This window comes from Butyrivibrio sp. (genome assembly GCF_017433805.1).
In the GTDB taxonomy this organism is placed as follows: domain Bacteria; phylum Bacillota; class Clostridia; order Lachnospirales; family Lachnospiraceae; genus Butyrivibrio.
This window is the reverse complement of the sequence record NZ_JAFRGN010000015.1, coordinates 1-57671: the sequence shown is the minus strand read 5'-3', so window position 1 is coordinate 57671 and position 57671 is coordinate 1. Positions and strand designations below refer to the sequence as shown.

At 42.6% G+C, this 57671-nt stretch carries 44 protein-coding genes and 1 pseudogene (1 of these 45 running past the window's edge); 4 read left to right on the top strand and 41 right to left on the bottom strand.

Annotation, left to right across the window (positions count from 1 at the left end):
* The 17 genes from IJI01_RS05770 to IJI01_RS05690 all read right to left on the bottom strand — a co-directional run.
* Positions 1-1412 carry the 5' portion of a DUF2264 domain-containing protein gene (locus IJI01_RS05770; protein ID WP_292187191.1) on the bottom strand. It extends 637 nt beyond the left edge of the window, so only the first 1412 of its 2049 coding nucleotides appear in the window; the start codon lies at positions 1410-1412; its stop codon lies beyond the left edge, outside the window.
* A gap of 18 nt (positions 1413-1430) precedes the next feature.
* Entirely contained in the window at positions 1431-2594 is a 1164-nt protein-coding gene (locus IJI01_RS05765; RefSeq protein WP_292187189.1) for a glycoside hydrolase family 88 protein, read from the bottom strand.
* A gap of 37 nt (positions 2595-2631) precedes the next feature.
* Entirely contained in the window at positions 2632-4524 is a 1893-nt protein-coding gene (locus tag IJI01_RS05760) for a heparinase II/III domain-containing protein (protein WP_292187186.1), read from the bottom strand.
* Between the two features lies 1 nt (position 4525).
* Complete coding sequence (locus tag IJI01_RS05755) at positions 4526-5320, bottom strand: carbohydrate-binding protein (protein ID WP_292187183.1); 795 nt, start codon at positions 5318-5320, stop codon at positions 4526-4528.
* 5 nt (positions 5321-5325) lie between these two features.
* Positions 5326-6375: a tetratricopeptide repeat protein gene (locus tag IJI01_RS05750; RefSeq protein WP_292187181.1), complete on the bottom strand. Its 1050-nt coding sequence runs from the start codon at positions 6373-6375 to the stop codon at positions 5326-5328.
* Between the two features lie 45 nt (positions 6376-6420).
* Positions 6421-6798, bottom strand: a complete 378-nt coding sequence (locus IJI01_RS05745; RefSeq protein ID WP_292187178.1) for a RidA family protein — start codon at positions 6796-6798, stop codon at positions 6421-6423.
* A gap of 70 nt (positions 6799-6868) precedes the next feature.
* Positions 6869-7108: a hypothetical protein gene (locus tag IJI01_RS05740; protein WP_292187176.1), complete on the bottom strand. Its 240-nt coding sequence runs from the start codon at positions 7106-7108 to the stop codon at positions 6869-6871.
* 61 nt (positions 7109-7169) lie between these two features.
* Positions 7170-8192, bottom strand: a complete 1023-nt coding sequence (locus IJI01_RS05735; RefSeq protein WP_292187174.1) for a GDSL-type esterase/lipase family protein — start codon at positions 8190-8192, stop codon at positions 7170-7172.
* A gap of 26 nt (positions 8193-8218) precedes the next feature.
* A complete protein-coding gene (locus IJI01_RS05730) occupies positions 8219-9691 on the bottom strand; it encodes an MBOAT family O-acyltransferase (protein WP_292187172.1) in 1473 nt (490 codons plus the stop codon).
* A 49-nt stretch (positions 9692-9740) separates the two neighbouring features.
* On the bottom strand, positions 9741-11159 hold the full coding sequence (locus IJI01_RS05725; RefSeq protein ID WP_292187169.1) for a tetratricopeptide repeat protein: 1419 nt from the start codon (positions 11157-11159) through the stop codon (positions 9741-9743).
* Between the two features lie 2 nt (positions 11160-11161).
* Complete coding sequence (locus IJI01_RS05720) at positions 11162-11326, bottom strand: hypothetical protein (protein WP_013281541.1); 165 nt, start codon at positions 11324-11326, stop codon at positions 11162-11164.
* A 59-nt stretch (positions 11327-11385) separates the two neighbouring features.
* Entirely contained in the window at positions 11386-12783 is a 1398-nt protein-coding gene (locus tag IJI01_RS05715) for a bifunctional folylpolyglutamate synthase/dihydrofolate synthase (protein ID WP_292187166.1), read from the bottom strand.
* A gap of 576 nt (positions 12784-13359) precedes the next feature.
* Positions 13360-16032, bottom strand: coding sequence for a valine--tRNA ligase (locus IJI01_RS05710; protein ID WP_292187163.1), 2673 nt, complete (start codon positions 16030-16032; stop codon positions 13360-13362).
* Positions 16033-16229: 197 nt separating this feature from the next.
* Positions 16230-16367, bottom strand: a complete 138-nt coding sequence (locus tag IJI01_RS05705; RefSeq protein WP_292187161.1) for a hypothetical protein — start codon at positions 16365-16367, stop codon at positions 16230-16232.
* A 188-nt stretch (positions 16368-16555) separates the two neighbouring features.
* Positions 16556-18190 carry a tetratricopeptide repeat-containing diguanylate cyclase gene (locus IJI01_RS05700; protein WP_292187158.1) on the bottom strand — a complete coding sequence of 545 codons (1635 nt, stop codon included), beginning with the start codon at positions 18188-18190 and terminating at the stop codon, positions 16556-16558.
* Between the two features lie 533 nt (positions 18191-18723).
* Positions 18724-21186: an ATP-dependent DNA helicase gene (locus IJI01_RS05695; RefSeq protein WP_292187149.1), complete on the bottom strand. Its 2463-nt coding sequence runs from the start codon at positions 21184-21186 to the stop codon at positions 18724-18726.
* A gap of 111 nt (positions 21187-21297) precedes the next feature.
* Complete coding sequence (locus IJI01_RS05690) at positions 21298-21534, bottom strand: HPr family phosphocarrier protein (protein WP_292187145.1); 237 nt, start codon at positions 21532-21534, stop codon at positions 21298-21300.
* A gap of 299 nt (positions 21535-21833) precedes the next feature.
* On the opposite strand from IJI01_RS05690, the gene asnA reads away from it, so the two are divergent.
* Positions 21834-22844 (top strand): aspartate--ammonia ligase, encoded by a 1011-nt coding sequence (gene asnA, locus IJI01_RS05685; protein WP_292187143.1) that lies wholly within the window; start codon positions 21834-21836, stop codon positions 22842-22844.
* Between the two features lie 2 nt (positions 22845-22846).
* A complete protein-coding gene (gene hflX, locus IJI01_RS05680) occupies positions 22847-24181 on the top strand; it encodes a GTPase HflX (protein WP_292187141.1) in 1335 nt (444 codons plus the stop codon).
* Positions 24182-24238: 57 nt separating this feature from the next.
* Here the strand turns inward: hflX and IJI01_RS05675 are convergent, their stop codons facing one another.
* From IJI01_RS05675 to IJI01_RS05635, 9 genes are all read right to left on the bottom strand, one after another.
* The gene (locus tag IJI01_RS05675) at positions 24239-26335 is read right to left on the bottom strand and encodes a PTS sugar transporter subunit IIC/EAL domain-containing protein (protein WP_292187138.1); all 2097 of its coding nucleotides are present in this window, start codon (positions 26333-26335) and stop codon (positions 24239-24241) included.
* 161 nt (positions 26336-26496) lie between these two features.
* A complete protein-coding gene (locus IJI01_RS05670; RefSeq protein WP_292187135.1) occupies positions 26497-28941 on the bottom strand; it encodes a methyl-accepting chemotaxis protein in 2445 nt (814 codons plus the stop codon).
* 170 nt (positions 28942-29111) lie between these two features.
* The gene (gene carB / locus IJI01_RS05665) at positions 29112-32378 is read right to left on the bottom strand and encodes a carbamoyl-phosphate synthase large subunit (protein ID WP_292187130.1); all 3267 of its coding nucleotides are present in this window, start codon (positions 32376-32378) and stop codon (positions 29112-29114) included.
* A gap of 1 nt (position 32379) precedes the next feature.
* On the bottom strand, positions 32380-33585 hold the full coding sequence (locus tag IJI01_RS05660) for a carbamoyl phosphate synthase small subunit (RefSeq protein WP_292187127.1): 1206 nt from the start codon (positions 33583-33585) through the stop codon (positions 32380-32382).
* A 281-nt stretch (positions 33586-33866) separates the two neighbouring features.
* On the bottom strand, positions 33867-37673 hold the full coding sequence (locus tag IJI01_RS05655) for a phosphoribosylformylglycinamidine synthase (RefSeq protein ID WP_292187124.1): 3807 nt from the start codon (positions 37671-37673) through the stop codon (positions 33867-33869).
* A gap of 65 nt (positions 37674-37738) precedes the next feature.
* Positions 37739-38326, bottom strand: coding sequence for a TetR/AcrR family transcriptional regulator (locus IJI01_RS05650; protein WP_292187121.1), 588 nt, complete (start codon positions 38324-38326; stop codon positions 37739-37741).
* 40 nt (positions 38327-38366) lie between these two features.
* Positions 38367-38852 (bottom strand): hypothetical protein, encoded by a 486-nt coding sequence (locus IJI01_RS05645; protein WP_292187118.1) that lies wholly within the window; start codon positions 38850-38852, stop codon positions 38367-38369.
* A gap of 291 nt (positions 38853-39143) precedes the next feature.
* A complete protein-coding gene (locus IJI01_RS05640; protein WP_292187115.1) occupies positions 39144-40028 on the bottom strand; it encodes a LysR family transcriptional regulator in 885 nt (294 codons plus the stop codon).
* A 33-nt stretch (positions 40029-40061) separates the two neighbouring features.
* Complete coding sequence (locus IJI01_RS05635; RefSeq protein ID WP_292187112.1) at positions 40062-41597, bottom strand: hypothetical protein; 1536 nt, start codon at positions 41595-41597, stop codon at positions 40062-40064.
* Between the two features lie 116 nt (positions 41598-41713).
* On the opposite strand from IJI01_RS05635, the gene IJI01_RS05630 reads away from it, so the two are divergent.
* Together IJI01_RS05630 and IJI01_RS05625 are read left to right on the top strand one after the other, a co-directional pair.
* Complete coding sequence (locus IJI01_RS05630) at positions 41714-42202, top strand: RNA polymerase sigma factor (protein WP_292187110.1); 489 nt, start codon at positions 41714-41716, stop codon at positions 42200-42202.
* Positions 42203-42306: 104 nt separating this feature from the next.
* A complete protein-coding gene (locus IJI01_RS05625; protein ID WP_292187107.1) occupies positions 42307-43200 on the top strand; it encodes an HAD family hydrolase in 894 nt (297 codons plus the stop codon).
* 69 nt (positions 43201-43269) lie between these two features.
* On the opposite strand, the gene IJI01_RS05620 is transcribed toward IJI01_RS05625, so the two are convergent.
* From IJI01_RS05620 to IJI01_RS05550, 15 genes and pseudogenes are all read right to left on the bottom strand, one after another.
* Positions 43270-44502 (bottom strand): nucleotide sugar dehydrogenase, encoded by a 1233-nt coding sequence (locus IJI01_RS05620; RefSeq protein ID WP_292187103.1) that lies wholly within the window; start codon positions 44500-44502, stop codon positions 43270-43272.
* Positions 44503-44592: 90 nt separating this feature from the next.
* Entirely contained in the window at positions 44593-45372 is a 780-nt protein-coding gene (locus IJI01_RS05615) for a tetratricopeptide repeat protein (protein WP_292187100.1), read from the bottom strand.
* Between the two features lie 28 nt (positions 45373-45400).
* Complete coding sequence (locus IJI01_RS05610) at positions 45401-46360, bottom strand: vWA domain-containing protein (RefSeq protein WP_292187099.1); 960 nt, start codon at positions 46358-46360, stop codon at positions 45401-45403.
* Positions 46357-47469 carry a hypothetical protein gene (locus IJI01_RS05605; protein ID WP_292187096.1) on the bottom strand — a complete coding sequence of 371 codons (1113 nt, stop codon included), beginning with the start codon at positions 47467-47469 and terminating at the stop codon, positions 46357-46359. Before IJI01_RS05605 ends, IJI01_RS05610 begins: the two co-directional genes overlap by 4 nt.
* Positions 47460-47951: a hypothetical protein gene (locus IJI01_RS05600; protein WP_292187093.1), complete on the bottom strand. Its 492-nt coding sequence runs from the start codon at positions 47949-47951 to the stop codon at positions 47460-47462. Before IJI01_RS05600 ends, IJI01_RS05605 begins: the two co-directional genes overlap by 10 nt.
* Positions 47917-48816, bottom strand: a complete 900-nt coding sequence (locus tag IJI01_RS05595) for a DUF58 domain-containing protein (protein ID WP_292187090.1) — start codon at positions 48814-48816, stop codon at positions 47917-47919. Before IJI01_RS05595 ends, IJI01_RS05600 begins: the two co-directional genes overlap by 35 nt.
* Positions 48817-48827: 11 nt before the next feature.
* Positions 48828-49847 (bottom strand): AAA family ATPase, encoded by a 1020-nt coding sequence (locus tag IJI01_RS05590; RefSeq protein WP_292187087.1) that lies wholly within the window; start codon positions 49845-49847, stop codon positions 48828-48830.
* A gap of 50 nt (positions 49848-49897) precedes the next feature.
* A complete protein-coding gene (gene metF, locus IJI01_RS05585; protein WP_292187084.1) occupies positions 49898-50761 on the bottom strand; it encodes a methylenetetrahydrofolate reductase [NAD(P)H] in 864 nt (287 codons plus the stop codon).
* A gap of 185 nt (positions 50762-50946) precedes the next feature.
* Complete coding sequence (gene purB, locus IJI01_RS05580; protein WP_292187081.1) at positions 50947-52380, bottom strand: adenylosuccinate lyase; 1434 nt, start codon at positions 52378-52380, stop codon at positions 50947-50949.
* Positions 52381-52415: 35 nt separating this feature from the next.
* Positions 52416-53492: an AAA family ATPase gene (locus tag IJI01_RS05575; RefSeq protein WP_292187078.1), complete on the bottom strand. Its 1077-nt coding sequence runs from the start codon at positions 53490-53492 to the stop codon at positions 52416-52418.
* Positions 53489-55114 (bottom strand): vWA domain-containing protein, encoded by a 1626-nt coding sequence (locus IJI01_RS05570; RefSeq protein WP_292187074.1) that lies wholly within the window; start codon positions 55112-55114, stop codon positions 53489-53491. The genes IJI01_RS05575 and IJI01_RS05570 overlap by 4 nt, the downstream gene beginning before the upstream one ends.
* Before the next feature lie 18 nt (positions 55115-55132).
* A complete protein-coding gene (locus IJI01_RS05565; protein WP_292187071.1) occupies positions 55133-56110 on the bottom strand; it encodes a leucine-rich repeat protein in 978 nt (325 codons plus the stop codon).
* 1 nt (position 56111) lies between these two features.
* Positions 56112-56402, bottom strand: a complete 291-nt coding sequence (locus tag IJI01_RS05560; protein WP_292187068.1) for a hypothetical protein — start codon at positions 56400-56402, stop codon at positions 56112-56114.
* Positions 56403-56465: 63 nt separating this feature from the next.
* Entirely contained in the window at positions 56466-57419 is a 954-nt protein-coding gene (locus IJI01_RS05555) for a radical SAM protein (protein ID WP_292187065.1), read from the bottom strand.
* A pseudogene (locus IJI01_RS05550) lies at positions 57400-57671 on the bottom strand (amidophosphoribosyltransferase); the annotation flags it as partial. The pseudogene IJI01_RS05550 and the gene IJI01_RS05555, both read right to left, overlap by 20 nt.

The window sequence follows — 57671 nt, the reverse complement described above, 5'->3', positions numbered from 1 at the left end:
CCCTCGCTATCCATATACTGTAGAACGTACTGCTGAGATTCTACGCCCTCGGCAGGTGTTGATTCCCATGGGAACTTGGTGTTGAATACGAGCTTACCGTAGTTCCAGATTCCATGGCTGTCCGATTTATCTTTTACCATCTTGCCTGTTCGAAGCTCAGTTATGCCGTTTGCCTGGTGATTAGCCATGCAAAGAGCAGGGCCATCAAGGGTTGTTACCTTAGTTTCTTTTGGTCTAAGCTCTTCCCATGTACCGTTGTTCTCTTTAGCTGTCCAGAATGGATGATCCTCTGGAAGATGAAGGCACAAAAGAGCCTTGGCAAGCCACATTGGAGACTCGGCACAGGAATACCCCTGAACCAGCGGAATAAATGGGCCGTAGAAGCCGAGGGTTGGAACGCCGTTCCAGAGGAAATCGTCTCTTTGAAGGAACTGCATGAGCGATCCTGAGCAGATGCGCCTTGCAAGTCCCGGATCCATAGTTGACTTCCTCATCATAAAGTTAGCGTCAAATGGGCTTGTGGAAGCGTTTCTGTAGATACCACTTCTGCCCCACATATTAGTAAAGCCATCTCTGTCAAAGAACAGAGAATAGGTCTTCATGAGTTCGTTAGAGTTTTCCTCGAATTTCTGGGCAATATATGGCTCTTTTTCATAGCCATACCAATTGTTCCAGATGGCAGTATACATGTTAAATGCCCAGCAGGAGTAGTAGTCAAAGGATTGACCATCCCTGTACCAGCCATCTCCAACATAGTAATGAAGGATGTTCTGGGCGTGATCGCGCATGATATCTTCATCAATTGGATAGCCGTTCATGTGTAAAAATGCCATATCCAACATGTTAAAGAGACGCCAGTTCTGAGGAACGGTATTAGAATGAGCAAAGTCAGTCAAAAAAGCTGCAATGCGGTCTTTTTCCTCTTTGGTATAGGTATCCCATATCTCTTCATGGCAGAGCCACAGACAGATAACGAGTGCTGCTGTCTCAACAGTCTGCTGATATACAGCAGTTGTATTACCACTCTTATCAAGGGCTCGCATATCTGAATAGTTCAGTACATAGTTGGCTTCCCCTGGAGTTACAGCATAGAGAACCTGCTTTTTGTAGTATTCTCTTATGTTAATGCCATTAAGCTCAAGGTCTGGCTCGATGTGAATAAGGGGCGCAGAAATAAAGAATGATCTGCAAAGTCCCTCGAAAATCTCCGCCTTAATGCGCCACTGCGGAGCATCCTTGGATGGGTAGGTCACCTCTGTCTCATACCTTGGCATGACAACCGGGTCTTCTATATTCTGGATATTGTTAAAAACTCCGCCCAGCAGGTACTCTGCTGCCTCGATCCAGCTCTGTCTGGTAAGGCCTGTGTAGGGGCTAAGCTTATAGTCTGTGGTTTTGGGTTCAAAGGTCATGATCTGTCATTCACTTTCTTAAAAAATAGTCAGTGCGCTACCATCCAGCTTCATAAGTGCCTCGAGATAATAGTAGTCTCCGTAGATGATCGCGAACTCGTGTCTGGAATCAAAGTAGGCAGCTGTACACTTTTCAAGGATGTTATCTTTGTCTAATGTATAGTCACATCTCTTTTCATGGAGAGCCTTAAGGAGCTTAAGGGATGCTGTAAGGTATTTGTCAGATGCGCTCTGGTCACCAGTTTCTTCCATGCACTTTGCAAGTTCAATAAGTCCGCCTGCTGTTATAGCTGCTGCCGTTGAATCCTCATAAGCTGGCTCTGCAGGCTGTCTGTAGTCAACTGGTACAAGGTATTCCGGGAACTTATTATCAAGCTCAGAAATTACGTAATCAGCGACTTTTCTTGCTGTTTCAAGATATTTCATATCCTTAGTATAAATATAGCTAAGAGTAAATCCATAGAGAGCCCAGCTCTGACCTCTTGTCCAGGAGGAAGCTTCATCGTAGCCCTGTCCGCCATAGTTGCCAAGGTACTCTCCTGTCGCAGGATCAAAGCCAACAATGTGCTTAACAGAGCCATCTTCTCTTATAAAGCTCTTCATTGCAGTATCTGCATGAGCCACGGCAATTGCCTTGAATCTTGGATCTCCAAGCTCCTCTGATGCCCAATACAGAAGTGGCAGAGTCATCATACAGTCGATGATTGCCCAGCCTGTGGTATCTCTGTCATCACCCCAGTCATTCCACGCTCTGATGAAATTGCCATTTAAGTTAAAGCGTCCAGAAAGGCTTGCTGCAGCGAGAAGTCCTCTGTTTCTTGACTCAGCATTATTCTCCTGCTTATATCTGATAACAGCTGTTGGAAGCCACCTAAATCCCGCATCGTGGTCCATTCCGTTATAGTCCATAAATGCAGCATCCATTTTATCTTCTGTTCCAATGGCTTCCTGCATGAATATCTCTTTTCCTGTAAGCTTGTAAAGCTGCCAGAGCTCGCCGCCCCAGAAACCATTTGTCCACCAGCAGATATCTTTTTTGCCAGAGCGGTCATCAAATCTGCCGTTCTCATCAGTAGTATATGGAATCTTCCCCTGATTGCGTTCTACTACTGTCTCCATCTTGCCTGCAAACTGCGCTAGCGCCTCTTTTATCCACTGCTTATCTGTTTCCTTAATGTTCATACTCTTTCCCCTTATATCCTTCCTTAATGCCTATTGTTTACTGAAATCTGAACTGAAATTCTCCAGCTTTCTCATCAAGTTCAAAAAGAATCCTGTAAACACTGTGTTTCCAGGCGATGCCTAGTCTTTCGTCAGTGATAGGATATTCCTTGATATGTGTCTTTTTTACCCCTGAAGCCGTGATGGTTCCAACATCTCCAACGCTAATTGATACGTTAAAAGAATCATCGTCAGCATCTGTGATGACCGGCTCCTCGTAGGTCATAATGCTCATAAGCGCTGGAATATCACTATCATAGTGGTCTCTAACAATCACACCCTGACCAAGTTCAACCACCCTTGTATAGCTCCTGATTCTCTTATCACCATAGGCCCCGGCAATATTCATTATTAATGTGGGATTGCCACTCAATCTGCACACCACATCTCTGGCTCCATATTCCTTGCCATCGCGCTGCATAACTACATGAGTGTTGCGCAAGTCTCTTGCAGAATCATCCCCAAGACAGGAAGCAGAACTAGCATCATCGATAAATGTTGGAAGATTGTGGAACTGTGACTGCATGGTCCACAGCTCATAGCGCCTGTCAGAAAAGGTCTTCTGGGTATAAGTTCCAACACCCAGATCGATCACAAAGGGCTTTCCATCCTTGTATATGGTAAAAGAACCAACGTCGTTATGGTTATGACTGTCACCATTATCTCCAGCTTTGGCCGCCAAAGTGTAAGTCTTATCCCTTGCAACCATAAGCCCCATACTCTCAAACCATGAGTTTTCTGGAAGCTTACTGCTCACTGGGTAATCCATCATCTCATCATAGGCAAAGGCCTGCATAACATGATAAAAGAGATTTATCTCCTCACTTATCAGCTGCTCAGCATCGCTTTCGTCCCTAAAGTCTGCTGCTGCAAAGCTGGCAAGTACTTCATCACCTATAGCCTTACCAAATAAGAACTCTCTTGCAGTACGTCTACCAGGAAGAGCGCTACAATCAGCAAAGTTAACATAGTAGCCACCACCTACATACATCTTAACAATGAAGGTAGCGATATTACGAATGAGTGTTTCGCTATACACACCATTTGTCGCCCCATCCATGAGTTCAAGACATCCAAAGAGGCACAGCCCAGCATGAGAATAATACTGAGCGCCTTCGTTGCAGCCTCCATCCTCGCCATACTCATCAAGGAAATAATCACAGGAAACTGCTGCCTTTTCGAGAAACGTCCTTATCTCCTCCTGAGAAAAATATCCCTCTGGCCTCGTCAATGCGCAGATCAGCACATTCTGAACTATCCATGGAGTCCAATTGCACATTGTCTGCTCGCCATCACCCATCCACCAGAAAAACTGGTTAAGATATGGTTCAAAGATACGCTCTTTTAACCTCTCATTTACATAGATACTGATATGTGGACTAAGCTTATCCAAAACAGGTCGCAGCAAATATTCCACATACGCTACTTCCGCTCCGCTCTCTGCCTGAAAAAGATCGATGATCTGCCTAGTAACATCGGGAAGCGTTTCCTGTTGTCCATCTCTCTCATAGCTCGTATGCGGCGGAAGACACCATGTGGTCTCATCTAGTATCAGATAGAGTCCATCAAGAATATCATCTATAAATCTTCCCTTATTCTCGGCACACTCTGCCATTACAAGGTTATTGAGTTTTCTTCGTCTTGGAAAATATTTGTCCTCGAAACGGACTCTGTTTCCTGATTTTTTGAACTCCGTAAAATCAGAAATAAGAAGCTGCGTCCAAGGCTCACTTAATGCCTCTTCCCCAGCTCTGATAAGTTTAGCTTTCAATTCTGCAGACAGACTATCCCAGGCATCTCTATCAGAGATATCAGGATACCTCTTGTAAGGACCTGCCTCGGTAGTTTTCCTGAGATGATCATGGATTATAGTTCGGTGGAATTTACTCATATCAGCCCTCTTTAGGTGTTCCATAAACCTCTATTTGCGTAAGTGCTGGGAATGGGCTCGGATCATCAGCCTTGATGAGTTTACCGAGCTTGATCCATCTGATTCCTGATCTCTTAATTTCAAATACGTGCGGCTCAGCCACTTTCTTATCCATATGTACTACTTCACTGGTACCATCAGAAAAAGAAAATGTAGCTTCCACCCACCAGTTATCATGAGGAAAATCAGCTCTTGTATAAAGAACTATCTTGTCAAAATCTATCTCTGTGCCAAAATCCAGAGTAAACTCGGCATCATCCTGTCTGTTTATGCCCCATGACTCATAAGGCCACTCGCCATGTGACAAGGTGGCTATGCATCCATCTATTGCATTTCTCGCTGCAAAAACAGCCTCACCTCTTGTCTCAACATTGGCGCTGGCGTGTGGATACACTCCGGACACCTCATGCTGATCAAAAGGATTAAGAGCAAGATTTCTATAAGCTTTTACCTCATAATCAGCAGCTTTCCTGATGCTCACATAATGTCTGTTTCCCCAGAATGCAAGCGGATTATAGCTTGTCTTTTTCTCATAAAAAGGAACAGGAAACAATACTGATTCCTGTTCTATAAGCACAAGGGCAGGGTCAATGGCAGCATCTACCTTGACCACATAGTAGCTTCCAGGTGTAAGACCTGAAAACTCAATGATATCGCCCTTCCTATATTCACCATCCCAGGCAAGAACAACATTGTCCTGACCCTCACTGACAGCTTTATCTACATGATCCCAATCATTATATACACTAATCTTCATACCTTTTATCTCGTTGAAAGAAAAATATTCTCTCTGATTGCAGCTGGATCGTCAGGGTATTCCTGAAGATAAGTTGCCATCAGAGACTGTGCCATATTGAACTCTCCCATATGTTCATAGGCAGTTATCTCATTAAGACGAAGTGCCTGATTAACCCCTTTGTCATCAACTGTAAGCCCTGCTTCAAAAGATGAAACTGCTCCGTTGTAGTCTCCCTGCTTGATCTGGCACATGCCAAGCTGATTGTACACAACAGCGCTGGCTGGATTCTCACTAAGATATGTCTTATAAACACTTATAGCGTAGTTATAGTCGCCCTGTTTCTCACCAGTCTGTCCAAGCATCAGAACAACTGGCTCTTTTTCCTGATCTCGTTCGCTTCTGGCTGCTTCCAAAAAGCTCTGAGCATCAGCATTGTTGCCAAGATAGTAGGAAATCTGGCCTTTCTCGTAGTTGGTCATAAAGGCACTTCCATTATCCATGGCTGTCTGAAGGATATTCCTTGCTTCATCCTCATATCCATACTCCGCAAGAGACTTGTAGATCAGGATGATCATGGAATAATCCCTGGAGTTAAGAGTAATAGCCTTGGTAAAATCTGAATATGCACTGTCGTGGCTTCCTGATGCAAGCTCGCAGACACCACGCAGATAATAAGCATTACTATCTTTACTGCGAAGAGCCAAAATAGCATCATATACCTCTTTTGCCTTAGTATAATCACCTAAGCGATAATACCCTTCTGCCAGGTAATAGTTGGTGTCAAAATCCATGTCATCAACAATACCCTCATCCGCAGCAAGCGAAGCAAGGAGCTCGTCAACAGCGCTCTGATAGTCACCAGTCTGAAGGTTAACAATACCTATCCCTCTATGGATCAGGCATTCATCCTCACCATTCTCTCTGGCAGCCTCAAAGCTGGATAGAGCACTTACATAATCACGGCTCTCTATATATGCAAATCCAGAATCGATATTATGTCTGCCAGCCAGGCTCCCGCAGCCTGTCATAACAAAAGCGGCACACATAATAGCGGCAACAACCCTTTTCTTCATCCCCACTCCGCAACTAAATATCTAAATGATCTATTTATCGCTCAATCACTCGCCAAGATATGCGATTACTTCTACTTCGCACAGAACATCTCTTGGAAGCTGCTTAACAGCAACGCAGCTTCTAGCTGGCTTGCCAACGAAGTACTTCTCATAAACTGCATTGAATGCACCAAAGTCTGCCATCTCAGCAAGGAAGCATGTTGTCTTAACAACGTGCTCATAGTCTGTTCCTGCAGCACTTAAGATTTCTCCAATGTTTCTGCAAACTCTGTCTGCCTGATCCGCAATTGTTGTATCCTCTATCTCACCGCTCTCAGGATTGATCGGAATCTGTCCTGAAGCATAAAGAAAATCTCCTGCCTTGATAGCCTGTGAATAAGGTCCGATTGCTGCTGGTGCCTTCTTGGTTGATACATACTCCATAATGTAGTCCTCCTGATGATGAATAAATATTATTTACTGCTCTGGGATTCTCACTAGCCTCGAATTAAGATCATTCGTCTTCACCGAATCTAGCAGTAACGTAGAATCCTCTTGCATTCTCTTCAACCTTGGTCACGACACCTTCCCTTTCAAGCATCCTGTCTCTAAATGGGAAGTTTCCTGACATCGCAAGGGATGGATCAATGGTGTAATAATAGTTACTGGGAAGAACACCCTCAGTAACTGTAACCTTATCTCCTTCGTGAAGAAGACCAGGTCTCTCCATTTTAAAAGTCATCTCTCTTGCCAACTAAATCACCTTCATTCTATCATACATAGCCCATGTTTACTCAACAAAATAGCTATGAATATTAGTCTTTTACAATACCATGCTCAAGCAGGAACTGATACCATCTCTCATAAGAAGAAGCCTTGAGATGCACATCATCAAAAGACAGGTCTTTTATCAGATTGCCATTCTCATCATCTACAGCTTCATTCATATCCATGTAAAAGATTGTCTTGTTGTCTGCAAGCTTGGCAAGTTCCTCGTTACGCCTGTTGATATTGTCGTTGTTAAAGTATTTATCTTTTGAACTCTTATGCTCAGTAACATGCATGATTCCCTGAATATAGATGATCGCATCAGGCTGAAGCTCTCTGATCCTGTTCACCACATTTGCATATTCCTCAGCAAAAGACTCAGGTGTTCCAGTTCCAATCTCGTTAAGACCTAACATGATATAGATCTTGCCAAACTGGTTCTCTGTAAGCCCCTGTTCTATAGTGTACTTGCCTGCAGGTCCTTCTAAAAATGGCTTCTCAAGCACCTTATAAATAGTAAGAGAAACCTTGGCGTAGAAGGTAGCCCTTGAATCAAGTGGCTCACAGTACTCGGAAAGGCCAACAGTTCTGGAATCTCCTATGAAAAGAGCATCTGTAAAATAATCCTCATCTACATGTTGGAATTCGTAGGTTCTATCAGCGTCATTTTCAGAAATAGTCTCTAAATCCTCATAAGCATCATTATCTGACACGCTTACGTTCTGTGCTATATCTGCATTAGGAGAAGGTACATTCTGGGAACCTTCATAATTACCATTAAGATCGCCGATAGTAGAATTCGCATTATTACCACCAGTGATCTCATCAACTGATGCCTCTGCAAAACTATCATCGGAAACTAAATCTTCAGACCCTAAAGTACTTCCCCACGGATATACACCATCTGTCAGTCCCTTAAATACCAGAACGAAATGAGGAAGTTTATCTACCTCGTATCCTTCTGCATACTCAGAATAGACACTATCCTCATAGACGTAGGAAACAACCGATAATGCTATTGTAATTGCCACGATGCCGATCAAAATCGGACATGTTTTCAGCAGTTTCATTAAATCTCTCTTTCAATAACTATAAATCAGAACTTAAAATACAAAAACGGATTGCCTGCTGCATTGGACAAGCTATAAATACATGCCCAGAATAAAGCCAGCAGTCCAATTGTAAACACTGGATTTTTCCTGTGTTTTTCAAAAAATCTGTATACAACTGGAAGCATCACGACAAGACCTGTGCCAAGCACGATGCCATATATTCCAATATTCTTGATGAAGTCGCCCTCGTTGATAGAGATTCCAACACCAAAGAATGGGAATAATCTCATAAAGTAAGTGGCAAGCATATTGCTATCAGGAAGCGCAAACACTACCCAAGTAAGCGGAATCAGAATAAGTACATTTATTCTGCCAAAAAGGTCTCCAATAAACTTAGGAAGCCCCGCCAGAACAAAACGCTCACATAAAATTATAACGAAAATAATCAATCCCCACAAAATAAAATTAAGGGTTACACCATGCCAAAAACCTGTGATAAGCCACACAGTAAGAAGATTTAAGATAGTCCTAAAGCTTCCTTTTCTGCTGCCGCCCATTGGAAAATAGATGTAATCTCTAAACCATGAACCAAGTGTAGCATGCCATCTTCTGTAGAATTCTGACACGTTCCTTGAACCATAAGGCTGATCAAAGTTAACGATAAATGGAAAGCCCAGCATCACACCAACACCGGCTGCCATAAGGGAATATCCCCAGAAGTCAAAATACAGCTCCATGGAATATGTGTAGGCTCCAAGCCATGCAAGAGCTGTAGAAATACTCTCATAGCCGATAGTTCCTATATCTTTCCACAGCATAGCGAGGTGATCAGCAAGTAAAACCTTGAAGGCAAGTCCCAGTGTAAAGAATCGAAGGCCATCTTCTATTGCAGCAAGCTTACTTGGCTTCTCAATTGCTACTTTTTCTTCTGTTTCTTCTTTATCGAGATCGATTATGTCCTTTGCTTCTTCTGATTCTTGTGTCTCATTTTCCAGTTTTGCAGCCTCTGCCTGCTCATCCTCTTTTGCCCAGAGCTTCATGAATGGATTCTTGGCATAATCCTCGAATCTCATGATAGGTCCGGATACAATCTGTGGGAACATAACGAAATAAGCGGCAATATCCATAAATCCCGCTTTTTCATCCACCTTGCCTCTGTAATTATCTACCTGGAAAGATATCATCTTGAAGGTAAAGAAGCTCACACCGATAGGCATGAATGCACTGTCCACGAACTGACCAAGAAGCTTAAACTCGATCAGCATAAGGGCATCAAGAACAATAGCAAAGCCTAAAAGGACCTTGCTTCCGCCACCCTTTAAAGCTCTGCTAAATAAGAAGTTTATTATTACAGCCCCCAGAAGAACTGGGAACATCTTAAGATCACCAACTCCGTAGAACAACAAACTTCCAATCAGAAGTGTAAGTGTCCTGAATTCATAAGGAGTCAGGTAAAATGCCACTATAAAGACAGGTAAAAACCTGAATATAAAAGTCAAATCTGAAAAATTAATCATTATAAACTTTCTGTCCTATATATCTAAAAGCCAGAAGGAAAAAGAAATATCAATTTCCTGAATTATTGATTTCTGCCAGCTTGGTTGTAGCTGCTGCTGCACTCTGTGTATCAGGGAAGTTATTGATAACAGCATCATATGTGGTCTTGGCATTCTCAAGATCACCGCTCTCATAATACGAGTTACCCAGATAATAGAGTGTATTTACGTTAGTATTATCATACTGATAAGCCTTGGAATAATTAGCTATAGCTGTCTCATAATCCTCAGCCTTGTATGCATCATTAGCTGCGTTGTAATAAGATGTCGCAAGCTCAGTTCCAACAAGTGACATAAGTGTGTCATATAAATTAGTAAACTCAGGTGAAACATCGTCACTTATAGCATTAAGATCAAGATTAGCAAGTGCCTGTGCCATAGCATCTATGTCAGATGAATCTGTCATGTAGATATTGGTAGCACTCATAAGGCTGTTCATAGCAGCTGATGTGCTGTCAACACCCTCGTAATCAGTTACCTTGGACTGAAGATCACCGATCTGATTCTCAAGATTCTTAACCTGCTGCTCATACTCGTTGATCTTGGCTGACTTGGCATCAGATTCCTCACTGATCTGAGCAATCTTACTCTGGTTACTACTATTAATACTCTGAATACGCTGTGGCAAAATAAGGAAACAAGCTGCAGCAAGTCCCAAAACTGCACCAAGAACGATTCCCCAGATAGAACCTGTCCTTGTGATAGCAGATTTTTTAACTGGCTGAATGATCATCTCATTGCCACTGTTATACCTGATAACATCATCACTGTCAGAAGAAGCAATGTCTGATACAAGCTTGCCACTCTCACCTGGAAGGAGCATGCTATCTGCTTCCTTGAGATAACGCTTAGCCATAACATTACCAGTATCAAGCTTTAATACCTTCTGACACTCAATCTTGGCTCTGTCATAATTGCCACCCTTAAGATATAAAAGAGCAAGCAAAAGATGCGCTTTAATAAATCCCGGATTTAAAGAAAGCACCTTCTTGAGCTGAATAACTGCCAGATCAAGTCCATCCTGATGACAGTAATTAAGCGCTATATTAAATTTCTTGATAGTCTGATTGATGGTATCAAGCTGAGATGGGCTATTTCTCACATAGTCCATATATTTATCTGCAAGATTCTCATCTGCCTTGAGGTTCTTGCTGATAACCCATTCAGAAAGAGCCGCAACAACCTCACCTGTCTCGTAATAAACAAGACCGAGAAGATTTCTTGCATCAATATTGTTCTTATCAAGTTTAAGAGACTGTCTGAGAGCATTCACAGCTCCTGTCAGATCTCTTACAGTTGCCTTCTCCAATCCCTCGTTATAAAACTTGTTGGAAAGGCTGACTATTCTCTTATATGTTCTGACGTTTGTCCCACATCCTGGGCAAACATCGCTCTTATCAAGTTCCGCCCCACAACGATTGCACTTCATTGTTATTTAGTCCTCTTCTGATTATCGAAATCTCCCTTAGCTTCTTTTAAAAGCTTAACCAAAACATCTGACATATCGTCGAGATCCTGGTTATATATGATGTCTTCCGCATCCTCGATTTCAAGACTTGGTCTGAACTTCTTTAATTCTTCTTCAAAGTTGATCATATATATTCATCCCCTCAGATGTAATATTCTAAATAATTATAACTGTTTTTGGTATATTTTTATAGCATTCCCTTGATCTGACCTGCCAGATAAAGAGAACCTGCTGCAAATACCATATCTCCAGACTTCCTGTTGGTAATGATGTCTGTTATGGCATCTCTTACATTGCTGTAATACTTGACTGGAACGCCGAAGATTCCAAGCTCGTCCTTGGCATCCTCAAATGCTCCCTTAAGATCTGATACGGATAAAGACCTGCTGGTCTCAAGTACAGCAACATAAATCTGCTCAAACTGATTAGTCTTAAGAATCTCCTGCACTATCTCTTTGTACTGCTTGTCACTTACTATTCCAAAGAGCATCAGCTTCCTGCCTGAGCACTCGATATCACGTATGCTCTCAAGAAAAGCTGTAATGCCGTCAATGTTGTGAGCTCCATCCATATAAATACCTGGACGAATCTCTTCCATTCTACCTTCCCACTTAGCTGCCAGAAGGCCTTCTCTTATATCAAGTTCAGAAATCTCAGCGCCCAAACCTCGCAGTATTTCTACTGTTTCAACAGCCACAGCTGCATTTTCCGCCTGATAAAGAGCTTCTGTTGAAAGCTTTAAATCAACATATTTATCATATAAGCTATTAAGCGAAAAAGCAACGTATTTGTTCCCTGCTTCATCCCTTTCACGCCTTGTATCCTGTATATTTCTACTCTCTACTACAACCGCTCTGGTATCTAGTTCAAGAGCTTTTTTCTTAATAACATCTGTGGCTTCACTTCTCTTGTCAAAAAAGACCACTGGAACGCCACTTTTGATTATTCCCGCCTTCTCACCTGCGATCTCTTCGATAGTCTCTCCAAGATACTGCATGTGGTCATAGCCAATCTCTGTAATAACTGAAACTAATGGCCTCGCTACTGAATTGGTCGCATCAAGTCTTCCACCAAGTCCCGTCTCCAGCACCAGATAGTCCACCGGATAAACGTCATATAACAGCATCGCCATGAAAAAGAGATACTCAAAATAGGTTGGGAAATACTTGCCACTATCATCCGCAGTACTATCATTGTACTCGTCTATTCTCCTAAGCATCTCCACGAATATCTCAACAAATAATCCATCCGCAATGGTTTTACCATCCACCTGAAATCTTTCTGTAATCTTCACAAGATGAGGTGATGTGAACATTCCCACTGTATAGCCTGCCTTCATCAGTATTGATGACACATAACTGCACACTGAACCCTTACCGTTTGTTCCAGCCACATGAATTATCTGCATGTTCTCATCAGGATTTCCCAGAAAATCCAGAAAAGCTCTAGTATCTTCAATTGTATGCTTATCAGTAAAACTCGGAATCTTATTGAGGAAATCCTCACATTCAAAAAGCTGAATCTCTTTTCCATTATCAGCTTTATTGATAAATTCCACCACTCTCTCAAATAACTCTGTCATCATACCTTATCTATATAAACGCCTTTCAGCAGATATCTCCAATCACATATTCTCGAATAATTAGAGTTTATATCTCAAACTGCATTTTTCTTGGCAAAGCATCAATTTTATCCGTTCTATTCTTTATCGATGCTCATATCAATAACTTCTATATTTCTTTTTCATCAAAAAAAAGATTTCTTGTCACTTTAGATGCACTTTCAATATCTTAACACTCTCAGTTTGCATCTATTTCAATAGAAATACTTATTATCGATGTACTTATCATTTATATCAGTAAAATACATGCATCTATCATGGGCATATCATTGAAAACCGATGCAAAATAGGCTGTCACGCCCTAGCCAACACAAAAATTTCCTTGCACTGACGCGCAGCCATAACCTACGCGCATGCCAGCAAACAAGCCTCGGCGAAGTGATTGTGCAGATAAACCGATTTGATGTGTCTGTTCATAACGCAAGTATATGCGCGTACAAACCGATTTGATGCTTAGCATCATCGGAGGTTTGGACACGCATATACGAGCATTAGAACAGAACATCATCAGAGGTTTATCTGTGCATCACGAGCCGTTCCTTACTTCTGGAGCTGTGCAAGTCTCTCTGTGATCTGGTCGTAGGTCTGCTGATACTTCTGCTGCTTCTCTTTCTCCTCAGCAATCTTCTCAGCTGGAGCCTTTGAAAGGAACTTCTCATTGCTCAGCATATTCTGAGATCTCTTAAGCTCGCCCTCGAGCTTCTTCTGCTCCTTGGTGAGACGCTCGATCTCAGCTGACAGATCAACGAGATCTGAGAAAGGAATATAAACTGTTGTATCTGCAAGAACTACTGATACTGCATCATCAGCGATTCCCTCCTTATCCTTCTGGCAAACTGACTCAGAAGCATATGCAAGAGACTCGAAGAAAAGCTTACCTGTTCTGAAGATATCAAGAACCTCGTCCTTGTCACTTACTACGAATACCTTAGCTTTTCTAGATGGAGCAACGTTCATCTGTGTACGAACGTTACGGATTCCGCGAACTGCCTCTTTGATAGTCTCGATAGACTTCTCATCTGCAGCGAAGTTCCACTCATCCTTGTAAACTGGCCACTCAGAGATCATGATTGACTCTTCCTCATCCTGCATTGTGCAGAAGATCTCTTCTGTGATGAATGGCATGTATGGGTGAAGGAGCTTGAGTGCATTGAGGAGTACTGTCTGGAGTGTCCAAAGAGCTGCCTCATGGCTTGCTGCGTCGTCTGAATTGTAAAGACGAGGCTTAACCATCTCAATGTACCAGTCACAGAACTCATCCCAGATGAAGTCATAAACCTTCTGAACTGCGATTCCCAGCTCATAGTGCTCCATGTTATCTGTAACTTCTTTTACAGTATTATTAAGCTTGCTAAGGATCCACTTATCAACTGGCTCAAGGCCTGCTGGCATTGGCTGGTGAATAGCTGACTTAGCATCCTCAGCCATGTTCATCATAATGAATCTTGAAGCATTCCAAACCTTGTTAGCAAAGTTACGGCTGTTCTCAACTCTTTCATTATAGAAACGCATATCGTTACCAGGAGCGTTTCCTGTGATAAGTGTAAGTCTGAGAGCATCTGCACCGTAGTTCTCGATGATATCAAGAGGATCGATACCATTTCCAAGAGACTTACTCATCTTACGTCCCTGAGAATCTCTTACAAGACCATGGAAAAGAACTGTGTGGAATGGATATGTTCCCATGTTCTCATAGCTTGAGAAGATCATTCTGATTACCCAGAAGAAGATGATGTCATAGCCAGTTACAAGTACGTCTGTAGGGAAGAAGTACTTAAGTTCCTTGGTGTCATGTGGCCATCCAAGTGTCTCGAAAGGCCAGAGTGCTGATGAGAACCATGTATCAAGTGTATCAGGGTCCTGTGTAAAGTGTGTCTCGCCGCACTTAGGGCAAACTGTAGGAGCAGTCTTGGATACAACTACTTCTCCACACTTGTCGCAGTAGTATGCAGGGATTCTGTGTCCCCACCAGAGCTGTCTGGAAATACACCAGTCACGGATGTTATCTGTCCAGTTGAAGTATGTCTTCTCCATACGAGGTGGGATCAGCTTGATCTCGCCTTCCTTAACAGCCTTAACTGCTGGCTTAATGAGCTCATCCATCTTAACAAACCACTGAGCCTTGATCATTGGCTCAACTGTTGTGTGGCAACGGTCATGTGTACCAACATTGTGAGAATAGTCCTCAATCTCAACGAGAAGTCCCATCTCATCAAGCTCTTTAACGATGGCTTCTCTTGCAGCATAGCGATCCATGCCCTCGAACTTGCCGCCGTTAGCGTTGATAGTAGCATCATCATTGAGGATGTTGATCTCCTCGAGGTTATGACGCTTACCAACCTCAAAGTCGTTAGGGTCGTGGCCAGGAGTGATCTTAACTACACCTGTACCAAATTCCATATCTACATAAGAATCTTCTACGATAGGAAGCTCTCTGTTAACAATAGGTAAAAGAACTTTCTTACCCTTGAAGCTCTTGTATCTGTCATCATCAGGGTTAACAGCAACAGCTGTATCACCAAGCATAGTCTCTGGACGAGTTGTAGCAAACTCGATGAAATCAGTATCAGAAACTGTTCCATCCTCGTTAATTACAGGATACTTAATGTGCCATAAGTGACCAGCCTGCTCCTCGTACTCAACCTCAGCATCAGAGATAGATGTCTTACAGATTGGGCACCAGTTTACGATACGGCTTCCCTTATAGATATATCCTTTTTCATGCATCTTGCAGAAGACCTCTGTAACAGCCTCGTTACAGCCATCATCCATTGTGAAACGCTCTCTATCCCAGTCACAGGAAGATCCCATCTTCTTGAGCTGCTGGATGATAGTTCCGCCGTACTCTTTCTTCCACTCCCATGCTCTCTCAAGGAATTTCTCACGTCCAAGGTCTCTCTTATCGATTCCCTCAGCCTTGAGTGCATCGATGATCTTAACCTCAGTAGCGATTGAAGCATGGTCTGTTCCAGGCTGCCAAAGTGCATTGTAGCCCTGCATTCTCTTGAAACGAATGAGGATATCCTGCATTGTGTTATCAAGAGCATGTCCCATGTGAAGCTTACCAGTAATGTTTGGCGGTGGGATAACAATAGTAAATGGTTTCTTGGTCTCGTCTACTTCAGCATGGAAGTATTTCTTTTCTTCCCAATTAGAGTAGAGACGACTCTCGATACTCTTGGGATCGTAGGTCTTAGCAAGTTCTTTCTTCATGTTCTTCTCCTTTTCTGAATCTGTGCCAGGAAACAAGGATACTTCCGCTTCACTAAATTCGGCTTGCGCCTCATTAAGTGTCCGGAAGTGGTTCACACTAGCTTCGAAAACACCTCAGCAAGTGTTCTACACAAGAAAAGCCCCTGGCAGCCATTAAGCTACCAAGGGCGTAATATACGCGGTACCACCTTGATTTATCACTCAGCAAGCACTATTCCATATAAATGGATTATGCTCTCATCCTCTAACGCAGATGACGCGGGGACACTTATGGGAACCACTAAATCAGTCCCGTTCTGGGTGTCCGGTTCAAAAGCTACCTTCCACATCTCCATCGCCGATACCTCTCAGCATGCATCGCAACGCCCTGATAACCACAAGCTACAATGCAGGTATCTTCTCTTTAGACTCTGAAAAGATATGTACTCCTCTTTCTCACAACCTTTAATGTTTTAATTACAAATTACTATATTAGTTATAAAAAATTATGTCAAGATATAAACAGAATACTCCGTTCTTTTTCTCAGCCATGCTTAACTTCATCAAGCGACTTCTGGGAAATCACAGCATTATGGATAAGGGCCACCTCTCCTTTGCAATGCTCCTTGACCTGATAAAGAGCATTATCCGCAGCATACATGTAATCCCAGAGCTTGGTAGTCTCCTGCGGAACAGAGTTCCTGATACCCTGTGAAATACTGATAGTTACTCCCTTTTTGGCATCTCCGAAATCCAGTGGCATCTCTTTTACCTTATCTCGAAGCCTGGTGGCATGATCAAGAACCTTATCGTCATTCATATTTTCATATATAATAATGAATTCGTCGCCGCCATACCTGAAGGCATGAATTTCCTTATTATGCTCGCACATGTCTGTAATAGCCTTTGAAATATGTTTAAGGCACTGATCTCCCATCTGATGGCCATATTTGTCATTGAAGTGTTTAAAGTTATCAACATCAAGAAGCTCAACTGCCAGATAGTGACCTCTTTTAAAGGCTTTCTCAAAGGCAGTCTCAGCATATCTGTTCAGACCATATCTGTTGCCAAGGCCAGTAAGCTGATCCGTCTCAGCCTGTCTCATGAGCTTATCATTTTCTTTTTCCACTGTAGAGAGCTTGGTCCTCATTGCAGCAAAAAACTTGTAGTTGACCATTTTCTCTTTTTCAAATTCAAGAGTATATCTGTAGAAATCCTCAAGTGCTTTGAGCTTAGCGCCCGGATCCTCTACTCTCTCATAAATCTCACAGCGAAGCTTAGCATGATTAAGCCTTAAATTGGCTATGTTCAGATCCTCAAGAACATCCTCTGTGATATGCGCTACATTGATAGCATCTTTTTCTTTTCCTATATGGAGATAGAATCTGGCAGTGTTATACACATCCTCCATATCATCAAGTGAAAACTTCTTGTCGCAGATAAGATCATTTAGCATTTTGAAATAGTACTCGAATCGCTTCTTATCCCCAAGGTAATAATAAGCGCGCATCTTAGTGTCGAGAATCGGAAGGCCAAGCAGATATTCCTCATTGAATTCCTGATAATTAGCAAGCTTATCCATGGATTCCAGACATTTGCGAACAGAATCCGGCTTACCAAGATTTATGTAGCAATCAGCCTCAAAACAGTAGCAATAAAGAATGTTTCTGTAATACAGACTCTCTTTACGGTTGCGTCTGATATGCTTGTAAGCAGATCTAATATAAGAAAGAGCTGTCTTAACATCCCCGAATCTGTAGTAGACATGTCCAATATTAAAGAGCATAAATCCTGGAACACCACTTTCTGGCAGATTCTCACAATAACTGATTCCATTTAAAAAGAAATCAATTGCAAGCTCATAGTTACCATGATTCAGAGAGTCTATTCCAAGAAGGTTATAGCACCTTGCAAGATGCTCAACATCGCCCTCCAGCTGTAAATATTCAATTGCCTTAAGGAGATTAGTGCTGAATTTGCGATAATCTGTACTCAGAAGATAATACGCATCAGCCAGATAATAATAGGCATAGCCAACAAGATTGTTGTCATCAAGACGCTTGGCAGCACGAACAAGTCGATTACATATTCCTATATAGCTGCTGGACATAGAAGATCTAGCAAGCATCATCTCACTATTAAGAGTCTGTATCTCTCTATCGTAATCATTAATGTTCATATAGTGCCCCCAATTACTCCACCCTGCAAAAGTTATCCACAAAGTATTTTCATATAAACGTAAATTTTTGAAGGTAAATACAATTGTACATCAATAAACTAATCTATTTCAAGAAAAATAATATATTGATGAATAGGCTATTCCTATGTGAAACATGCATGAATGCTGCGTTTCAAGGATTTTTATGACGCATATGTCACGTTTTATTGTGGTTTACATATATACATTGACCTAATTGGTCATGTGATTATTTTTGCTCGTTTATTAGTTCATTTTACCACTACTTGCAAAGCCGCTATTTTACTGGGGTTTGCTTTCACATTTTTTAACTAATCCCCAATTTCCACAGAGTTATCCACATGACACAGCCGTCAGTTTCCAAAAACTTTTTCATCATTTTTTCTAAAAAACGCATTATTGTTCGTACAATTGATACAACTTAGTATTTTTCATGGTTGACATAAATTATTTATCATTTGATTTATGTTGACCAAATCAGAACATTTTTAGCGATTTTTGTAATTTTTAATCCCTTAGTCACCTGATTTTTCCGACCAGAACTGGGTTATCTCATTTTTGACTGTTTTGGTCGTTACGTTTTTGTAACCCTTCCACTCCCTTGGAAAAAGAGATCTGTAACTAGCCAGCGTGAAACGATTATCCAACAAAGTAACAACACCTTTATCCTCTTCTGTCCTGATAACTCGTCCAGCCGCCTGCAAAACCTTGTTCATTCCAGGGAATCTATAGGCGTAGTCAAAGCCGTCAAAACCTGCTTTTTCAAAGTATTCCCTAAGAATTTCCCTTTCATTACAAACAAGCGGAATTCCTGTTCCAACAACAATAACGCCAATAAGGCTGTCGTATTTAAGATCAATACCTTCACTGAAGATTCCACCCATGACACAAAAGCCCAGAACATTCTTGTCCTCGACTATTTCCAGATCCATGTGGATAACTTCTGAAAGGTCAATATTATTCCCTGTGGAAAACCTGTCAAGGAAGGCTTCTCTGGCCTCCTCGCTCATATAATCCCTCTGAACCAAAAGCTCAGTGTTTTCTTCATCAAGGAATTCCTCTTCATATACGTATAGAACTTCCTCAAGAAACTGATGTGACGGGAAAAATATAAGGTAATTTCCGCTTCTGGATTTAACCACGCTATCTATGTAGGTAGCTATGTTGTAATACTGCTGAGGGCTTCTCTCTGAGTATTTACTGGTTACGTCAACGCCAAGGTACACTCCAAGCCTCACAGGATCAAAGATTGACTTGGCATAAATCTCGTAGTCTTCTTCCGTTCCGCCAAGAAGCTTTTTGTAATACTGAATAGGCAAAAGAGTAGCTGAAAACAGTATTGATGATCGTCCTCTTTCCATGCATGCAGCAAGATTCCTTGATGGATCAGCACAGGCAAGGCGCAGTAAAAAGCTTCCATCTTCAGAAAACTCGCTATACATGACGTAGTGGTCATCCACCAGATCGTAAATAGTAAGAAACCTTGACACATCAAAATAAAACTCCAGAATCTCATCTCTGCAAGGGCCCTCAGAATGGTCCTCAAGATACTCAGAAATGATTCCTGCAAGCCTGTTAAGAGGGTTTATCACACTATCTATACTTGTCAGCACCGTGCATCCATCGCAGTTTCTTTTAAGCTCCAGCATCGCTTTATTACACTTATCAAGGTGCCCAGCAATACTTGGATGAAACTCCTTAATGGAGCTCTTAAGCTCCAAAAAGCTCTCTTTTCGAAGGACTGCACTATACATATCCCTTCCTCTGTCCAGAAGGTTATGGGTCTCATCTACCAGGAAAACATAGTCCTTCTTTTTGCCCTCTGCAAAGAACCTTCTAAGGTACACGAATGGGTCAAAGACATAGTTATAGTCGCAGATAACGCCGTCCGCCCAAAGGCTCATATCCAGTGACATTTCAAAAGGACATACCTGATGCTTCTGCGCATATTCTACGATCTTATCCCTGTCAAAAGAGTCCTCGCTTGTCAGAAGATCATAAATAGCGTCATTTATCCTGTCATAGTGTCCCTTGGCATATGGGCAGGCCTCAGGATTGCAGCTTCTTTCTTTTTCATCTATAAAACAGATCTTGTCTCTGGCAGTTATGGTAACAGTCTTAAACCTGAGATTCTGAGCACTTCTAAGTGTTGCAAAGGCTTCCTCTGCCACTGTCCTTGTGATAGTCTTGGCTGTCAGGTAAAAGAGCTTACTGATCTTGCCCTCTCCAATTGCCTTAACTGTAGGGAATACTGTTGTTATGGTCTTTCCCGTACCTGTTGGTGCCTCGAGGAACAGTTTTTTACCATGAACAATAGTCCTGTAGACTGCTGCCGCCAGGTCTTTTTGTCCGTCTCTGTATGGGAATGGAAATTGAACTGTTTTAATAGAGGTGGTTCTGGTGGAAGACCAGGCAAATTCAAAGTCCGACCACTTGAGATACATCTGGATAAGGTCATCGAACCACTTTACTATCTCTTCATAGGTAAAAGAAAAATCGAAATACTTCATATCCTCAGTATCAATGTTGCAGTAGCTCATTCGAACATTGATATTGGGGCAATGTCTCTCCTTGCAGTACATAGCCGCATAGCACTTGGCCTGGGCGAGATGAACATCCACAGGTACCTCCATTTTCCTAAGGTCTCTGTAGGTACCCTTGATCTCATCTATAAGTGGCGCTGGTTTGGGCTTATCAATAAAGCTCTCCTGGGCGTCGTAAGCATCTTTATCATCTATATATTTATCCAGAATGCCATCTGCTCTGCCTTCTAGGAGAAGGTCATAATTGTCTGTATGGTGGATGTAGACAAGTGGCACCTCTGCATGATAATCAGGCCCCATGCTCTTCTGGATCATGCGGTGAATCCTACCGCCCTCCTGCATCGCATCAGCCGGTGCCTGCTGTATTCTGTTATCTATATTGCCGCTACGAAGTATGAACTCTACAAGGCCGCGGACTGAAATCGTAATCGTCATATGTGCCTCCACTGTGATATTGTACCACGTAAGGCATAAGTACGCATAAAAAAGCCCCCGCAGAAATCCGCGGAGGCCATAAGTCCTAATAACTTATTCACTTGATATTTATTATGCTACTGCAAGTCCGTTCAGGAACTTCTCAAACTGCTCGTTAACACCCTGATACTCTACTGTAAGAGTCCTGGTAAGATCAAGACCAAATACGCCTAAGATAGACTTAGCATCTACTACATATCTGTTGTAATATATATCAACGTCAAAGTCACACTTAGTAGCTTCATTTACAAAATCCTGAACCTGTGTTGGCTGTAACATAATATTCTTCTTAATTACATTTCCTAACATATAAAAACCTCCTTGGGACAATACTAAATCCCGGAAACAACTACCTCTGGCTGTGAAATAAAAAACGTAAAACTGTCATAAGCTATCTCAGTAATATACAGAACGAAAACGTTTTTGTAAATAGGTTTTTGTGACGAAACTGTGACGAAAACCCGAACTTTTTGTAATCGGTTACATACGTCTTTGTTCATGCGGTTTTTCGACATTTATATGTAAAAAAAGCTGATAAAATTCTTGCATTATAGATAGCCTGGTTTTAATATGTAATAAGTAAATTTTTAAGAATTGGAGTACTAAAAATGGAGAACCTTAAAATCCCCAAGAACTATGAGTCCGCTCTGGATCTTCATGATACTCAGGTCGGCATCAAAACAGTAAAAGACTTTTTCCAGGGAATGCTGTCCACAAGACTTAATCTTCAGCGTGTAACAGCACCTTTATTTGTAACACCAGAGTCAGGTCTTAATGATAATCTTAATGGTGTTGAGCGTCCAGTTGCGTTCGATATTCTCAATGAGAATCAGCGTCCTGCAGAGGTTGTTCACTCTCTTGCCAAGTGGAAGAGATTTGCTCTTAAGAAATATGGCTTTAATGTTGGTGAAGGTCTTTATACTGATATGAATGCTATCAGAAGAGACGAGGTTCCTGACAATATTCATTCAATATTCGTAGATCAGTGGGATTGGGAGAAGGTCATCCGCAAGGAAGATCGTAACATGGACTTCCTTAAGGCTACTGTTCGCGATGTATACAAGGTTCTTCGCAAGACAGAGAAATTCATGTCTATCCAGTACGATTATATAGAAGAGCTCCTTCCTGATGATATTTTCTTCATCACAACTCAGGAGCTTGAAGATATGTTCCCAGATAACACACCTAAGGAGCGCGAATACTACATTGCCAAGGCAAAGGGTGCAGTTTGCATCATGCAGATCGGTGATGAGCTCGCTTCAGGCGACAAACACGACGGCAGAGCTCCAGACTATGATGACTGGCAGCTTAATGCAGATATTATTGTTTACTATCCTATTCTTGATATTGCTCTTGAGTTATCCAGTATGGGCATAAGAGTTGATGAGGAATCACTCAAGACTCAGCTCGAGAAGGCTGGTTGCACAGAGAGAGCTCAGCTTCCATTCCAGAAGGCTATTCTTGACAAGGAGCTTCCATACACAATCGGTGGTGGAATCGGCCAGTCCAGAATTTGCATGTTCTTCCTGAGAAAAGCTCACATCGGTGAGGTTCAGTGCTCTATCTGGCCTGAAGAGATGGTAGCAGAAGCTTCCAAGAACGGAATTAATTTACTGTAATTATGAAAAATGTTATTCATCAGATTGTAGAAGATGTAGTAGAAACCAGAGCGATTCTGGTGGGTCTTAATACCAATAAGACCGATGACGAGTTCGAGAGATCAATGCATGAATTAAAAGAGCTGACAAAGGCTCTGGACATAAAGGTTGCAGGAACTTTCACACAGAATCTTCCAACTCCCGACAGGAGTACCTATGTTGGTAGTGGTAAGGTCGATGAGATCAGGAACTCAATAGATGTGTTCGATGCAGATATCATCATTTTCAACGATGACATCTCTCCTATGCAGATCAGAAACCTTGAGAAGATTCTTGATACCGAAGTTATCGATAGAACCGGACTTATTCTGCAGATCTTTGCAAAGCGTGCCAAGACAAGAGAATCAAGACTTCAGGTTGAATACGCTCAGCTTCAGTATATGTTACCAAGACTTGTAGGCATGAGAAGCTCTCTTTCCCGTCAGGGCGGTGGTAGCGGCAGACTCTCCAACAAGGGTTCAGGTGAGAAACAGCTTGAGCTGGACAGAAGACGTATTGAGCACAGAATGGCTGAACTTAGACGAGAACTTGAGGCTGTAGAAAAAGAAAGAGATACACAGCGTGGTAAACGTATTAATTCCGGCACGCCCAAGGTATCTCTGGTTGGCTACACCAACGCTGGCAAATCTACCATTATGAACAATCTCCTTCGTCTATATGGAGGCGAAGCTTCAGAGGACAAGCAGGTTTTGGAAAAAGATATGTTGTTTGCCACACTTGATACCTCTGTGCGTAAGATTGCAGCACCTGGCCATAGACCTTTTCTTTTAACGGATACCGTTGGATTTATCAGCGAACTGCCACATTCTCTGGTTAAGGCTTTCCGCTCCACACTGGAAGAGGCCAAGTATGCTGATATATTGTTGGAAATTATAGATTTTTCTGATCCGGAATATAGATTTCACATGGATGTCACAAGAGATACACTGGCTGAGATCGGCGCTGGTGATATTCCGATCATCTATGTATTCAACAAATCTGACTTGGTTCAGCAGGAGCAGCGCGACAATGATCAGCTGGTCATGGACGTGCCTCGCACCATCGATGACAGAGCCTATATCTGTGCCAAGAATCAGGACAGCCTTGATGCGCTGATAGAGCTGATCGAGAGAAAGCTTGGTCAGGAGGATACTCAGTTTGATCTACTTCTCCCCTATTCTGAGGGCGGCGTTTTAAACATGCTAAACGAAGCAGGTAAAGTCAAAGCCACTGAATATCTGCCAGAAGGCATCAAAATCTCAGCCATGCTGAGTGCTTCTGAGGCAGGAAGATATGCACATATGATCGTTAATGACTAAAAATACGAGCATACCCAGTTAACACTGAGTATGCTCGTTTCTTTATTATCGCAATTTCTAAACTGCTTTTCCCATAGCTATGAGGGAATCCTTGTCTATTGCAGGACTGTACAGATATCCCTGATACACTACGCATCCGATCTGCTCCAGTGCCTCTTTTTGCTCATTAGTCTCTACGAATTCAGCAAGCACCTTAAAATCAAGGGATTTAGACAGATATACGATTGAGTTGACAATTCCCTTGGTTCGATCGTTGGAAATGATTGAGCTGATAAGATTGCCATCAAGCTTAACAAGGTCAAACTGATTATGCTGCAAATACTGTAGTGACGTGTGTCCCATGCTGAAATCATCAAGTGCAAAGGTATAACCAAAGGACTTGAGTTTCTTAATGAGATCTCCGGTCTCCTTAGTTGTCACAAGCTCCGTTTCTTCTGTAATCTCGATACATATATTTCCTTTTACAATCTGATATTTCTCAGACATATCCTGCAAAAAAGAAACAAATCTCTTGTCATAGAGTGTATTAACAGTAGTGTTCACGCTAAGTTTAAAGTCTTCTCCGAAGTGCTCTCTAAATGACTTAGCATCTCGTATTGCTTTCTCCAGGATAAAGGTCTCAAGGTCATAGAGATCACCGCTCTCCTTGGCAAGATGAACAACCAGCGGCGGATATATTACGCCGTATCTTGTGTGCTTCCAGCGAAGCAGCGCCTCCGCTCCAATACATCTGCCAGTGTTATCAAACTGTGGCTGATAGCCCATCAGGAGTGGGCTCTCAAGGTCGTCACTGTCTGTATCAGCATTGGCTTGTGCAATTGACAATCTAAGGTCAGTAGCCAGGAGCTTGGCCAGCCTTCCAACATTTCCTTTACACTCCAAAAGAGCCACTTCTTCATTAGTCTCCTCACTCTTTTTGAGAATGCCCATGAGCTCATTGAGCGTTGTGGCGCACTCATTAAGTGATTTCTGCTCATACATCACAACAAATGGCGCATAGCACCCCATGGATAACAGGATGTTGAGAACCTGCACTATGATTCCACGAACTGATCCTGTTGCTATATATCCACTCATAAGCGCTGGTGTCGTCCAAACCACTGTCGTTGTGACCTCTGGCAGAAATCCTACCCTGGTCAAAAGATATGCATTCGTATAGGACAGGATTGGAGCAACTATAAATGGTACCAGCATAAACGGATTGTAAATAATCGGGAATCCAAATACAAGGAGCTCTCCAATGTTAAATACACTTGGGAAAAAGGCCATATGTGAAAGCTTTTTGGTGGAGTTACGTTTTCCAAAAAGCATCATTGCAAACATAAGTCCTAATGTACAGCCTGTTCCTCCCATATTTACAAATGCATCGATAAAGCTCTTGGATACAATCTGTCCTGGAATGATTGTAACAAACATATCCTCTGCAACCTGATTGAGGACGTTGTTACCGTGGATTCCAAAGCACCACATGAAGCTGATAAGAACTATGAATAAAAGTCCACTTGAATAGGACCTCTGCATCTTTAAGAAGATTGCATCCATGGCTTTCATGAAAAGATGCTGAACGCTATTAACAGCAAAAATCTGAGTTATAAGATAATTGAATACTGCAAAACATATAATCACTGAAAAAAATGGGGATATAACACGAATTGCTGCATTGAATTCAGCATCAGCACCATCTGTGAAGACGAAATTTCTTTTGCTATATAATCTGGAGAACTTCTGGAAAAGAATTGGCCCAAATATTCCTGCCAAAAGAGCACTGAAAACACCTTGTCCACCTAGAAGCGTAAAGTCTTTTACATCTGAGAAAAAGCCCACAAGGATAAAGAAGCCTGTGACTGAACCAAGAACACTTCCAAATCTGTAAACCAGTGTCTGCTCTTCTACTGTCTGGTTTACGTAGCATAGGCTCAGGGCAACTGTCATATAAACAGCAAGAATTCCAACTGTAGTCTGCTGTAATAGCATTATGATATCGCGCAGTGCCCCTCCAAGGAAAACGTCCAAAAAGTGCTGATATGCCAAAACCGGAAATCCATTTAGCATAACCATCATACTTCCTATGAAAAGAATTGGAATGATCATAGCCAGACTTAGCTTGATTGCGCGGCCTATGGTAATCGCCTTTTTCCAAACGCGAGTTTTCATCACCCCTCCTAACATCCCCAACAAAATATTACGCTTTAACACGCTAAATGAATTATACAATATTTCGTACAGCTTTGGTATAGAAATAGAGCCAAAGTTTAAAATAATAATAACTATTTCAAACTTTGGCTCTATTTTTTTAAGGAGGGTTACATTGCTACTTATTTGAAAAACTCAAGATCTTCTTTGAGTTCGTCAGCAAAGCTCTTTAATTCTGCAGAAGTATCTGCAAGTCTCTGTGTCTCTTTGTTAAGCTCATTCATGGATGTTGATGTAGTTTCTGCTGAAGCTGCATTTTCCTGAGATATAGCCGACAGATTGGTCATAAGATCAACCACAGTTTCTCCTGAGCTGTCGCAGGATTTGGCCTGGTCAAGTACATCAACAACAGCCTCTTTGGTAAAGTCGATACCCGAGCTGACATTTACAAATATGCTGCTTGTAGAATCAATATTATTCTTTTGCTCTTCGATAAGCTCTGTCACTTCATTGATGGTTTCTACTGTTCTGTTTGACTCTTCTGTAAGGTTATGGATGATATCCTCAATAATCTTGGTAGACTCATTGGTCTGGTCTGCAAGAGTAGAAATCTCACTTGCTACAACCGCGAAGCCTTTTCCGGCTTCTCCCGCTCTTGCGGCCTCAATGCTGGCATTAAGTGACAAAAGATTGATCTGATCTGCCACAGATGCTATAAGAGTAACTGCTTCCTGAATCTTGCTGACAGAATCATCTGTCTTACGAACCTGCTCAACAATCCTCGTAAATGCCTCAGTTGTCGAATCACTGGATCTGGTTAGATTATCCATATTGGCATTAGCTTCTTTTCCGTCTTTACTCATGTCTTCAGATTTGCCGGACAGATTTGAAACGCTATCAAGAATCTGCTGAATGTTACTTCTGATATCTACAACCTTCTGAGATGATGTCTCGATATCTTTGGCCTGTTCTCCAGCACCCTTAGAGATTTCCTCAATTGTCTGGCTGATCTCGCCTGCAACCTGTTTGGTCTTGGTGGCACTTTCTTCCAGATTGACGCCGGTATCTGACAGGATATTACTCATATCTTTTACCTTATCAACTGTACCTTCCAGTGTATCAAGAAAGCCGTTAAGGCTGGTTGCAAAAGAAGCAAATTCATCATGTCCTGAATCATCTGCTCTTGAAGAAATCTTACCTGCCGCAATCTCCTCGATAGCTGACTGGAATGAATTAACGCTTTTATTGATTCCAAGACTGATGCGTAAAAGGATCAGTGTAAGAACAACAAGGCTGGCAATAAGAACTACAAAAATGATGATAGTAACGCTTGTTCTGACTGCATTCATCTCTGTAACTGCCTTAGTCTGAACGCTTGAACACAGCTCGCCAAGTGCAGTATTTATATTCTGGTTATCCGCCTTAATAGTCAGTGTCTGAGCATCTGTTGCCTTGATCTCATCAAATATAGCCTTCTTGGCACTTAAGAATCCAAGAGAAGCTTCTGCAAGAGAAGGATCTGTTGTGTACTTAGGAATATTGGTCTCTATTTCTGCAAAAAGAGCTTCTATTTCCGCAAGGCTCGCTGTTACATCTTTTCCCTCTACAACAAGTTTACTGTAGGCACTTGTAAGGCTATCCAGGTCTGTTAATCTTGAAGCAAATCCGTAAACACCGGAAATAGCACCGCCGTATTTATATGCAACGCCAGGAGTGATGATAGATGGATCGATATAGAGCTCGTACTCCAGATCTGGATACTTGTCCATATCATAATCCACTACATTAAGTGTAGTTGAAACTTCTTCCCAGCTCTGGTGCTCTTCATCATATTTGGCTGTAACTTTAATGGCTTTTTGTCCACCAAAATCAGTTATCTCGGCACTTACAAGACCATCACCTGACTGTTCAGTAAGCTCAATTGTACTGAGATCGAGATCTAACACATCTGCTCCATTTTTGAGCTTAAGGTTCTTGATATAATAATCACCCTTGTAGGTGAAAGTTCCGCCCACACGCTGAATAAGACTATTACGCTTTCCTGCATTTGGAAGAGGATAGTCATAGATCATCTTCGTGTATTCTTTGCCATCTACATTAACAGGCGTACCACCTTCTCCAAAGGTCGCATCTATCCAGTGAATCTCAATCCAGTTGTTATTATTTACAAGGCTCCCAAAGCTTGCTGAAAGGTCATCACTGGCGCTTATGAATTCCTGATATTTTCCTTTTGAAGGATCATAGCCACGATCTGTGTGAAGCCTTTTAATTTCACCAAAGTTCGCTGTCATCTGCTCTACATTGGCAATGATAGAATCTATAGAGCTCTGATATCCAGGCCCTGCAAGCTTTTTGAGCTGCTGTGCCTTCTGATCCATCTGCTCCAGGTTAGAAAGAGAAGCCTCGAGATATTTTTCATCAACATAATACTGATAAAGTGCATCATTAGCCAGATTCTGAGCCTGCAAAATATTGATCTCATTTACCAGTGAAACAACTTCGCTGTTATCACCATTTTGATTTATGGAAGTAACACCAACAGCGCCTATAACTACGGCTGCTGCTATTCCAAGCACACCCATCATCAGGATCTTGCCTTTAACTGATTGATAAAATTTACCCTTCATTAGCTTTCACCTCACAAAAATAAACGCTACACCGTGTATATTTATACACATTGTAGCGTTTATTAGTAGGCAAAACAATTAATAGAAATTCAAGTTTTTCTTATATTTTTCTAAATTAGATTGTACGCAAAAGATATTAAATCATGAATAAATATTTGCTGCTTTTGCCATTATAACTTGGCTATATCAACCAGAGTGAGCTGTTCCTCAGTACTTGCGCTCTCAAGGCTGGTTACAAGGGCTCTTGCTGTATCGAGAGCTGTGATAACATTAACACCTGTCTCGATAGCTGTTCTACGGATTATGAAGCCGTCACGAGTCTTGTCACGTCCCTGAGTAGGAGTATCAATTACAAGGTCAATCTTGTGACCAAGGATAAGGTCGATGACTGTTGGTGATTCCTGGCTGAGACGGTTGATCTTCCTTGCTGATACACCGTTCTCGTTAAGAGTATCAGCTGTTGATCTCGTAGCATAGATGATGTATCCAAGCTTCTTGTAACGTCTTGCTATGTCGATCACTTCACCCTTATCAGCATCCTTAACAGTGATGATCATCTGCTTGTACTTAGGAAGGTTGATTCCTGCTCCAAGGAATGCCTTATAGAGCGCTTCATCAAAGCTCTTACTGATTCCGAGGCACTCACCTGTACTCTTCATCTCAGGGCCAAGGCTGATCTCAGCTCCTCTGATCTTCTCAAAGGAGAATACTGGCATCTTGATAGCAACATAGCCAGCTTCTGGCTGAAGTCCCGGCTTGTAGCCAAGGTCCTTAAGCTTCTTACCCATCATTACCTGAGCTGCAAGGTCTACAATAGGAATACCTGTAACCTTACTGATATAAGGAACAGTACGGGATGATCTTGGGTTGGCCTCGATGATGTAAACCTCATCTCCTACTGCAATGAACTGAACATTAATAAGTCCGATAACATGAAGAGCCTTGGCAAGTCTTCTGGTGTATTCTGCGATTGTCTCTTTTACCTTGTCTGAAAGAGACTGGGCAGGATATACAGAGATGGAGTCACCTGAGTGAATTCCTGATCTCTCGATATGCTCCATGATACCTGGAATAACGATATCCTCTCCGTCGCATACGGCATCAACTTCTGTCTCAACACCCTGAAGATACTTATCTACAAGGATAGGGTGATCCTGAGCATATCTATTGATGATGTTCATGAACTCCTCTATCTCTTCATCGGAAAGAGCTATCTGCATGCCCTGACCACCAAGTACGTAGGAAGGTCTTACAAGTACAGGGTATCCCAGACGATTAGCAACTTCCTTAGCTTCCTCAGCTGTGTATACTGTAGCTCCCTGAGCGCGCTTTATCTGAGTCTCCTCAAGGATCTGGTCAAAGATCTCTCTATCTTCTGCTGCATCAACATCCTTGGCATCTGTACCGTAGATCTTGACTCCCATCTTCATGAGATCCTGAGTAAGCTTAATTGCTGTCTGTCCACCAAACTGAACAACTGCTCCGTCTGGCTTCTCAAGGCGAACAATGTTCTCAACATTCTCTGCTGTAAGTGGCTCGAAGTAGAGCTTATCAGCAATATCAAAGTCAGTACTTACTGTCTCAGGGTTGTTATTGATAATGATAGTTTCGTAACCCTCTTTCTTGAAAGCCCAGGTCGCATGTACTGAGCAGTAATCGAACTCGATACCCTGACCGATTCTGATAGGGCCTGAACCAAGGACTAATATCTTCTTTTTATCTGTTGTTGTCTTAAGTGCAGCTTCATCCTCTGAATCCGGACCGTTATAAACTGAATAGTAGTATGGTGTCTCAGCCGCAAACTCTGCTGCGCAGGTATCTACGATCTTGAAGGTTGCATGTATGTTGTAGAAATCCCTAAGCTCTTTTAACACGCTTGCAGGGAATCTTGTAAGTCTGCTGATAACTGTATCTGGATACTCAAGGCGCTTAGCTTCCAGCATGGTGTCAAAGCTGATCACCTTCTTGGCATCCTCAAGTGTTCCTGTCTTACCTGCTGTATTCTTCTCACCGCAGCGAAGGAGCTTAAGTTCCATCTTGACCAGGGTGTGAAGCTTATCGATGAACCACAGGTCGATCATAGTGATGTCATGAATCTCATCGTGGCTAATACCACGTCTGAGAGCCTCTGCGATAACCCAGATTCTCTGGTCATCTACTATTTTGAGTCTGTCGATGAGCTCGTCATCATCAAGGTCTGAGAAATCGTAGCTTGTAAGGCAGTCAACATGCTGCTCAAGGCTTCGGATAGCCTTCATCATTGCACCCTCAAAGTTGGTGCAGATACTCATAACCTCTCCAGTAGCCTTCATCTGAGTTGTAAGAGTTCTCTTGGCTGTGATGAACTTATCGAATGGAAGCCTTGGGAACTTAACTACGCAGTAGTCAAGGGTTGGCTCAAAGCTTGCGTAGGTCTTACCTGTAATAGCGTTCTTGATCTCATCAAGTGTGTATCCAAGAGCAATCTTGGCTGCAACCTTGGCAATAGGGTAACCTGTTGCCTTACTTGCAAGAGCTGATGAACGGCTAACTCTTGGGTTAACCTCGATTACGCAGTACTCAAAGCTTGTTGGGTGGAGAGCGAACTGAACGTTACATCCACCTGTGATCTGCAGCTCATCGATGATGTTAAGAGCTGCACTTCTGAGCATCTGGTATTCCTTATCAGAAAGAGTCTGAGAAGGAGCTACTACTATTGAATCTCCTGTATGAACACCTACAGGATCGATGTTTTCCATATTACAAACTGTGATGCAGTTGCCGAGGCTATCACGCATTACCTCGTACTCGATTTCCTTCCAGCCTGCAATACATCTCTCAACAAGAACCTCATTGGCTCTTGAAAGTCTGAGGCCGTTCTCGAGGATTTCTACACACTGAGCTGCGTTGTAGGCAATACCACCGCCTGATCCGCCAAGGGTAAAGGCTGGTCTGAGTACTACAGGGTATCCAATCTTGTTGGCAAAAGCAACACCGTCTTCTACGTTATGTACTACGAGAGAAGCTGCACAAGGCTCACCGATCTTCTCCATAGTATCTTTGAATTCCTGACGATCCTCAGCCTTTCTGATGGTCTCAGCTGTTGTTCCAAGAAGCTTAACTCCATGGGATTTAAGGAAGCCAGATTCATCAAGCTCCATACCAAGATTAAGTCCTGCCTGACCACCAAGGGTTGGGAGGATTGAATCAGGTTTTTCTTTTTCTATGATCTGCTCGAGGACCTTGACTGTAAGAGGCTCGATATAAACCTCATCAGCGATATCCTTGTCAGTCATGATGGTAGCTGGGTTGGAGTTTACCAGTACTACCTCAATTCCCTCTTCCTTAAGGGATCTGCAGGCCTGAGTTCCAGCGTAGTCGAACTCCGCAGCCTGTCCTATAACTATAGGTCCCGAACCGATTACCAGAACCTTTTTAACGTCTTTATTCTTGGGCATATTACTTCACCTCGCGCATCATGCAAATAAATCTATCAAACAAGTAGCTGCTGTCCTGTGGTCCAGGGCATGCTTCTGGATGGAACTGAACAGTAAAGATGTTCTTGCCAACATAAGCAAGGCCTTCGTTTGTTCCATCATTTACATTTATGAAAGCTGGCTCAGCTACCTTTTTATCAAGCTTGTCCATGTCTACTACATAGCCATGGTTCTGGGATGAGATATAAACTCTGCCGTTTGAAAGGTCTTTTACCGGATGATTTCCGCCTCTGTGGCCGTACTTCATCTTGAAGGTATCAGCGCCAGTAGCAAGAGCCATGAGCTGATGTCCAAGGCAAATTGCAAAGATTGGAGTTTCTGACGCATAGAGCTTCTTGATCTCTTCAATCACGCCTCTGCAGTCTTTTGGGTCTCCAGGGCCGTTTGAGAGCATGATTCCATCTGGCTTGTCGCGAAGAATCTCCTCAGCGCTTGTATCAAAAGGATATATTGTTACATCGCATCCTCTTGCTGCAAGGGAATCAGCGATGTTCTTTTTGGCACCAAGGTCAAGGAGGGCAACCTTAAGGCCTGCACCATTTAATTCCTTGACTATTGCAGGTCTTTTTTCTCTCTTACTGAGATCTCCCTTAAGAGATGCAGCATAGTCTTCCTTGTTAAAAGATGCACTGCCTGAAAGAGGTCCGTTCTCTGAAAGGTCAGCTACGCCCTTTTGGAACTTCTTCTCTTTACATGAAACCTTACTTACTACGTAGCCTGTTGTATATGCGTGGAGCTTGTCCTGGATGTCCTCAAAGCGGATATTCTCGTTGGTTGTGATGTATCCGTTCATGGTTCCCTTTTCGCGAAGGAGTCTTACAAGGGCTCTTGTATCTATTCCCTCGATTCCAGGAATCTCGTACTTGTCCATGAATTCCTGAATTGTCATATCGCACCTGAAATTGGATGCTACGTGAGATAACTCTCTAACAATGATTGCATCCACCCATGGACGCTCAGATTCCATATCGTCAAGGCATACACCGTAGTTGCCTATAAGTGGATATGTCATGCAAACTGCCTGGCCAGCGTAGGATGGGTCTGTAAAGACCTCCGTATAGCCTGCCATGGAAGTGTTGAATACTATCTCGCTCACAACATCCTTGTCGGCGCCGATGTGTTTTCCAGTGAAGACTGTGCCGTCTTCCAATATCAATCGTGCTTTCATTACTCCTCCATAATTAACTTACAAAACTATCTATAGCTATAAAAGTGATCAATCATCACTCTTTTATATGTCTTTTGACTAGCTTTCTTAAGCCTCCGAACGTATAAATCCCTTTATATCAGTGATTTTATACGTTTTTGCACCACTTATTTCTTAGTGAAAAGCATATAAAAAGTTGCTTTTGGCTATCTTTTATATGCTTTTGCACTATTTTTTCCTGAAAAAAGACATATAAATCATGCTCTAAGTAGCTTTTTTATAGCTCAGGCGCAAAACCTGAATTACTTAAAGTATGCTACTCCACTCTCAAAGATGCGCAGATCCTGCTCGCCGTAGATGTTGATTGCTACGCCGTCGCCGCGACGCTCTGAGTGAGCCATCTTACCAAGACATCTTCCATCAGGTGAAAGGATACCCTCAACTGCTCTGTAGGAGCCGTTGATGTTCCACTCATCGTCCATAGTCACATTGCCATCAAGGTCGCAGTACTGTGTTGCGATCTGACCATTTGCAAAGAGCTTATCAAGAACATCCTCAGGTGCAACGAATCTTCCTTCACCGTGAGAAGCAGGGTTTGTGTAAACTCCGCCAAGCTCAGCCTGTGCAAGCCAAGGTGAATTGTTGGATACAACCTTGATTGTTGCCATCTTGGAGATATGTCTTCCGATTGTGTTAAAGGTCAGTGTAGGTGAATCTGCAGTCTGACCTGTGATTGTTCCGTTAGGTACAAGGCCAAGCTTGATCATAGCCTGGAATCCATTACAGATACCAAGTGCAAGACCGTCTCTGTCGTGGAGAAGGCTCTCAACTGCTGCCTTGATCTCCTCGTTCTGGAAGGCTGTTGCAAAGAACTTAGCACTTCCATCTGGCTCATCACCTGCTGAGAAGCCGCCTGGGAACATAATGATCTGTGCATTCTCAATTGCTTTCCTAAACTCTGCTACAGATTCTGTAATATCGCTTGCATTTCTGTTTCTAAAGATCTTGATATTTACATCAGCGCCAGCTCTTCTGAAGGCCTCTGCACTGTCGTACTCACAGTTTGTTCCTGGGAATACCGGGATAAATACTGTAGGCTTAGCAACCTTGTTCTTGCAGACGTGAATGCTCTCAGCCTTGAAAAGATCTGACTTAACAGCTGTCTTTTCTTCATTAACTGTTGAGTGGAATACCTTCTCAAGCTTGTTCTTCCATGAAGCAAGGGCTTCGTCCATTGAAAGCTCTACGCTTCCTACTGCGAATACAGGAGCGTCTGTTACTTCACCGATCTCTCTTGCACCCTCTACCTTAAGTGCATCAGCGAGCTTGTCAGCTGCAACCTCAGCAACGATATCAGCAATGTCATTTGTAAACAGCTCTTTTGCCTCAACTGAATCTGCAATCTTAACTCCAAGTCCGTTACCAAAAGACATCTTGCAAAGAGCAGCTGCAAGACCATAGCAGTCCTCAGCGTATGCAGATACGATAGCGCCCTTTCTCATGAGCTCTGTGATCTCACCGTAGAGTTTCATTACCTTGTCATAATCTGGAAGGTCATACTTGTCCTTGGCAATCTTAAACTGAACCAGCTTGTTTCCGCTCTTTTTAAGCTCAGGTGTAACTACATCTGACTGCTTAGCTACATCTACAGCGAAAGAAACAAGTGTTGGAGGAACATTTATCTCGTTAAAGGATCCGGACATTGAGTCCTTACCACCGATTGAAGCAATGCCGAACTTCATCTGAGCATCGAAGGCTCCGAGAAGTGCTGTAAGTGGCTGGCTCCATCTTGCAGGATCCTCAGTCATTCTCTTGAAGTACTCCTGGAATGTGAAGTGCAGGTTCTTGTAATCACCACCTGTTGCTACGATTCTTGCAACAGACTCTGTTACTGCATAGGCTGCACCGTGGTATGGGCTCCAGCTTGAAAGATATGGATCAAAGCCGTAGCTCATCATTGTAACTGTATCAGTCTTGCCTGCGAGAACTGGAAGCTTAGCTACCATTGCCTGTGTCTCTGTAAGCTGGTACTTACCGCCATAAGGCATGAGAACTGAGCCTGCTCCGATTGAGGAGTCGAACATCTCAACAAGGCCTTTCTGTGAACATACATTGAGGTCTGAAAGCTCAGCGTTAAGAGCTGCCTTAACATCGCCCTTATTAAGAGCATCAGCAACCTCAGTACTTGCTATCTTATTAAAGTAGTTATCATCTGCTACAGGAGCTTCTACCTTAACTGTAGTCTCCTGATGTGCGCCGTTTGTATCAAGGAAGGATCTCTTGATGTCTACGATCTTGTTGCCTCTCCAGTTAAGGACAAGTCTTGGCTCTTCTGTTACAACTGCAACCTTAACAGCCTCGAGGTTCTCCTCTGCTGCATAAGCAAGGAACTGCTCAGCATCCTTAGGTGCAACAACAACTGCCATTCTCTCCTGTGACTCAGAGATAGCAAGCTCTGTACCATCGAGACCTGCGTATTTCTTAGGAACGAGGTCAAGGTTGATATCAAGACCTGGAGCAAGCTCACCGATTGCTACTGAAACTCCGCCTGCGCCAAAGTCGTTACACTTCTTGATAAGCTCACTTACTTCTGGTCTTCTAAAGAGTCTCTGAAGCTTACGCTCTGTAGGAGCATTACCCTTCTGAACCTCTGCACCACAGCTTGTAAGTGACTTGCTGTCATGAGCCTTGGAAGAACCTGTTGCTCCGCCGCAGCCATCTCTACCTGTTCTGCCACCAAGGAGGATAATGATATCTCCTGGGTCAGCACTTTCTCTAATAACATGCTCCTGTGGAGCGGCACCCATAACCGCACCAATCTCCATTCTCTTGGCAACATAGCCTGGGTGATAAACCTCTTTTACATATCCTGTAGCAAGACCAATCTGGTTACCATAAGATGAATATCCACTTGCAGCGCCTCTTACGAGCTTCTTCTGTGAGAGCTTGCCCTTCATTGTCTCAGCAACTGGAACTGTAGGATCTGCTGCGCCTGTTACACGCATAGCCTGGTATACATAACCTCTTCCTGAAAGAGGATCTCTGATAGCTCCACCAAGACATGTAGCAGCGCCACCGAAAGGCTCGATCTCTGTAGGATGGTTATGTGTCTCATTCTTGAAGAATACAAGCCAGTTCTCTGTTACAGGACCATTGCCGTAGTCAACTTCAACTGGAACAACTACTGTACAAGCATTGTTCTCCTCAGACTCTTCCATGTCTGTGAGCTTGCCATCTTTCTTAAGCTTCTTCATTCCCATAAGAGCGATGTCCATGAGGGAGATGAATTTCTCTTTTTTCTTATCATCTGTTGTATAAAGAGCTTCTCTTGCAGCGAGGTAGTCTTCGAAGGAAGCCTTGATTGGCTCAGCATAGAATCCGTCCTCAAAAGAGATGTCTTTTAACTCAGTTCCAAAAGTAGTATGACGGCAGTGATCTGACCAGTAAGTATCAAGAACTCTGATCTCTGTCATTGATGGATCACGCTTCTCGTCACCTCTGAAGTACTGCTGAATCCACTTGAAATCATTGAAGGTCATAGCAAGACCAAGTGAGTTGTAAAGTGCCTTGAGGTCAGCCTCTGGCATATCCTTGAAGCCATCGAAGATCTTGACATCCTCAGGGTCATCATAAGTCTCAACAAGAGTTTCTGGCTTAGTATCAGCAGCTATACGTGAATCAACCGGGTTCATTGTATAGTCCTTGATCTTAGCAAGCTCTTCGTCTGTGATATTTCCAATGAGCATGTAAGTTACAGCAGTTCTGATAACTGGCTCCTCGTCGCCCTTGATAAAGCGAACGCACTGCTCAGCTGAATCTGCTCTCTGATCAAACTGTCCTGGAAGTGCTTCGATGCTGAAAACCTTGGCTCCCTCTGGGATTTCAATATTCTCTCTGTAGAGTATGTCTACTGGAGGCTCAGAAAATACAGTGCCTACAGCCTTCTCAAATACTTCGTCTGATACGTTTTCTACATCGTATCTGATGAAGATTCTAACCTTCTCAACCCCTTTGATTCCAAGGTAGCCTGAAATCTCATGGCGAAGCTCCCTGGCTTTACCTGCGTAAGGTTCCTTTTTTTCTACGTAGATTCGTCTTACAGTGCTCATAACTTCTCCTCTTTCCTAATAGTTCTTTATATCGAAAAAGTGCTTAATATAATTCATTAAGCACTTCATTCTTCGGGCACTAATCCCTCTAATACATACATTAATTCTCTATCAATGGCTTCTTCTGTAATAGAACAAGTCTTGGACATGATTTTGAGTCCTTCCACCACGTACATTAAATTGCGGGCACAGCCAAGAGGGTTCTCGCAATAAAACTCATCATTCTCGACACCATTTTCAATTAATTTCTGAATAATGGTAACCGCTGTATCGAATTGATTTTTAAGTGGATTATCTTTAGCCGAAACTTTATGAACGGAAAAATATTCATAAGTGGCTACAGTGAGATTGTTTTTCTTTCTGAGAATTTCTTTTTTCTGCTCCTTGAGGAAAAGAGCAAGCATATCGCCAGCGGAAGCATCGCCGGAAAGCGCTGCCACTACTGCCTCTTCGTCATCCTCATCGTGTTCATCGGCAAGAACTGCCATGAAAATTTCTGCTGTGCTGGAAAAATAGAGATAAAGACCCCCGCGACTGATGTCACAGGCATCAACAATGTCCTTCATAGTTACGTTCTTATAACCTTTTTCGGAAAAAACAGTTCTGGCCTTCTCCAGAATGTATTTCCTCTTCTGTGTGGACTTCTCTCCCATTACTCCTCCCAAAATATGAAATCGTAATTATATCGTCAGTTTAAGCCAGCGGCCTATCTGACGCTTTCTCCCAAAATCTGCACAAATCATCCATCTTCTTAACTACGTTATACAGAACTCCGTTACGGACTCCCTCTGCCCAAACGGAGCCCTTGGTCATACCAGTTAGAATGTACTTGGACAGGATTCCTGCCAGGTCATCCATATCAGTAATCTGAGCATCATTTATATAAAGAAGCTCATCCTTGGCTGTATTCAAATGATTTCTGGAATAAACATAAACATAGTTGCGATCAAGCAAATTAGTTGCCTGCGCTGCCTTAACAAAGGCGAGAAGATTAGAATCATAAACCGGAAACGGCATGGATTTGAGGTCGCTGTTACTGTAACTTGAAGCCACCTCTACTTTGACATTCTCTTGAAGCCATCTCAAATATGGAACTAACTTAGAAACTTCTGGTCTGTATCTCGAAACGATATCCTCAACACTGTTCTCGTTGACATTGTTGTCATTTTCAAAACTCATTGAAAGCCGCTCCTATTCTGGCTTACAGCCGTTTTCAAAACCCATCTGTCACTTTTTTCTCAAGTTCTTGATAAATTATAGCAAGTAGGTATCGAATTGTACAGAACTAATTTGAGTGATAAAGGTGTCAAAATTTAAAATGCTACATGCTTGCATGTATAGCATTTTAAATTATTGACCCGAACAGACATGAGGAAATAGCAATTTACGGAGTAAATTTGCGGTTTCCGACTGTATGTAGAATTGCGAAAATGACGTTAGTCATGTAGCAATTCGTATATCACTCATACATCATGACCTGATTAGTTCCACCAGCTTGGACGCCGCGATGGATAACGGCCTTGTCTCATCTGTAATAACGCAGATATCTCTTTTAGGAAGGACCGAATTAAAACGCAGCTCGAATAAAACGCCGCTATCAAGGTACTCCTGGGCAAAGCTCTTAACAACACAGCCAACTCCAAGGTTTCTAAGGGCAAACTGAACTATCATGTCACTGGTAGATAGCTCAAACTCAGGCTGTATATCTACTCCGTGAGATTTCAAAAAGTTATTGATATAGTTTCTGGTACTGGAGTTACTCTCAAGAAGAATAAGTGGGATATTCTGGAGATCAGAAAAATCCAGCATCTTATTCTTATATTGAATAAATCTTCTTCCTGCCACAAATGTATCTTCTATAGAAGAAACGCGGAAGAAATTGTAATTCTCTTTTTCATTAAAAGGCGTAGAAATAACGCCAAAATCAATCTTGTCATCCTCGAGATATTCAAGGGTTTCAGGAGTCGGTCCGTTAGTTACTGTAACCTTGATTCCAGGATACAGTTCATGGAATTTCTCAAGAAATGGCAAAAGAAAGAATCTTAGCGTCATGTCACTGGCTCCGATCCTGACTTCTCCGGCGTCAAGATGCTGCATCTGGCGAAGGCGCTGCTCACCAAGCTCTATCTGCTCGTAGCCTCTTTCTACATATCTATACAGAAGCTCTCCCTCGCTGGTAAATTTCATACCACGAGACGTTCTCTGGAAAAGAGAACAGCCAAGTGCCTTCTCAAGCTGATGAACAGACTGGGTGACAGCTGGCTGAGAAATAGACAGCTCTTTGGCTGCACCTGTTATGCTACCCAGCTTACCGACATAATAAAAAACCTTGTAGTACTCAAAATTCTCAACCATATCTTCTCCCTGACGCAGATACTCATTATTCCATCAATACTTGGAAGGAACAAAAAGCTGTCCGTTTACTGCAAATATCTCATCCTCCATGGATTCCTGATATACATTTACCATGGCAGTTCTACTATCAATGTCTCTGATCGCCATGCAATTTCCGGTAACCAGACTTATCTTTTCACTATAGGGATCATAGCAAAAGAGATTGTTGTCATCCCTGAAATAGAGCTTATCATCGAATCTGGAATAGACCATCAGATTCCCGTTGTCAGTATACTCTTTCTCGATGCTGCAAATATACTTGATCTCATCGTTGTTACCATCATAGCAGTATATCTTGAAATCCGTTGTGAGGAAATAAAAATGATTCTGCTTGGCATTAGTTTTGAGAATCCTTATAGAATAATCAGGAAGGAACTTCTCGTGTTCAGCAACTGCCTTTAGTTCACCATCCTCTTTTTCCTCATAAGATATTGTAGCCTTGTCGATTGTGTAGCCCCTCATAGCATAAGCAGTAAAGACGCCATCCTGATAGCCGGCAAACTGTAGATGGTCAGTGCTACTAAACAGTGTAACCCTCTGATGATTATCGGCAATACATCTGATCTTATTATTAAAAGTGTAACAAAAGCCGCCAAAACCACTATTAGAAAGGCATATCACGCTGCGGCCATTGTGCTCATAAACAGTATAATCCATGGGAATATATACTTTATTATCACCCATGAAATCCCTGAGCGAAAAATTATCTTCTCCAGTGTGGTAAAAACTCAGCTGGTTAATGTAGCACAAAATGTCCGCCATGTCTTTGCTCAGTATCACAAAATCATAATCGTAGTAGGACATAGTATATCCAAAGCTATGAATATCGTTACCACGAACATAATATATTTTATATCTGTTGTCAGACAATCTGCATCCGAAAACATCCTTGCCGTCATCGCTGATAGCAAGGGGCTGCAAGTGATATTTATTACAGACATTTCTGATCTTGTTATTCTCAAGATTCATGGAATACAGGCAGTCATCTGAATCATCATGATACAGCAAATACTGGCCATTAGGCGAAAGCGCTGCATCGTATATATTATCCAGGATTTCTTTTACCTCTCCTGTAGCCACATCATATATAAACAGGCCTCTTGTTGTTGTGTAAAAGACTCTGTTTCCGGTAAGAGACATTCCTGCTTTGTTAATATAGCTTCCTATATATGTGCTGTTTAAATCCGAGTCGTATAAATAAAGCTTATCTCCAGCCAGCACAAGAGCTTTGGTCTGAAAATAGTCAGTGTAGACCAGCGGATTTCCGCCACTAAAAGTATTATAGCTGGGGCCAGAAGCATTTTTTACATCAACTACTTTTCCCTTGCTGTTGACCAGATATTTACCATATACAGAAATGGTATCTCCTGTGTAACTCTCCTCGTAGACCGGTTCCTCTGAGGGAGCATTCTTTTCTTTTAAATTATATATCAGCGTATCGGCGATTAAAGCCAAAAAGAAGATTGTAATAACAACAAGTAATGCTACGCCTAAATTTATCTTGCCAGGTATTTTTCTGATTCTATCCATCTTATAACTCTCGTTCCTGTCTACATTATCAGGTGTACCATCGAAATACTAATTGGAAAAGTACCGTTTAATAATGTATACTGAAATAGTGTATCATATTTGTCTGGAGGTTGCTTATGGGAACCACACTTACCAATGAAGAGATTTATGAACAATATCACGACAAGGTTTTTGCCTATATCAGGAATCACGTCAATCAGATTGAGGATGCTGAGGACCTTTGTTCAGATGTCTTCATAAAAATATACAGTAAAATTGACACTTTTGATGCAAGTAAGGCCAGTATTTCAACCTGGATCTACGCAATGACCAGTAACACTGTCATTGATTTCTACAGAACCAATCACGTTCATTCCGAGATTCCAGAGGATCTGGCTGAGGAAAAGAGCCTTATAGAAGACGAAGTCCTGAATAATGAGAATCTGGAGTGCCTTGCCAAGGCGCTGAAAGCTCTCCCACAGGAGCAGATGGACATTATCGTCCTCAGATATTACAGAGGTCTCACTCTTCAGGAAGTAGCTGAGCAGATGAACCTGTCCTACGGCGTTACCAAGCTTCGCCACAGAGAAGCCCTTGGAAGGCTCAAGGATCTGCTTGGTGATTAAGACTATACAAACTAATGATTTTGGTATTGCCATAGCACGAAGATAAATGTTAGAATCTTTGCTGTTGACAACCAAATCATTAGTTTTTTTAGTTAGGAAAAGATATGAATAATAAAGAAACAACTCCAGTTTATAAAAGAGTTCTGGCTCTTGCCGGACTAGTAATCATTGTGGGTCTTATCATTGCATTCCTGTGCGTTGCATTATTTGGCAGCCCTGATTCAAAAGATATGTTCATGGGACTTGCAGGCGCTATCGTCGCAGTTCCTATCATGCTCTGGCTCCTGTTATGGGGACTTAGTGCTGTTACAGGAAGGCACAACATCGCATCTCTTGATGCTGGCTCATCCAACAAACAGCACGATAAATACGGCAATGTTATTCCAGACGGCGAGATTGATACAGTAGTATTTGATATCGGTAATGTTCTCACAGATTTTGCCTGGGCAGAGTTCCTGCAGAACAAGGGCTACGACGAGACTATGATAAAGAGAATCGCCAAGGCTACTGTAGAAAGTGACGACTGGGTTGAATACGATAAAGGTAATCTTACCAATGATGAGATTGTTGAGAGATTCGTAGAAAACGACCCTGAAATCGGAGATCAGCTCAAGGATGCCTTCATTAACATCGATGGCATCATCCTCAAAAGAGAAAAGACAATCCCTTGGATCAAGGCTCTTAAGGCAGCTGGCTATAAGGTATTATACCTCTCAAACTTCTCAAAACAGGCTCTTGAAGGATGTCCTGAGGCCATGGCTTTCCTGGATGAAACAGACGGCGGAATCCTTAGCTACAGAGACCATGTAGTTAAGCCTTACCCAGAAATCTATCATCTCCTTGAAGAGCGATACAACCTTACTCCAGAGAAGACTGTATTCATCGACGATACAGCAGTTAATATTGAAGCTGCCATTAACCTTGGCTGGAAGGGCATCATCTACAAAGATTATGAACAGACAGCAAAAGAACTTAAGGCACTTGGAGTTAATTACTAATATACTTATATAAAAAATATGACCTTGTATCCTGTACATCACAGAATACAAGGTCTTTTCTTATTCTTATCAGTCTCTCTTAAAGATATCTCTTGTATAAACCTTATCTTTAACGTCATCAAGTACTGTGTCATATCTGTTAGCAATAATGCTGTCACAGCCTGTCTTGAACTTCTCAAGATCATTTACAACAAGTGATCCAAAGAATGTTGTTCCATCTGGAAGTGTTGGCTCATAGATGATTACTGTTGCACCCTTAGCCTTCAGTCTCTTCATAACACCCTGAATACTACTCTGCCTGAAGTTATCTGAATTAGACTTCATTGTAAGTCTGTAAACACCTACAGTGATAGGTCTCTCTTTTTCTGCATTCCACATGGAAGATGCTGTATAATATCCAGCCTTCTCAAGTACTCTGTCAGCGATGTGATCCTTACGAGTACGGTTACTCTCAACGATAGCTCTGATCAGATCCTCTGGAACATCCTGGAAGTTGGCCAGAAGCTGCTTGGTATCCTTTGGCAGGCAATATCCGCCATAACCAAATGAAGGGTTATTGTAATGTGTTCCAATTCTTGGATCAAGACATACACCCTCGATGATCTTCCTGGTATCAAGACCCTTGAGCTCAGCGTATGTATCAAGCTCATTAAAGTAGCTGACACGAAGTGCAAGATAAGTATTAGCAAAAAGCTTAACTGCCTCAGCCTCTGTAAAGCCCATGAAAAGAGTATCAATGTTCTCTTTCTCAGCTCCCTCTACTAAAAGGTTAGCAAATACTTCTGCCTTCTCACGGCTCTTATCATCACATCCAACGATGATTCTGCTAGGATAAAGGTTATCATAAAGAGCCTTGGACTCACGAAGGAACTCAGGTGAGAACAGGACTCTGTCTGTTCCAAACTGCTCTCTTACCTTCTTGGTATAGCCTACAGGAATTGTAGACTTGATGATCATTGTGGCTGTCTTGCTTGATTTAAGAACAAGATCAATAACTGCCTCTACAGCAGAACAATCGAAAAAGTTCTTCTGAGGATCATAGTTTGTAGGTGCTGCGATAATAACATAATCAGCATCTGCGTAAGCTGATGCACCATCTGTTGTAGCATGAAGCTTAAGTCCTCTCTCCTCATGCTCAGCTAAAAATTTCTCTATATATTCGTCCTGAATTGGTGACTGCCAGTTGTTGAGCTTCTCAACCTTCTCCTCAACGATATCTACAGCTGTAACTTCATTGTGCTGTGATAAAAGAACTGCCAGTGACAATCCAACATATCCGGTACCTGCTACTGCAATTTTCATAATATTCCTCCTTGCTATTTCAACCACAACATTATATACCATTTTGGAAAATCATCCAAACAAAAATGATATTTTTTTAACAGTTTTTTATCACCACGGCTTGTAGCTTCCTTTTCCGCCTATGCCATTTGCATCGTCGTCACCACCATGGCTTCCGTATTTATCCAGGAAGTCCTGATCCTGTCTGCGCTCCTCCATGGCATCTTTTTTGTTTTTATCAAGTTTATCCTTCTGGCGCTTCTCCTTTTCGGACTGATTGTTAGACTTGTCCTTGTCATCAGAATTATCACCATCTGTATCATCTTTTTCAGTCTCATGATCACGCTGGTCCGTATCCCCATCGCCATCTGCATTCTGGAGCATATCCAGCATTCTGTCGATATCTTCCTTGAGCTGCTGGGCATCGTCATCCCTATGATTTGCTCCGCTCTCGGTAGCCCAGTTATTGGCAAGAAGGATGTCCTTGGCCTTGTAGAGAATAAGCTGAGCTGTATCGAAAGATTCCTGAGTAGAGAGGTTGTCAAAATCAATACTGTAGCACATAGCAAGTGCAAGGTTGATTCTGATGTCGCACTCCTTATGACCTACTGGATAGAGCTCCAGCGCTCTGGTGTAATAGCCAATGGCACTATTGTAGTCCTTTTTTTCGAAGGCAACATTACCAAGGTTGTAATAGGGAATATAGGACTCTGGAACATTCACTGTAAAAAGGCTCTCTTCCTTCTCCACCTGATAATCGCCCTTAGCGTAAGCTGTGACAAAACCATGGTTAACAAGAATCCTTGTCAAAAGAATTCCCGCAGTCACCGCCAGTACCAGTGCCAGCGCAAATAGCCCATATATCTTAATTGGAATTTTCTTAAAATCCATATCTCTATACCTCTATCCTAAGCTCAGGTTACAGCCTGCCCTTCCTTATAAACACGATAGTCTCCACCAGAAGCATCGCTGCCAAAAGAGCTGCAAAATAATAGTAGATATCTACATATCTCTCAGCACCATCACCCTGTTCCACAACAGTAGCGCTCTGTTCCTTGATTATCTCGATAATGCCAGCAAGAGCAGTGTTATCACCGTTCATGTTAAGGTACTGAACGCCCATTTCATCTGCAATGCGCTTAAGGTTATCCTCATCAATCCTGGAAATAGCATCGTCGTGAGTCTCATAGTCATACACGTAGCTGTGGTACTCCTTCATCTTGCCACCAGCTTCTGAGCCGTAGCCAAGAACAGCACCCGAATCAATGAACTGCGCAAATTCGCTGTAAGACATTTCCATATTTTCATTAGTAACTTCTCCGTCACTTATGAAAAAAACTATGGTCTTACGATTCTCCTTCTTATTAGATGAAAGAAGCAGCGCCTCCATGTCCTTATAAGGAGTAGCCAGGTTAGAGCCTGATGAATAGTATGTTTCAGGAGTTGCCATGATATCAACCATGTCTGCAATATATTTAAGGTCCTGAGTAAAGGGTGACAGCACATGAGCTGTGTCATCAAAGGTCACAAGTCCAAAGTTACTGCCTGCAAGCTCTGTGAGAATGTAGTTAACATCAGCTTTAACGCCCTCCATTCTCTCGTTTCTGCCGTTGTAATCCATGGCCCACATGCTGAGAGTCCCATCGATTACAAAGAGAACATCAAGGTTCTTGGTGGCAAACTCATAGTCCGTCCTGACAGTAACCGGCCTCAGCCCAATTATTAGCACAAGGACATAAATTATAGACATCCTTCCTATGGAGCAGGCTTTCTCTAATATAGTTGTCTTATTCCTGGCGATGACTAGCACAGTAAGAGCCAAAAAAGCTACAAACACCACTATCATCAGCCCAGGAGGTAAAATAGGCATCATCTTCATTTCTGTAACACCAATCCTGCCGCGCAGGTAAATGCGAGGCACAAAAATAATGCAATAAAGGCATTCTGAGGCATATCCTGTGTTTCTCTTGTCATGACCATGTTGACCATCATGACCTCCTGCCTCTGAATATCCTGAACAATAGCTGACACCGGAAGGTCAGCTGTTCTCACATAGAGCAGACCACCAGTCTTCTCAACTGCCTTTTCCAGTTCACCCTTGCACTTAACATAGCTGTAATGCTCAGGATCATAGAACGCTTCCTCAGATGGGAAAAGACTAAACACAGTAACATTCTTGTTCTTACAGTAGGTAGAAGCTTCATCCAGATTCATGATCTGGGAACCAAAGCTGTTCAGCTCATTGTCCGTACTCATGATGATAACTCTGGTACGCTCCGTATCATCGATATAGGGAAAAGAGTAAAGCGCTGTACCAAGGCCCTCTCCAATAAGGGAAGATCCTCTGTTAGTGTTATTAAGAAGCGTTCCGGCATCGTAGTACTCAAGCTTTTCCCTAAGGTCGTCATGCCACTTCTGTACATCAGCTGGGTAGGTGTAATACTCATAGCCATAAACATCGTAAATCTCTGTATACAGCTCTTTTTGCATAACAAAATAGTCGCTGAGGTCATCGAGCTTCTGCGCCACATAGTCGTAGTCATCCGTAAGGGGAACGTATGTTACAGTGGAGGTATTAAAGATATTGATACCGATCCTGTCGCCTGCAAGGCCACGAACTACGCCCTTAAGGTAATCTGTAAGCTCACCATTTAAGTCATACAGCGAATAAGAAACATCCATGCAGATGATGATATCTCTTTTCTTAACTCCCGTATAAACGTCCTGATTGCGATAAGGCCTTGCCACCAGTATAAGAGCTGACACAAAGCTTCCTATCATGCCTATAGCCAGCGCTACTCTTAGAACGTTGTAGCGAAGGCTCAGACTCTTATATAATTTTGTGGATTTCAAAAGGGATGTGTTGGATACTCTTGTGCCGGTAACATATTTTTCCTTACCGTTTAGTTTGAAGAATAAAGAAACAGCTATGGCAAAGACAGCGCCAACTACCCCGATGAAAATCGCCCATTTATTCATCAGCTCCATGCTCTGACCACTCCTAAAGCTTTATTACAGGAGCTCATAAAATCCTTGTCCCTTGCCCTCTCATCCTCGGCAAATTCAGGGATATAGTACTCTTCCATGAGCCTGTCCAGTTGTCTGATCCCATAGGCCCTGATCTCATTTCTGGTGAGATTCTCGACGTTAAGGCCCGTTGCATCATGCACAAAGCCCCTGATCAAAAGGCTCAGCCTCTGGTAAGCAGCTCTTTTGTCAATCTGCTTATTTCCATAGGTTGCAGCAAGGCGCTCCATCTGCGCAGTATAATCATTTTTAATTTCATAGAGCTTTCTTGGCGGTGGAACCTGGATCGCAGGATTCTTCTTTTTGAAAAAGCCATCGATCTTAAACAGCTTTTTGACCACATATAGAGTGATAGCAACAACCGCAGCCACCATCAAAAGAGCTATCAAAACCACCCACCAGTAGAACTCAAAGGGTGGCTGTAATGAAACCGTAGTAACCATGTCTATACCTTTCAAGTAGATCTATAGTCGCATCAATAATCTGACTCTCAGTGCTGATGCAGGTAAGGCCCACCTTATTCTGCTTGCACAGCTCCGAGGCATTTTGCAAAATCTCCTGACGGATCCTTAGTTCCTCCTGATGAAGCCTCTTATTATGGGAAAAGAAAAACTTCTCATAGAGGGATAGATCCGTATCGTAGGTAATGTCTCCAGTCAGCATTGAATCCTCAATGTTGATGATCATAAGGTCATGATCTGCAGTGATTCCCCTTAGCATGTTCCCGTCAAGCTTATTAAGGCCGTCCATATCTGTAATAAGGAAAATAATCATCCTCTTATGGACAGTGCTCATGATTTCGCCCAAGACATCGCTCACAGAAATCTCGTGATCTAGAGTTATCTTTTTCTCCAGGTCATAGAGGAGCTTCTCCATGTGCTCAGGCCCCGACCTGAAAAGACTTATCATGGACTTGTTACCATCAGGATAAGCCAGGGCATAGTCTGCCCCGTTTCTACCTGTAATATATGCAATTGTTCCAAAGGTCATAAGGGCCAGTTCTCTCTTGGCATCTCCGCCTCTTGAATCACCCAGCATCTTGGAGCCACAGTCGCAGACGAACATAACGTTGTGTCTTCTGTCTGTCATGTATCTGCGAACCAGAATATCTCCCATTCTGGAGGAGGACTTCCAATCTATATCGTGGACATCGTCACCAAAGGTGTAGGTCTTGAGGTCATCAAATTCCATGCTTCGCCCGCGATGAATGGAATGGAAATCGCCGTCAAGAATGTTGGAGGTCTTCCTGTTGGTGTAAAGAGAAACTGCTCGCCTTATCCTCGACAAATATTCGTAATCTAACTGCATTTCTTTTACCCTTAAGGCGTCTTAACAGCGCCAACGATTCCGTCGATAACCTGCTCGACTGAGATGTTATCCGCAACAGCTGAATAGTTAAGCCCGATTCTGTGGCGAAGCACCTGATGACTTACTGCCTTCACATCGTCAGGAACCACATAGGTTCTGCCCTGAATAAGAGCAACAGCCTTGGCCATCTTGAGGAAAGCAATGGAAGCACGAGGGCTACAGCCGATTCTCACGTACTTGCCAACATCACAACCTGGTATCTGGTTCGCTCTTCTGGATGCTACAACAATACTGGAGATATACCACTTTATTGCTTCGTCAACGTAGACCTTCTCGCAGATGTCCTGAACCTTATCTATATCCTTAATGGTAAGTACTGGAGGCTCTACCCTGTCGATAGCACCACTCTCGATTCTGTTAAGGATCTCTACTTCTTCTGATGCCATAGGATAAGAAATAACCTCTTTTATCAGGAATCTATCTGTCTGAGCTTCAGAAAGAGGATAGGTTCCCTCCTGCTCAATAGGGTTCTGAGTCGCAATTACAGTGAAGATATCCTCAGGCATTCTATAGGTTGTGCCGCCAATTGTAACCTGCTTCTCCTGCATGGCTTCCAGCATGGCTGACTGAGTCTTGGCACTTGATCTGTTGACCTCATCCAGCAGCACAAAGTTAGCAAATACAGGTCCAAGAATTGTCTCAAACTTGCCATTTGCCTGATTATAGATCTGAGTACCGATGATATCTCCCGGTAAAAGATCTGGTGTACACTGAATACGTGCAAACTTGCCATCAACAGCATCTGAAATAGCCTTTGCTGCTGTTGTCTTGGCAAGACCAGGAACTGACTCGATGAGGATATGTCCGTCTGCAATAATAGCTCCGATAAGTGAGAACTTGAGCTGCTGCTGACCAACCACCTTGGCGTCATAGTAATCAGAAAGCTTTCTGATGACTTCCTGGGCGTATTTGTACTCTTCTTCTGAAATCTGAATCTGGGAATTTGTAGGATTTTCTACTTGCTCGTTCATTTGATTGTCCCCCAACTAAAATCACTTCTCGCATATAAAGACAGCGACTATCATCTAATGATAGTCGCAAGGTTTCTCATAATGCCTGCGCCAATGTCAGGCTTGTTCATTGAATATACATGGATATGGCTTACACCATTTGAAATAAGGTCGATGATCTGATCGCTGGCATAAATAATTCCAGCTTCCTTCATCTTCTCTGGATCATCAGCAAATCTATCCACCATGATCTTCATCTTCTGTGGAATTGTTGAACCAGAAAGCGCTACACGTCTGGCTACCTGCTTGGCATTGGTAATAGGCATGATACCTGGAAGAACAGGAACATCAATACCCTTTTCCCTGATGCGATACAGGAACTGATACAGAGTTGAATTGTCAAAAAACATCTGCGTTGTAAGGAAATCAAGGCCTGCATCAACCTTCTCTTTAAGGTGCTCAATATCCTCTGACTGTCTGGCACACTCAACATGTCCCTCTGGATAGCATGCTCCGCCAATGCAGAAGCTATCGTCAACTGACTTAATGTCATAGATCAGCTGTGTGGCATGATCATAATCATAGCAAACACGGCCTTCCTTAGGAATATCTCCGCGAAGTGCCATAATGTTCTCAATGCCTCTGTCCTTGTAGGCCTTAACAACCTCTTTAACATAGTCCTTGGTTGATGATACGCATGTAAGATGCGCAAGGACTGGTGTTCCGTATTTATCCTGGAGGTCAGCTGCGATGTTAACAGTGTTCTTACTGGTTCCGCCGCCTGCTCCGTAGGTTACGCTCATGAAATCAGGCTTAAGGGCTGCAATCTCAGCTGCTGCCTTCTCAACTGCCTCGTATCCCGCATCAGTCTTGGGTGGGAACACCTCAAATGAAAGGGTAACCTCTTTATCTTTGATAATATCTCTAATCTTCATTATACTTTCTCCTATATATTTGTAAGATATACGGATTGCTTCACTTCGTTCTCGCAATCCTACGACCATTCGGAAATCGATCCGCTCAATCTTCGCGTATCTTTTTTCCTCATGTTCGTTCGGTCTTCAAGGTCATGTAATGCCTTGTGCAAGCACAGCATTACATGACTTTGAATCCCTTTATCTTACACATTAATCTCAGCGGTAACCCCTAAATCGTCCTTGTTCGCATCAAGGATTGGCTGTACCACCTCAGCCAGGAACTTCTCAACCTGGTGAACACTGCATCCAACATACTTGTTAGGATCCATAGCTGCCTTGAGGTCATCAAGTGATAAGTGGAATGCTGGATCAGCTGCAATGAGCTCAAGAAGGTTGTTGTCTTTACCTTCTACCTTGACATTCTTACCTGCTTCCATTGAAAGCTCACGGATTCTCTCGTGGAGTTCCTGTCTGTCTCCACCAGCCTTAACTGCATCCATCATGATATTCTCAGTTGCCATGAATGGAAGCTCTGACATAAGGCGCTTCTCGATAACCTTAGGATATACTACAAGACCATCTACAACATTAAGGCACAGATCAAGTACGCCGTCTGTAGCAAGGAAGCCCTCTGGAATAGAAAGTCTCTTGTTAGCTGAATCATCAAGTGTTCTCTCAAACCACTGTGAAACCTCTGTAATAGCAGGGTTAAGTGTATCTACGATCACATATCTGGAAAGTGAGCAGATTCTCTCACTTCTCATAGGATTTCTCTTGTAAGCCATAGCTGATGAACCGATCTGGCTCTTCTCAAATGGCTCCTCAACCTCCTTGAGGTGCTGAAGAAGTCTGATATCCTGTGCCATCTTGGTAGCTGATGAGCAGATACCTGCAAGGACATTGACAACCTTCATGTCGATCTTACGGCTATAGGTCTGGCCTGAAACAGCCATGCATCCCTTAAAGCCCATCTTCTCAGCAAGCATTGGATCGAGCTTATCAACCTTGCTAAGGTCTCCGTCAAAGAGCTCCAGGAATGAAGCCTGAGTTCCTGTTGTTCCCTTAGATCCAAGAAGCTTCATGTTATCAAGTACATAGTCCAGGTCCTCAAGATCGATTGTGAAATCCTGAAGCCAGAGACAAGCTCTTTTACCAACTGTTGTAGGCTGTGCAGGCTGGAAATGTGTGAATCCAAGAGTAGCCTGAGCCTTGTATTTATCTGCAAATTTAGAAAGCTCAGCAATTACATTAACGAGCTTCTTACGAACGAGCTTAAGAGCCTCAGTCATTACGATAATATCTGTGTTATCACCAACGTAGCAGCTTGTAGCACCAAGGTGAATGATTCCCTTAGCCTTAGGACACTGCTGACCATAAGCGTATACGTGGCTCATTACATCATGACGAACCTCTTTCTCCCTGGCGATGGCAACTTCATAGTTGATGTCATCCTTGTGGGCCTTGAGCTCATCAATCTGCTCCTGAGTGATATTAAGACCAAGCTCATGCTCTATCTCGGCAAGGGCGATCCACAGTCTTCTCCAGGTTCTGAACTTCATATCCTGGGAAAAGATATACTGCATTTCCTTGCTGGCATAACGCTCTGATAATGGGCTGCTGTAACGATCTGTACTCATAATACTCCTCCTGAAACTTGATTTTCCTTATTTATTTATAACCCAAGTGCTCTTGCATGTCTATCTAGAAATTTATCAATCCTGACATCATCGCACTGTGCAAAGGCTGTCTTAACTGCACCTCGGTTAAGTTCTAACAACTGCTTGATTCCCATGACTGTAAACTCTGCTGTTCTGAACCTGAAAAGAGATTTGATAACAGTAAACAGCATCTGCTTCTGAGACTCATCAAGCTCCTCAAAGGACTGGACGTTCTTAATAAAATAAACCTTATCCATAAGAGCATTGATCAGTGTTGCCATGAGCTCCGGCTTCTCATCAGCATCTTTTCCCTGTAAAAACTCGTCTACAGAAATAAGCCCTGAGTGATTTTTGATGTATCTGATGAACTGATTGCCCTCTGTCTCACCGACATTTCCGATTATCTTGTGGCAGACAACAGGGTTATTTAAGTTGTCATCAATCTTGAGAATATCGCTTACTCTTTCCCATGAACGTGGTGTGGCAAATACCATATCATCCATTGATTCGCTCTGATTGTGAAGAGCTGATGGCTTAAATGTAAGATAATCTACTATATAATTATGAACTCCGTAGGGAATCGCAAAATCATATTTCCAGCTATTGAAATCAACATCGATATAATGAATCTCAAATCTGTCTGCAAGCGGTCCGGCGAGTCTGATGTAAACGCCATCATCATCCTCTCTGTTACCAAGAGCTACAACCACTGTACCCTCTGGAAGTGTGTACTGTCCTACTCTTCTGTCCAGGATCAGCTGATAAGCAGCAACCTGAACTCTTTTAGGACAGGATGTGATCTCATCCAAAAGAAGTATTGTATTCTTGCCATCTCTTTCTTCATCCGGAAGGATCTCTGGAGAAAGCCATTTGGTCTTGGTTCTGTCCTCGTTAGGATAAATAAGTCCGCCAATCTCTACCTCAGACATCTGGGCAAGTCTGATATCTATGACTTTGTAGCCATATTTTTTGCCAATCTGTCTGATGACCTGGCTCTTACCAACACCAGGAGCTCCAAGTCCCAGTATTGAGTGTTTGATCCCATGCTCTATGTTAAATTCCACGCATGCCTGAAATTCTTTTAATGTCATAATGATGCAACCTTTCCAATCTTTTTAGCAATTTCTGTATTGCGATCCCCGCTCTTCGTAAGTACTACGATCGTATTCTGTTTAAGAGCCTTTCTGATATGAGACTCGTTTATAGCCCCATAATAGCCATCCGTAAGGATCAGCATTACTTCCGGTCTTATATTATTCTTTTCAATATAATCAAAGACACAGTTAATATCCGTTCCACCAGACCCCTTAGGTTTGATGTGATCTATATCTTTATAATTCTGAATATTCCTGTATGTCGCATCAACCACAGTATTCCAAAATGCAACATGCATTGTTCCTGAGAATTCCTTGAGAATCCTATATAGCTGTGTCAGGAACTCGCCCATTTCATCTGGTGTTATGGAGCCTGAATCATCTATAAAAGCCCAGATTTCTCCAAGCTCGCTGGTTCTTTCGCCTGGTCCCGGCAAGATCAGATCCATATGGATATATTTTCTCTCTGGGGTGAAATATGAATATTCATCATATTCCCCATCTTCAAGATATTCACGAAGAAGCACTTTCCAAGGAAGCTTTTTACTTTCCTTCCTGACAAGAAGTTCATCAGGGATCCATGCATCCCCTGTCCCTGAGCCTATATTCTTGGCACCGGACTCCATAAGAAGCTTCTTGATAGCTGACTCAATTTCCTGCTTTTCTGAATCAGACATCTCTTTTCTGAATATCATGTCACTTGGAAGCTTTATAACAAGGCCGCGAGAATTGGACCCATAGCTTTTGTATGTGAAGGTTATATGGTCTTTCCCTTTATCCCTATTCTTATGCTGATTGTATAGTTCATCGTAAAGCGTCTCTACGCTGTGCTGATTAAGGACATAATACGGCAAAACCAATGCATGCGCAGGCTGCGTAATATTAACATCCTTGAATTTAAAGCTGTTAGTGAGCTTACGAAGCATCTCATTAACAATAAAGTCACAGGCAACATTCCACAACTGCGGATCTCTGTTACCAACTCTTGTAGGATGATGGAGAAGGGCATGCATGACCTCATGCATCAGAACAAAGCAGTACTCCGAAGGCACCATGGTCGCAAAGAAATCCGGATTATACCTGATACACTTTCCGTCAGTACATGCTGTAGGAATTGTGGTATCCTCGATAATCTCAAGCCTCATGACAATATCACCGTAAAATGGAAACTTGCGAAGAAGCTCCATCTTAAAAGCAAAAAGTTCATCCGCAATGTGCTGCTTCTGGGCATCCGTAGTTCTGATTAGCTGCGGTGGAAGCGGAATCGAATCTACGGACACATTCCGAGGCTGTTGTATTGACCTGGGCTGTGACTTAGTCTGAATCTGAGGCTGTGGACGAGGCTGTAGCTTTGGGGAGACTGCAGCAGCTCTAAACATAGATAACGGCTGAAGTTCTTCCTCAGTCTCTTTTTCCCTTTTTTCTTCTTCCATAGCTTTCCAGGATATCAGCTGCTTGATAGCTTCCGGCCTTCTGTCTATAAATCTGGCATAAAACATTTTGACTGCACGCTTAATAGCGCCCCAGATTTCATCCATATTTCTTAGAGCATAGATCACCAGAACGGTAAAACACGCATATAACATTATTGCAAACCAAAAAAGTATCTCGTAGAACATATAACCCCAACTAATAATTTAGATCATATTAAGGAATCTATTCTTCCTTTTAAGCTTGGTGATAAGAAACATATCTCTTATCTGCTGCCCCTGTTCGTCATAAAAATTCTCTGACGGAATGCTGATATACGGACAGTTAGAATCAGAAGTACAGTAACAGTAATTCTTGGTGAAATATGAAGCCCCTTCACAGACAAGTTTGTTAACTGTGATCCAATAGGCTTTGCATATCCTAAGCTCTATCATGAGCCTGACTGTATCGCTCTGAATGTCCACATCACTTTCATAAAAAACGGGAACTAGAACTGGTCCGGTCTTAAGGTCATCACCCTTTCTCATAGCGCTGTCGCATATTATCTCAGCCTGATTATCAACAGGGTTTACATATGTTCCAGCCTGCAAACCTCTGATCTTATCCATCAGGTCATCCTCTTCACTGATTCCTGACTCTCCTCCAACCAGACTAAAAGAAAAGGCCTTGGACTCAGGAACAATATATAGCCTCCTGGCGTCTCTGCTGATCTTGGCTACTGGCTTTATAAGCCCAAAACCAAGTTTATATAATCCCACATTAAATGCTGAAAGCGAAGTAATGTCACTTGGAATCCCATCTATAATCCTGTGGCCGTCTATATCAGCATAACTTGCCGCAAGAATCGAATTGTACCTGCTTCTGGTAGTTTCAACTCTGAACATGATGCTTCCCAGATGGCTGTCACCATCAAAAGAATATGAATCAATACTCTTAAGGGACTGTGGTAATACTAGTTTGCGCAGACTGGAAATACCGCCGATTCCTCTTTTGCCAATGGATTCAATTCCCTCTGAAACCTCTATGCTGGTTATATCTGTCCTGTCATTGATAGCACCTGCGCCAATGCACTTGACCTCATGACCATCAATAACCGAAGGCACCACCAGCTCTGAAGCCTTTCCCTTATAGTTGAGGATCGTATCTTCCAGAACAAGGTATTCGTCATTATCAATACTAAACATATCAGCACCTTCCCCTGTTTCTGGCTTCGTATTCTTCCTGCTCACGGCGTTTGCCACGCTGGATAGCAATGTTCATGTCTTCCTCGGTAAGCTGTCTGTTATGAAGCTCATGTGACATATCCTGCATCTCTTTACCATACTTGATAAAAGACCTGACTGTTTCCACCAACGTCCTGTTTTCACCGGTCCTGTCCAGTATCTGGCAGAGCTGCTCCATGGAAAGTCTTGCGCCCTCTGTCGTATTATTTTTGAATAGTTCATCTAGGAACCTTAGTAATTCTTTTTCGTCCATGCTTTATTCCATCTGGTTAATCTACTTTATATACATTTGTAGATACGCTTTTGTCTCAAAATTCTATATGATCACTTCTCCACGAAAGCCCGTCCGTAGGTGATTATCAGCCCCATAAACAAGCCCCTTAACATAATCATAGCTTCCAAACAATGTCTGACGACCATAGAACTCGCAGATTCCGCCATTAGGGGAGGTGTATACTCCGTCCTGACATCTGCACAGATCATAGTCCTGGTACCTTCTTGTAAAAAGAAGACTTGGGTCATCTCTGGATATAATATCTTCGTAGGATACTGCCTGTGCCCTGGTGAAATCATTTATCTGCATCGCAGTAATAAAGCCAGTCTTAGGTACTCCTATCTCAATATTGAAATCAAGAAACTTATGGAGCTCACGGCGATTTCCGATGTAATCTTTCATGAGAATACAGTTAAACACAAAGATATCTTTATATGAAACGCTGTCCACAATCTCTTTTAGCTCACTGTTTGTAGGCACTTTGCCGTTGAATAACGAAGCATTGATCTTGTCATCATAGTGGTGCCTGCTGATATGAATTGTATCAACATCATGAAGTCTCTTTATCCTGTGCATCTGACTAAGACCACTGCCATTAGTGTTAATGGACATCTCCAGCATGTCGCCAAAGATCTCAAAGCACATAGAGACGATCTCATCCAGTAAACCCACATCCGTAAAGGGCTCTCCGCCTGTGATGGAGATTCCCCTTATCCTGTCTGTCTCTTTGAGCCTTCTAAGAACACTTTCAAGTACCTTGGGATCAAGGGTATTGCCATGCATTGTGTCTTTTGCCACGCAGTACGGGCAGTTGCAGTTACAGATTTCTGTAGGTATGATTGACAGCTGAAGCTGGTTATTATCAGGCTTTTCTCTGTAAGCTTCACCATCCCTTGAGCATATATAGTTTTTAACCAGGATGTCTTTTCCCAGGACATTGATAGTTCTGGTCTTGGGAAAAAAACAAGTGCTGCACTTATCTGTCAAATTCTCCACGGATATCTCCTGTTGGCGGATCTACCGGATACTGGCCTGTAAAGCAGCCCTTACAGATGCCGAGCTTGCCGCCAACCATTTCCTCAAGTCTCTCTATTCCGAGGTAAGCCAGGGAATCAGCACCGATTATCTTACAGATATCATCTACATTTCTGTTATAGGCGATGAGCTGATCCATTGCTGGAACGTCGGTTCCAAAGTAGCAAGGCCATAAGAATGGTGGTGAGCTTACTCTCATGTGAACTTCTTTGG

What these genes read in the sequence shown, in the direction of transcription:
- IJI01_RS05765 (WP_292187189.1), bottom strand. Translation starts at nt 2,594, where the DNA reads ATGAACATTAAGGAAACAGATAAGCAGTGGATAAAAGAGGCGCTAGCG.
- IJI01_RS05760 (WP_292187186.1), bottom strand. Translation starts at nt 4,524, where the DNA reads ATGAGTAAATTCCACCGAACTATAATCCATGATCATCTCAGGAAAACT.
- IJI01_RS05755 (WP_292187183.1), bottom strand. Translation starts at nt 5,320, where the DNA reads ATGAAGATTAGTGTATATAATGATTGGGATCATGTAGATAAAGCTGTC.
- IJI01_RS05750 (WP_292187181.1), bottom strand. Translation starts at nt 6,375, where the DNA reads ATGAAGAAAAGGGTTGTTGCCGCTATTATGTGTGCCGCTTTTGTTATG.
- IJI01_RS05745 (WP_292187178.1), bottom strand. Translation starts at nt 6,798, where the DNA reads ATGGAGTATGTATCAACCAAGAAGGCACCAGCAGCAATCGGACCTTAT.
- IJI01_RS05735 (WP_292187174.1), bottom strand. Translation starts at nt 8,192, where the DNA reads ATGAAACTGCTGAAAACATGTCCGATTTTGATCGGCATCGTGGCAATT.
- IJI01_RS05730 (WP_292187172.1), bottom strand. Translation starts at nt 9,691, where the DNA reads ATGATTAATTTTTCAGATTTGACTTTTATATTCAGGTTTTTACCTGTC.
- IJI01_RS05725 (WP_292187169.1), bottom strand. Translation starts at nt 11,159, where the DNA reads ATGAAGTGCAATCGTTGTGGGGCGGAACTTGATAAGAGCGATGTTTGC.
- IJI01_RS05720 (WP_013281541.1), bottom strand. Translation starts at nt 11,326, where the DNA reads ATGATCAACTTTGAAGAAGAATTAAAGAAGTTCAGACCAAGTCTTGAA.
- IJI01_RS05715 (WP_292187166.1), bottom strand. Translation starts at nt 12,783, where the DNA reads ATGATGACAGAGTTATTTGAGAGAGTGGTGGAATTTATCAATAAAGCT.
- IJI01_RS05710 (WP_292187163.1), bottom strand. Translation starts at nt 16,032, where the DNA reads ATGAAGAAAGAACTTGCTAAGACCTACGATCCCAAGAGTATCGAGAGT.
- IJI01_RS05705 (WP_292187161.1), bottom strand. Translation starts at nt 16,367, where the DNA reads ATGGAGATGTGGAAGGTAGCTTTTGAACCGGACACCCAGAACGGGACT.
- IJI01_RS05700 (WP_292187158.1), bottom strand. Translation starts at nt 18,190, where the DNA reads ATGAACATTAATGATTACGATAGAGAGATACAGACTCTTAATAGTGAG.
- IJI01_RS05695 (WP_292187149.1), bottom strand. Translation starts at nt 21,186, where the DNA reads ATGACGATTACGATTTCAGTCCGCGGCCTTGTAGAGTTCATACTTCGT.
- IJI01_RS05690 (WP_292187145.1), bottom strand. Translation starts at nt 21,534, where the DNA reads ATGTTAGGAAATGTAATTAAGAAGAATATTATGTTACAGCCAACACAG.
- asnA (WP_292187143.1), top strand. Translation starts at nt 21,834, where the DNA reads ATGGAGAACCTTAAAATCCCCAAGAACTATGAGTCCGCTCTGGATCTT.
- hflX (WP_292187141.1), top strand. Translation starts at nt 22,847, where the DNA reads ATGAAAAATGTTATTCATCAGATTGTAGAAGATGTAGTAGAAACCAGA.
- IJI01_RS05675 (WP_292187138.1), bottom strand. Translation starts at nt 26,335, where the DNA reads ATGAAAACTCGCGTTTGGAAAAAGGCGATTACCATAGGCCGCGCAATC.
- IJI01_RS05670 (WP_292187135.1), bottom strand. Translation starts at nt 28,941, where the DNA reads ATGAAGGGTAAATTTTATCAATCAGTTAAAGGCAAGATCCTGATGATG.
- carB (WP_292187130.1), bottom strand. Translation starts at nt 32,378, where the DNA reads ATGCCCAAGAATAAAGACGTTAAAAAGGTTCTGGTAATCGGTTCGGGA.
- IJI01_RS05660 (WP_292187127.1), bottom strand. Translation starts at nt 33,585, where the DNA reads ATGAAAGCACGATTGATATTGGAAGACGGCACAGTCTTCACTGGAAAA.
- IJI01_RS05655 (WP_292187124.1), bottom strand. Translation starts at nt 37,673, where the DNA reads ATGAGCACTGTAAGACGAATCTACGTAGAAAAAAAGGAACCTTACGCA.
- IJI01_RS05650 (WP_292187121.1), bottom strand. Translation starts at nt 38,326, where the DNA reads ATGGGAGAGAAGTCCACACAGAAGAGGAAATACATTCTGGAGAAGGCC.
- IJI01_RS05645 (WP_292187118.1), bottom strand. Translation starts at nt 38,852, where the DNA reads ATGAGTTTTGAAAATGACAACAATGTCAACGAGAACAGTGTTGAGGAT.
- IJI01_RS05640 (WP_292187115.1), bottom strand. Translation starts at nt 40,028, where the DNA reads ATGGTTGAGAATTTTGAGTACTACAAGGTTTTTTATTATGTCGGTAAG.
- IJI01_RS05635 (WP_292187112.1), bottom strand. Translation starts at nt 41,597, where the DNA reads ATGGATAGAATCAGAAAAATACCTGGCAAGATAAATTTAGGCGTAGCA.
- IJI01_RS05630 (WP_292187110.1), top strand. Translation starts at nt 41,714, where the DNA reads ATGGGAACCACACTTACCAATGAAGAGATTTATGAACAATATCACGAC.
- IJI01_RS05625 (WP_292187107.1), top strand. Translation starts at nt 42,307, where the DNA reads ATGAATAATAAAGAAACAACTCCAGTTTATAAAAGAGTTCTGGCTCTT.
- IJI01_RS05620 (WP_292187103.1), bottom strand. Translation starts at nt 44,502, where the DNA reads ATGAAAATTGCAGTAGCAGGTACCGGATATGTTGGATTGTCACTGGCA.
- IJI01_RS05615 (WP_292187100.1), bottom strand. Translation starts at nt 45,372, where the DNA reads ATGGATTTTAAGAAAATTCCAATTAAGATATATGGGCTATTTGCGCTG.
- IJI01_RS05610 (WP_292187099.1), bottom strand. Translation starts at nt 46,360, where the DNA reads ATGAAGATGATGCCTATTTTACCTCCTGGGCTGATGATAGTGGTGTTT.
- IJI01_RS05605 (WP_292187096.1), bottom strand. Translation starts at nt 47,469, where the DNA reads ATGGAGCTGATGAATAAATGGGCGATTTTCATCGGGGTAGTTGGCGCT.
- IJI01_RS05600 (WP_292187093.1), bottom strand. Translation starts at nt 47,951, where the DNA reads ATGGTTACTACGGTTTCATTACAGCCACCCTTTGAGTTCTACTGGTGG.
- IJI01_RS05595 (WP_292187090.1), bottom strand. Translation starts at nt 48,816, where the DNA reads ATGCAGTTAGATTACGAATATTTGTCGAGGATAAGGCGAGCAGTTTCT.
- IJI01_RS05590 (WP_292187087.1), bottom strand. Translation starts at nt 49,847, where the DNA reads ATGAACGAGCAAGTAGAAAATCCTACAAATTCCCAGATTCAGATTTCA.
- metF (WP_292187084.1), bottom strand. Translation starts at nt 50,761, where the DNA reads ATGAAGATTAGAGATATTATCAAAGATAAAGAGGTTACCCTTTCATTT.
- purB (WP_292187081.1), bottom strand. Translation starts at nt 52,380, where the DNA reads ATGAGTACAGATCGTTACAGCAGCCCATTATCAGAGCGTTATGCCAGC.
- IJI01_RS05575 (WP_292187078.1), bottom strand. Translation starts at nt 53,492, where the DNA reads ATGACATTAAAAGAATTTCAGGCATGCGTGGAATTTAACATAGAGCAT.
- IJI01_RS05570 (WP_292187074.1), bottom strand. Translation starts at nt 55,114, where the DNA reads ATGTTCTACGAGATACTTTTTTGGTTTGCAATAATGTTATATGCGTGT.
- IJI01_RS05565 (WP_292187071.1), bottom strand. Translation starts at nt 56,110, where the DNA reads ATGTTTAGTATTGATAATGACGAATACCTTGTTCTGGAAGATACGATC.
- IJI01_RS05560 (WP_292187068.1), bottom strand. Translation starts at nt 56,402, where the DNA reads ATGGACGAAAAAGAATTACTAAGGTTCCTAGATGAACTATTCAAAAAT.